The organism is Arthrobacter sp. D5-1, assembly GCF_017357425.1.
Lineage (GTDB): Bacteria > Actinomycetota > Actinomycetes > Actinomycetales > Micrococcaceae > Arthrobacter.
Window position 1 is genome coordinate 1,249,928 of the sequence record NZ_CP014571.1, and the last position, 57,671, is coordinate 1,307,598.

A 57,671-nucleotide genomic window follows, 5' to 3' on the forward strand; every position below is an offset into this window, starting at 1 on the left:
CTGCTGACGGGCCGGCGTCGGGAGGATGGGGCAACACCGGAGGGTCGGGACTTCCGTCTGCCGATGCACTCCTGCAGGGGCTGAACCCGCAGCAGGAAGAAGCCGTCAAGCACGCTGGCAGCCCCTTGCTGATTGTGGCCGGTGCGGGATCCGGCAAAACACGTGTCCTCAGTAACAGGATCGCCTACCTGATCGCCACCAAACGCGCCCACCACGGGGAAATCCTGGCCATCACCTTCACCAACAAAGCGGCAGCGGAAATGCGGGAACGCATCGAAGCCTTGGTTGGCGGCAGGGCCAAGGCCATGTGGATCTCCACGTTCCACTCCTCCTGTGTCCGCATCCTGCGCAGGGAAGCCACCACGGTGGGTCTGAACTCGAACTTCTCCATCTACGACTCCGCGGACTCCCTGCGCCTGATCACCCTGGTAGCCAAGAACCTGGACCTTGATCCCAAGAAGTTCGCGCCCAAGGCCATCCAGCACAAGATCTCAGCACTCAAAAATGAGCTGATCGACGCTGATTCCTACGCGTCGTCGGCGAACTACAACGACCCTTTCGACACCGCCGTGGCGGAAGTCTTCAAGGGGTACACGCAGCGCCTCCGCCAAGCCAACGCCATGGACTTCGACGACCTCATTGCCGAGACCGTCTACATGTTCCGCGCTTTCCCTGCGCTCGCTGAGTCCTACCGGCGCCGATTCCGGCATGTCCTGGTGGATGAGTACCAGGACACCAACCATGCCCAGTACGCCCTTGTCAGGGAAATCGTGGGCGTAGGCACAGATACCAACGTCGAGCCCAGCGAGTTGACCGTGGTGGGCGACTCCGACCAGTCCATCTATGCTTTCCGCGGTGCGGATATCCGCAATATCGTGGAGTTCGAGGCCGATTACCCCAATGCCCGGACCATCAAGCTTGAGCAAAACTACCGCTCCACCCAGAACATCCTCAGCGCCGCCAACTCGGTGATCTCGCGGAACCCCAACCGCCAGGAAAAGCGCTTGTGGACCGCCGAGGGCGATGGCGAGAAGATCGTTGGCTATGTGGGCGAGAACGAACACGATGAAGCCCAGTTCATCGCGAAGGAAATCGACCGCCTGCAGGACGAGGAAAACCTGCGGCCCGGCGACGTCGCCATCTTCTACCGGACCAATGCCCAGTCACGCTCCATAGAAGACGTGTTGGTCCGGGTGGGCTTGCCGTACAAAGTGGTGGGCGGCACCCGCTTCTATGAGCGCAAGGAAATCAAGGACGCCCTTGCCTACTTGCGCGTCCTGGTGAACCCGGACGACGACGTCAACCTGCGCCGTATCCTCAACGAACCCAAGCGCGGGATCGGTGACCGGGCCGAAGGCGCCGTTGCTGCCCTGGCGGAACGCGAGCGGTCCTCCTTCATGGCGGCAGCCCGCCGCGCAGACCAAGCGCCCGGAATGGCCAGCCGTTCGGTCAACCTGGTCCTCGGTTTCGTGAAGCTGATGGATGACCTCGCCGAGGTCGCGTCAGGTTCCGGTGCCGCTGCCGCGCTGGAAGCCGTCCTGGAGCAGACCGGCTATCTTGCGGGGCTGCGGGCCAGCACTGATCCGCAGGACGAATCCCGGGTGGAGAACCTCGCCGAACTCGTGGCCGTGGTCCGCGAGTACGAACGCGACAACCCCGAAGGTTCCCTGGGGGAGTTCCTGGAGCAGGTGTCCCTGGTAGCGGACGCCGACCAGATTCCCGATGCTCCCGGCGCTGACATCGATGCCGCCGTGGCCGAGGCCAAGCGCATGGGCGTGGTCACTTTGATGACCCTGCACACCGCCAAGGGCTTGGAGTTCCCGGTGGTCTTCCTGACCGGCATGGAGCACGGGATCTTCCCGCACCAGCGCTCAGCCACGGACCCCAAGGAACTCGCGGAAGAACGCAGGCTCGCCTACGTGGGCCTCACCCGCGCCCGCAAGCGGCTCTACGTCACGCGATCCGAAGTCCGCAGCATGTGGGGCCAAAGCCAGTACAACCCTGCCAGCCAGTTCCTCGAAGAAATACCCTCCGAACTGGTGGAGTGGAAGCGCGAAGGCATGAGCCGCCAGGCGGGCGGTTGGGGCAGCGCCCCCATCGGCTCCAATCGTTATGGCGGATCGTTCTGGGGAGCGGGCACCTCACGCGGTGCTGCCGCCAGCCCCACTGCAGGGTTCGACGCCGACGTTCCTGCCGCCGTCGCACGCAACAGGGTCCAGCCGCAAAAGGAAGTCATTTCCGTGGTGGTGGGGGACAAGGTCAACCACACGAGCTTCGGTAACGGCGTGGTGCTGGGCGTCGAAGGCGCCGGCGATAAGACAGTGGCCAAGGTGAAGTTCGACGTCGGCGAGAAGCGCCTGCTGTTGCGCTACGCGCCGCTGACCAAACTGGATGCTTAAGCTTCGCCGGCATCCGGCCTCCGCTGCTATTGTCCTGATCTCCTTCCCGGCCTAGACTGACCGGGCGTTGCACTGGGGCCACCGTCTGTTTGCTGCCCCACCTTGCAACGCCAAAAAGTTGTATTCCTGTGGGGGAGGACGCGCGTGGGCGCTTTTGCTGGGGAACGTCGATTATTGGCTAAGGCCGCGAGGCTGCTGCTGGCTGGGGCCGTGGTGAGCGCCATGGCGCTCCAGTTCGCTCCTCCTGGGACAGCCGATGCGGAGCCGTCAGCGTCGTCCAGCGAGCCGGCAGCAACCGCCAGTCCGACGTCTACCGGCAGTGCCACTCCCAGCCCCACAGCGAGCCCGACGGCCAGTCCGACGCTGACAGCAACCGCGAGCCCCTCAACCCCCGACGCTTCACCGGCGACCCCGTCACCAACCGCCAGCCCTGCAGAAGCCCAGGCACCCGCCGTCGAAAAAGCCGTCATCGAGGCGACAGCCCCGTTGTCGGTCAAGATCAGCGAGGACCTCGCTTTCGTGGGCAAACCATTTGAGGCTCAGCTCCAGGTTGTTGGCGGGACCGCCCCGTACACCGTTGTGGCGACCGATGTCCCGGCAGGTTTGGTTTTCGACTCCGCGACCCTGAGCTTCACAGGAACACCTACAGAGCTGTACAGCCCATCGCCGTCGGTCACTGTTTCAGACTCATCGGATCCGTGTGGGTCCGCGACTCCGATCAGCTGAAGCAGCGCATTTTCTGGACGACCGTGACGGTCCTGGCCACCCGGCCACCCGCGGAGAACCCGCCGGCGCCGGCAGTTCCAGCACCTCCGGCGGCGGTGACACCGGCAGGAGCGGTGGTCCCGGCGTCGGGCGCTGAACTTACCAGCGCTGACCTTACCGGCGTTGAACTCGCGGCGACCGGCTTGGAGTCCGGACGCCTGAACGCCACGCTGTGGGCTGCCGTGGGTCTGCTGGCTGCGGGCGCTGCCCTGACGGCGATCAACAGCCTCAGGCGCCGGCGAAGCAGCCCGGTGTGAGGCAACCGGCATAATTGGTGGCATGCGACGGACTGTTTTGGGGATTCTTGCTGCCGCGCTCTTGGTCTTGACCACAGGGTGTTCCTTCGCCACGGAGGATCCGGACTACGTCCCTCCGGCCCCATTGGCGCCCCTGGAGCAACTGAAACAGGTTCCCGTCACCGAGCAGACCACCCTGTCCGCAGGCGAGGATGTCACCGCCTTCGTCACCAAGGACCGCACCATCGTGTGCGCCCTGACATCCGCAAGGGGTGGCCACCTGAACTTGCCCTACGAGGCCAATTCCTACTCGGACGCCGCCAACAACAAGTTCGCCGTAGTCCCTGTGGCTCATTGCGAACTGGCCAAGTATGCCAAGCCGGACCTGGCCGACATCGCCGACGACTGCGCCGGAACGGGCCTGGGCTACCTCGGCGGCACGGCCCTCCTCTCGCCGGACAAAGCCGTCTACGGCTCATGTCGTTCCGGCGTAACACAAATGGAGTCGGAGTTTGGGCCCAAAGGCAGCCGCAACGGGCCCATCTCCAAGCTGCGGGAGTTGGCCGATGGGCAGAACATCGAGCGCAACGGGCTGCGCTGCTCTGCCTACAACAGCGGTGTTGCCTGCGGAAACGTCTCCGGTGGCGTGGCTTTCTTCGTGACTCCCGAGGGGTACCAACTGATTTCCGACGGCGGCAAAACAGTCACGGGGAACCTGAAACAGGCCGGCTGAGGCCGGACGGACGGGCGGCGAAAGGCCCAAAAACCGCGCCATTCTGCGGTTTTTCTACAGGAGATAGAAGTGTAAGGTTACTCACTTAACAGGTAGTGTGTAGCTGGCGGGACTCCTCATAGGGCTAAAGTTCCGAGAGGACCTTACGCAATGTGACCGGCTTCAATCCTGGTTGTTACCGCGTACTTTCCGCAGCTGGCTATCGCGGTCATCGCGGTTCCCGGCTGAACAGAAAACTACTTCGACGTAGAAGGACACTAAACCGTGGACCTGTTTGAATATCAGGCGCGCGATATGTTCGAAGCGCACGGTGTACCCGTGCTCGCCGGCATCGTGGCGCACACTCCTGAAGAAGCAAAGGCAGCTGCCGAGAAGATCGGCGGCGTAACTGTCGTCAAGGCACAGGTTAAGGTTGGTGGCCGCGGCAAGGCTGGCGGCGTCAAGGTTGCCAAGACTGCCGAAGAGGCACTTGAGCACTCCACCAACATCCTGGGCATGGACATCAAGGGCCACACCGTCAACAAGGTGATGATCGCCCAGGGTGCTGACATCGCCGAGGAATTCTACTTCTCGGTCCTCCTGGACCGCGCCAACCGCAACTACCTGGCCATGTGCTCGGTAGAGGGCGGCATGGAGATCGAGCAGCTTGCTGTCGAGCGTCCCGAGGCCCTGGCCAAGATCGCCATCGACCCCGCTGTGGGCATCGACCAGGCAAAGGCTGACGAGATCGTCGCAGCTGCAGGTTTCGCTGAAGAACTGCGCGGCAAAGTCGCCGACGTCATTCTGAAGCTGTGGGACGTCTTCAAGAAGGAAGACGCAACCCTGGTTGAGGTCAACCCGCTGGTCCGCACCGGCGCAGGCGAGATCGTCGCCCTCGACGGCAAGGTCTCCCTGGACGAGAACGCTGACTTCCGCCACGTGCACCACGCCACGCTGGAAGACAAGGACGCCGCTGACCCGCTAGAGGCCAAGGCCAAGGCCCAGGACCTCAACTACGTCAAGCTGGACGGCGAAGTAGGCATCATCGGCAACGGCGCCGGTCTCGTGATGTCCACCCTCGACGTCGTCGCTTACGCAGGTGAGAACCACGGCAACGTCAAGCCCGCCAACTTCCTGGACATCGGCGGTGGAGCTTCCGCCGAGGTCATGGCCAACGGTCTGGACGTCATCCTTGGCGATTCCCAGGTCAAGAGCGTGTTCGTGAACGTCTTCGGTGGCATCACTGCGTGTGACGCCGTGGCAAAGGGCATCGTGGGTGCACTTGCTGAGCTTGGTTCCTCCGCGAACAAGCCGCTGGTAGTCCGCCTCGACGGCAACAACGTTGAGGAAGGCCGCCGCATCCTGACCGAGGCCAACCACCCGCTGGTAACCCTGGCCGCCACCATGGACGAGGGCGCCGACAAGGCTGCCGAGCTCGCCAACGCAGCTAAGTAAAGGGACGCGACAATGTCTATCTACCTCAACAAAGACTCCAAGGTCATCGTTCAGGGCATCACCGGCGGCGAAGGCACCAAGCACACCGCCCTGATGCTCAAGGCGGGCACCAACATTGTTGGTGGCGTCAACGCCCGCAAGGCCGGCACCACGGTCCTGCACGGCGACAAGGAAATCAACGTCTTCGGCACCGTCAAGGAAGCCATCGCTGAAACCGGCGCAGACGTCTCCATCGTCTTCGTCCCGCCGGCATTCACCAAGGACGCCGTTGTTGAAGCCATCGAAGCCGGCATCGGCCTCGTTGTGGTCATCACAGAAGGCGTTCCGGTTCAGGATTCCGCCGAATTCTGGGCACTGGCCCAGTCCAAGGTTGACGCTGACGGCAAGCAGATCACCCGCATCATCGGGCCGAACTGCCCCGGCATCATCACCCCGGGCGAAGCCCTGGTGGGCATCACCCCGGCGAACATCACGGGCAAGGGCCCCATCGGCCTCGTGTCCAAGTCCGGTACCCTGACCTACCAGATGATGTATGAACTCCGCGACCTCGGCTTCTCCACCGCGATTGGTATCGGTGGCGACCCCATCATCGGCACCACGCACATCGACGCCCTGGCTGCGTTCGAAGCTGACCCCGAGACCAAGGCAATCGTCATGATCGGCGAAATCGGTGGTGACGCTGAAGAGCGGGCAGCCGACTTCATCAAGGCCAACGTCACCAAGCCGGTTGTGGGCTACGTTGCCGGCTTCACGGCTCCCGAGGGCAAGACCATGGGCCACGCAGGCGCCATCGTGTCCGGCTCCGCTGGCACCGCACAGGCCAAGAAGGAAGCTCTCGAAGCTGCCGGTGTGAAGGTCGGCAAGACGCCGTCCGAGACCGCCAAGCTGCTGCGCGAAGTTTTCGCAACGCTCTAGGTTTATCGCCGAAAGGCACCTGAAGTACGACGACGGCCCGGCGCCTTCCCCACGGAAGGTACCGGGCCGTCGTCGCGCTTTAAGCGATGGTCTTTCCACGTGCTGGACATGGCTGACGCGGGCCGAAGAGTCTGGGGGAAAACTCCGACCCGCGCCAGGTTCATGGGGCCGGCTAGGCGATGACTTTCATGGCCTGCCAGCCGGTGCCGAGGCTGATCGGCGGTACGCTGCTGAACGTTCCGCCTCCCGATCCGGGATACAGCCACAAGGTGTCTCCGATGCGGCCTACGACGTCGTTCTTGCCGTCGCCGTCAAGGTCCCGCGGCCCGGCCATCGCAGTGCGGGTTCCCCAGCCCGTGCCGATCTGCGTCCACTGCAGCCAGCCCCCGGAACCATTTCCCGGATACAGCCATAATGCGCCTGTGTCGGTCCGCCGCGCCAGTACATCTCCCTTGCCGTCGCCGTTGAAATCACCGGTGCTGAAGATGGCATTCATGACGTCCCAGCCCCAGCCGACCGTGTAGGGCGTCCGCTGTCCTCCGGTGCCGTTTCCTTCGTACAAGCGGAGCTCGCCGTTGCTTCGACGGCCGATGAAATCAGGGATGCCATCGCCGCTGAAGTCGCCGGGGGAGAAGAGCTGCGTCATGGTGCTCCAGCCCGTGCTGACCTGGGTACGTGCCCCGAAGCTGCCTGCACCGTCGCCGGGGTAGAACCAGAGGATGTCACCCGCCCGTGCCAGGAGGTCGGGCTTGCCGTCCTTGTTGAAGTCGCCGGGGGTGACGGTGTCCGTGATGGTGGACCAGGCTGGTGCGGCCAGCGCGATCTTCCTGGGGTCCAGTCCGCCGGATCCGTTGCCGGGGTAGAGATACAGGTTCCCGGCGGTATCGGCGGCCAGTACGTCAGCGCGGCCGTCACCGTCGTAGTCATGGGCCGACGGCGGTCCCGCTGCAGGCACGGTGTAGGTCTGCGTCCCCACAGCCGAGGTGTTGCCGGCGGTATCTACGCCGATGTACTTGAGCACCAGTGTGGAGCTGCCCATGACGATCGGATTGGCGGCGTTGTACTTGATGTTGGTGGCTGACTCCGTGGCCGTGGGCGTACTGCCATTAGTGGTGTAGTAGATGGCGGCAGGCTCATTGGCGGACAGTGCGATGGTGGCTCCACTGGCCAAGGCCCGGCCGGTGGGGTTGGCCGTCACAGTGGGGGCCGCAGTGTCCGGTGGCACGGTGTAAGTCTGGGTGGCCACCTCGGAAACGTTGCCCGCGGTATCCCTGGCGAAGTACTTCAACGTCATCGGGCCGGGACCGTTGAAGGGGATCGCCGTGGTGTAGGAAAGCCCGGCCGTCAGAGGATCGGTACCGTCTGTGGTGTATCGGATATCGGCGGGCTCGTTCGCGGACAGTGTGATGGTGGTGCCCGGAGCATACTGGCCACCCACCGGGTTGGCGGTCACCACGGGCTTGATGACATCCGGGCCCGTGGAGTAGGTCTGCGTGACCACAGCGGAGGCGTTGTTCGCGCTGTCCACGGCGAAGTACTTCAGGGTCAGCGGGCCGCTCAACGTCAGTGGAGCGGTGTACTTGCTGCTGGCCGTCGTGGGAGTGCTTCCATTGGTGGTGTAGTAAATGGTGGATGTTTCATTGGCGGTCAGGGTGATGGACTGGCCCACCGCGTAGGTTCCACCCGGGGGTGCCGCGGTGACGACGGGGGCCACGGTGTCCGCGCCAAGGTAGGCCTCAAATTCGGCCAACCCGGCGTTGGTGGTGCCGGTACTGACTGAGGTGATGTTGAGCCGTACCGAGCTCACTGTCTTGGCAGGAAACTTGATGGTGAGCCCCGATCCGTTATTGGGCAGGGACGGGACCGCCACAGTGCTTCCATCCGAGAATTGCAGGTTCCCGCCTGTGATCTGATCCGTCAGGAGGGGGCGGTCGGACAGGGTGACCGCATTGATGGTCCGGGTGGGGGTGAAATTGTATTGGATCCAGCTGCCGGCCTTCTCCCCGGCGGAGACCCATTCACGCGTGGCATCCATTGGAGTGCCCCAATGGTAACCGTCACGGACCTTTTCGGGGCTCTGCGCTGCAGCCTTCTGCGACGACGCCGTGACGGTGGTACCTGCCGATTTAGCGGCGTTGTCCACCCACTCGATGGCCGTAATGTACTGCCGTTTCAGCCACTCGTCGTAAGGGGAATCCGGACAGCCCTCGCCGGGACTGCTGCAGACGTACATGTCGAAATCAGCGAACCGCACAAAGGTGTCCACCTTGGCGGTGAGCTCAGCCCCGGTCACGTTCTGGGCGTATTCATCAATGACATAGGCGTCGTAGGCCATGGACGTGTGCGGTCCGGTGTAGCTGCGGGTGGCAAGCTGGGCAAATTTTGCGGTGGCCCAGTGGTCGCTGTGGTCGTACGGGCTGGTGAAGTTCCCGGTCCAGTCCTGGGTGCGGAAGGTGGTGGGCTGGAAGTTCGCCACGAGGCGGTTCAACGCTGACTGGAACTGGGACTTGGTGAAGGTTGCGGCGTTGTCCACCGGGCGTATGGAGGACAGCCGGCCGTCCCAGAGTTTGAGGATGCTCTGGCTGTTGTATGCTGCGCTGCCCAAGCCATTGGGGAAGCCGTCCGGAAGCCGCATGTACACCACGGAGATGTTCGGGGCGCCGTTGAGGGTCCGCAGGGTCAGCGGGCGTCCCGGGACGCCGGCATCGGAGGTAGTCCAACTGTTGGAGACCCCGGCCATCTTGGCGTAGCTGGCCTGGATCCCTGATTCGAGGCTGCGCCAGTAGGTGGCTCCCTCTCCGGCCTCGCCGGCGGTGGCGAACACCGTTTGGACGCAGCGCTTCGCCTGAATGTCGCGCATAAAGTCCGGGCTGAGGAAGAGCAGGTCATCGTCGGTGTGCGCCACGATCTGCATGGCGCCGCCGGTGCCCGCGCACGGCGGTTCAGCAGCAGCGGCGGGAGCTGCGGTGGTGAGGGCGAATCCGCCTACGACCAACGCGGGCCCCAGGAGAAGGCCCAGAAGGCGTTTGGTGAGAGAAGGGCGGCTAATCTGAAGGAGAGGACGACTGGCGTATTTTGGACGGTCCACAACCATGCTCCTTTGAGCAGATGTTGGGCCCCCCAGCCGGCAAACTTACGACGCCCCCCCGGACGTCTATGAATGAAGTTGGTACTGGCTGTACTTCCGACGGAACTGAAAGCGATGCAGTGAGAGTTACTGTAGCCCAACTGCGGGAGCGTGAATAGAGTGCCGGCAAACGTCCACGAACTTCTTGAAGGGCAGCAACCGCTCCGCATCGGGAATGACGGACGCCTCGGGATGCCACTGCACGGAGGCTACCCACCGGGTGGGATCCTCCAAGGCCTCCACCGTCCCGTCTTCGGCGATGGCCGTGACCACCAGGCCCTCGCCCACCCTGTCCACCGCCTGGTGGTGCCCGGAAGCAATCTTGATGGTGGTCCCCCCGGGAGCTCCATAGAGTGCCGCCGCTTTGGATCCAGCCGTGAGGCGAACGTCATGCCAAGCCCACTCGCCGGCCGCGGGATCGTGTGGATCCAGGCCACTGTGGGTTACCGAGGTAGGGGCCATGTCCTGAATCAGCGTTCCGCCGTACAACACGTTCAACAACTGGTGGCCGCGGCAGACACCCAGCAGCGGCAGGCCGGCGTCGATGGTTGCCCGGGCAACATCCACGTCCAAATGGTCCTGCTCCTGGTTCACGTCGTACAGCGAATCCTCGGGATCCTGGCCGTACAAGCGGGGATCAATGTCGCCGCCTCCCGGCAGCAGCACGCCGTCGAGCATCTGCATTTCGGCAGCCAGGCGGCCGGCGCTGTCTGCCGACACCGGCGTCAGCAGCACCGGCTGCGCACCGGCCTCGCGCAACAAATCCACGATGAAGGTGAAAAGTCGATTGGCTTCGCCCACCCGGGCATCGGGGGTGTCCGAACTGCTAAGACGGATCGGAACACCGATACGCGGACGGGCAACTTCTGAACTCTTCATGTTTCATGATGCACTGGACAGCCGCCCGGGGCGCAAACGCCCGCGTCACGGTCCGTCGATACTACGCTGAAACCATGAATCGCACCGGAGCCCTGAACCCGAGCCCGCGGACACTCGACATAGAAAGCGTGGTCCAGTTCCGCCATCTGGTAACCGCAGGAGCCGGGACCATGAATGGCTGGCACGCGCAGTCGCTGGACCTGCGTGGCCACGCACGGGAGCTCAAGTCCATGGATGCCCAAGGCGCGATCTTTCTGGGGTGCACCTTCGACGACGGCGTGGAAGAGAGCCTGCGTCGCCGTGGCGCGCTGATCTTTCCCAAGCTTCACGGCGTACCGTTCGATCCCTACCGGAACAGCCTCTACACGGCAGGGGAGCTCTACCAGGACATCTCCGCCACTGAGTACGAGTCAACCCTCGACGCCCTGGTCTACCAGTGGAGTATCCTCCCCGGGCAGCGGGGAAGCCTGGACGCCACCCTGGCCGCGGCCCTGCACGACCACGCAATCGGCGATGCCCTGGACGAACTCCTGGACCACGGGGCACTTTCCGGGACCCAAGTGGTGGGTGTCATGGGTGGACACGCCGCCCAGCGCGGCAGCAGCGACTTCGCCGACGCCGCCCGGTTGGGCCGGCTGCTCGCCCAATCAGGATTTGCCGTCGCCACCGGCGGGGGACCCGGGGCCATGGAGGCGGCCAACCTGGGTGCCTACTTGAGTGGAACGTCCGACGCCGATGCTGAGGCCGCGCTGGAAAGCCTCGCCGGAGTGCCGGGGTTCAGACCCTCGGTGACGGCTTGGGCACGGCAAGCAGCCGCCGTCGTCGAACGTCATCCGGAAGGCACACCGACCCTGGGGATTCCCACCTGGTTCTACGGCCACGAGCCTCCCAACCTGTTCGCTACACATGTTGCCAAGTACTTCGCCAATGCCGTAAGGGAAGCCATCCTGCTGGAGCTGTGCACCGGCGGGATCGTCTTCCTTCCGGGCGCCGCTGGAACGGTGCAGGAGATCTTCCAGGACGCCTGCGAGAACTACTACGGAGCGCCCGAAACCATCAGCCCCATGGTGCTGGTGGGACGTGAACACTGGGAACGGACACTCCCGGCCTGGCCCATGCTGCAGAGCCTGGCCGCGGGAAAACCCATGGAGGAGAAGATCTTCCTGGTGGACACCGTGGAAGAAGCGCTCGCAGTGGTGGCCGGCCAGGCGTGAGGCGCGGCTAGAAGTCCTTGCTGCAGGGACCCGAGCCGAGTTGGGCCAGGCCGGTCCTGTCGCCGGCAGCGTACTGGCGGACCCAGGAAGCCTGGTCGAACATCAGTTGCCGGGGATCGTCCACGTGGTCAAGGCCCAGCAGGTGTCCCAGCTCATGCATGATCACCGCTACGCCGATCTCCTTGCCCTCGGAGGTGTCCACGATGCCGGCGAACTGCGGGGCGTCCAGGGACACCGTACCGGTGACATAGGCCTTGTAGCCGTCGCTCAGGCCAATCGAGGAGCTCCCTCCCAGGCCCACGGTTTGGCCGGTCAGGCGCGGCACCTGCTCCGGAGTGCTCCACGCAATCAGGACGGGCGCCCATCGGTCACCGTATCTGGCGGGTTGGTATCCCTGCCTGTTGGTGGAGGGGACCTCGGAACTGGGGCCGTCGTAGACGAACTTCAATCCGGTGGCCACGCTGGCTTGGCGAATGGCCTCTTCCACCAGTGGTTGCCAGGACGGATCCCCGAGATCGGCGTTCACCACGTAGTGGATGGGCCTGCACGGGGAGTAGGCCAGGGGAGTGCCGTCCTCCTTGATGGCAAGGAACTTGTACGAGGTACTGGTCCGGTTCACCGGTGCCGGAGTTCCCAGTGGCGCATCGGCTTCTTCCAGGCCGGGCACAGGCTCTTGGCGCTGCCCGAACGGGACCAACCCGGGCCGGGGTGCCTGGCTTTGCGAGGCGGAGGAGCCGTACAGGAACCGCTGCAGGTCGCCGCTGAAATACGCCCCCGCGCACACCAGGCCGAGGATGCCCAGGAAGAACAGGATTGCGGCGATGCTGCTGTGCTTGACCGGCGGTGCCGGTGGCAGCGCGGCCCCGGGTCGGTAGGGGCCATTTGGAGGATCATGCGGGCGAAGGGGATCGGGGTCCTGCCACTGGGGCGACCCGTTAGGTTCCATGGAACCCCCTGACGTGGAGGCCGCGACGGGAGGTGGGGCGCCGCCGTCGACCGTAGCCGCCAGCATAAGTCCGGACACGCCGGGAGTCCATGGCCCCCCGAACCGGCTGTCAGATGTCCTTGCGGCAGGGGGCCGAGGCAAGGAGGTGCAGTCCGGTCAGGTCGCCGGCCGCAAGGCCGTCAGGGGCGCCGATTTCCGGGTACATGAGTTGGACCGGGTCATCAACATGGTCCAGGCCCATGACGTGCCCCAACTCGTGCTGCATGACGGCGAGGACGTAGTCGGCGCCTTCGGGATCAGCAAGGAGTTCGGCGACCTGCGGGGTGTCCAGCTCCAAGCTGCCCGTGATGTAGCTCTTGGGTCCATTGTTCAGCGAGTACATGGTGCTGCCGCCCGTACCAATGACTTTGTCCGCCAACGCCGGTGCTGCGTCCGGATTGGTCCACGAAATCAGCAGGGGCGCCCATCGGTCGCCGTACTTGGCCGGCTGGTATGGCTCCCGTCGGTCTACCGGCAACTCGTCGGTGGTCCCGTCGTTGACGAACTGGATTCCTGAAGCGGCGGAGACGTTCGCGATCGCTGCCTCCAGCAGTGCATCGGAACCTTCCGGCGCGGACCCTTCGTTCACCACGTAGTGCAGCGGGCGGCATGGCGAGTACCCCACCGGAGTGCCGTCGTCGTTGGTAGCCAGGAACTTATACGACTCGTTGGTAGTCTCCGGGACCTTCGGCGAGGCCAGCGGGGCGTCCGCCTCCTCAAATCCGGGCGGCGGGGCGTCTGCTGCACGTGCTGGCGCCGTCTGCTTCTGCCCGGGTGTCCCGTCGTGCGCGGCACCAGGGACGCTCACACCCGGGAAAAGGGCGGTGATCCGCGGGTCTCCATGCAGGAATTCGCTGACCAACACTGCCACCACAGCGGCAATTCCGGCCATGAGCACGCCACGGAGAATGCGCCAGGCCGTGCCGGTACGCCGGTGCTTTGGCGCACGCGTTTCCCGCTCCGAGTCCACGGTTCTCCATTCCTCACGCCCTGGTCACGCGGGGCAGCGCGGAGGACGAACCAACATTACGGGCTGCGGGGGGAACCGTCCAAACTAGACGATGGTTGCCCCGAACACCAGGCCCAGCCCATACGTGGCGGCAGCCGCTGCCAGGCCGATCGCGAGTTGGCGCAGCCCGCGGCTCAGCGGCGAGGTCCCGGACAGCAAGCCCACGACGGCGCCGGTCGCCAAGAGCGCGATGCCCACCAGCACACCGGCCACCATCAAGGCGGCAAAGCCCGTCATGCCGAAGATGAAGGGCAGGATGGGAACGATGGCACCGGACGCGAAGAAGCAGAAGCTGGACATCGCTGCGCCCCATGCCGAACCGACGGATTCGTGCTCGTCGGTGGCAGGTTTCTCGGGCTGCAAGGAGAGGCTGGGATCGCAGTCGCAGCTGAACAGGCCCATGCGCTCTGCGGCGCGATGCTCAGCGGCCTCGCGCGTCATGCCGCGGGCAAGGTAGACCAGCACCAATTCGTTGTGTTCGATGTCCAACGACGGTGCTGCCGTGAGAGTGGCTTGGGTGGGCAGCGTCGCGTTGAGCAGTTCCCGCTGGGAGCGGACCGAGACGTACTCGCCGGCGCCCATGGACAGTGCGCCCGCCAAAAGACCTGCCACACCGCTCATCAGCACCACCGGACTGGGCACGCCGGTGGCGGCCATGCCCATGACCAGCGAAAGGTTGCTCACCAGGCCGTCGTTGGCGCCGAAGACCGCGGCACGGAAGGTCCCGGAGAGCCGGTTCCGACCACGGGTAGCCAGGCCCCTGACCACCTCTTCGTGGATCTGTTCGTCAGCCACCATGGCGGGTGTTGCCGCGGGTTCGGAGCCGTAGGGGGAGCGGCCTTCTGCACGTTGGGCCAGGGCCAGTACAAAGACCGACCCGAAGTTGCGGGCCAGGAATCCCAGGAACTGGCTGCGGGCTGACGCGGCCTTGGGCATTCCGGCGTGCTCACCCAGGAGCTTGAGCCAGTGGGCCTCGTGCCGGCCTTCGGCCTCGGCCAGGGCCAGCAGGATTTGGCGTTCTTCGCCGTCGCGCCTCTGGGCGAGTTCGCGGTAGACAGCGGCCTCGGCGCGCTCGTCGGCGAGGTACTGACGCCACCGGCGGATGTCGGCGTGCGAGGGCGCCGCGGGTTCCGTTCCGACGTTCTCGAGGGCTGCCGATTCCGGGGTGGGGTCCGGAGCTGGGCTCGACGAACCGGGGGATTCCTGGTGCTGTTGCACTTTCTCTCCTGTGCTGGGTGGGGTAGTTGCGGCCCCATTGCACGCCCCACTGTACCGCTTATCTGCGCGGTTTTTTGGCTGGTATTCCTCACTTGGAATGTTCGGCGCACCGTAATTTCCGGCCGTCCTTGACCCCCGACTTAGCCGGTGCTCAGATGGAAGGACAGGGGCGGGGGCCCACCCCGCACACGTTCAACAGGGCTTGAGCGGCCCACGAGACGGAGGTTGCACCATGAACACCACCGAATCACACGCCAACTACCCGGAACGGACCACCATTGAGTCAGATCCGGCCTATGACTACGCCGAGGACCAGGAAGTGGACGAGGCCTGGGTGGAAGAAGTGGACGCCCCCGAGGACGACGAACGTGTGGTCCCCATCGACGAGACCGAGGAATTCCGCGAAGCAGACGAGGAAATCTAGGCGGGCTCCTCGTGGCTGAGTGTGTAGTGAAGCTGCACGCCGGCGCGTTTGCCGGCCGCCGCAACAGTCACGGTTAGGGTTCTCGACGCATCACACCAAAGGGTCGGCCGGACCGCTCGGGCCAACGCCTGCGCGATCAGGTGCGGTTGGGGATGTCCGAACCGCATGGTTCCGGCCTTGGCAGTGATGGTCACCGTGCCCAGGAAGAGGTCGACGGCGGGAATCACCGCGACTGTGTGGGTGGCTGTTGTTGCCGGGGTACTGGTAGCCGGGGTGGTATCGCCTTGGTACGGCAAGGGACTGCTCCTTGGGGGAGTGCTCTTGCCCGCTCGGTTGTCTCTGGTCCGGGACGGGCCGCTTCCTCATCCGAACCACCCGTGAACATGGGGTTGGTGTGTGGCCAGTCGGAGCTTGGCACCACATCTCTTGAAGCTGGGACCACCTTACCGCACGGCTGTCCAGCAAGTTGGGGCGCCCTCTTCCCGGGGACAAAACAACGGCGGCGCCACCCCGGAAAGGGGAGGCGCCGCCGTCGAATTTTGCTCTGTTGCTTGCAGCGCTACTTGTGGCTGCTGACCGGGTGGGCCTCAGGCGGGAGTTCCTCAGAGACGGCACCGGCAACGCGCTTGTCCCAGGCCTCGCGGACTGCGGGATCAGTGGGCGGGGTGAGCAGTGAAATCACTACGTAGGCGATGAACGAAGCGGCGAGACCGTAGTAGATCGGTTCGTTGGCGTAGACGCCGTCCGCGCTCGGAATGACACCCAGGGCGAAGAGGATCAGCAGGGTCAGTGTCAGCACCGATCCAACTGCCATGGACCATGCAGCGGCGATGCCCGTGCCGCGCTTCCACACCAAACCGCCCAGGATTGCGACCAGGAGGCCACCCACCAGGATGTCGTAGGCGATGGTGAGGGCAATCACCACGTCCTGAGCCGCCATGGAAATCAGTACTGCCACGATGCCGAGTCCAAGAACCCAGTAGCGGTTGGCTTTGACGTCGTGCTCGGGGTTTTCGCTGTCATCGGTGTTGATGTTCTTGCCGAACCAGCTGGCCACGAACGGGACAACGTCCGCACGTGCCACCGTGGCTGCGGCGATCAGGGCGCCGGATGCGGTGGACATCATGGCCGCAACAGCCGCGGCCATGACCAGGCCGCCGATGCCGACGGGCAGGATGTGGGTTGCCACCTCGGCGTAAACAACGTCCTTGCCGAGGTTGGTGACATCGATGTCCGGCAGTGCCACCCGGGCGGCCAAGCCGATCAGGGCGCCGGCGATGCCGTAGAGGATGCAGTAGACGCCGGCCGTGGCGCCGCCCCAACGGGCAACGGCGGGGGTCTTGGCAGTGAAGACGCGCTGCCAGATGTCCTGACCGATCAGGAGGCCCAGTGTGTAGACCACGAAGTACGTGATGATGGTCTGGGCGCCGATGCCATCGATCTGGAAGAAGGTCTCATCGAGGCGCTCACGGATGCCGTCCATGCCGCCGGCAGCGTTCAGGACGAACGGGAGCATCAGGAAGAAGATACCGACGGTCTTGATGATGAACTGAACCTGGTCGGCCAGCGTGATGGACCACATGCCGCCAATGGTGGAGTAAACCAGGACGATCGCGCCGCCAACGGCGATGGCAAGCCAGCGTTCCCAGTCGAAGAGCACCACGAAGATGGTGGCGTAGGCGCCGGTGGAAGTAGCGCAGAGCATGAGCGTGTACGCCAGCATGACGATGCCGGAGGTCTGCGTGGCCCTGCTGCCGTAGCGAAGGCTCAGCATCTGGGAGACCGTGTAGATCTTCAGGCGCTGGATGGTGCCGGCGAACAGGAGGCTGAGCAGCAGCACGCCTGCGCCGATGGCCACTACCAGCCACATGCCGGAGATGCCGAACTTGTAGCCGAGGCCGACGCCGCCCACGGTGGAAGCGCCACCGAGGACCACAGCGGCCATGGTGCCGGTGTAAAGGAACGGTCCCAGGCGGCGGCCAGCCACCAGGAAGTCGCTGTTGTTCTTGGTGCGGGACTTGCCCCACCAGCCGAATGCCAGCATGGCGAGCAGGTACACCACCACGATTGCGATGTTTATAGCCGAAGATTCCATGAGCGGTCCTTGGAGCTGATGCACGGAGGTTGGGGTTTTCGACGATACTCCTGCGAAGCGTCGAAGTCTCTGTGCTGATGGTTGGAGATTGGGGAAGGGTGTTGTGTGCCTCACAGACAACACTTGTTGCCTATGAGGATATGTTGTGATCGGAGTAACAGTCAAGATGCTTTAGTCACGGTTCCGCCGGTTCTGGTCCTGTTGGCTCGTCTCCCGGCTACTATTGCTCCAATGACAGGGCCAGATGACAGGCCTGAAAGGTTCGTGAATGAAGGCTCTCCCCGTTGAACCGAGCAATGTTCCCGTTGCCATCGGTTCCAGAATCCGCGCAGCCCGGCAGGCGCAGCGCCTCACCATTGAGCAGGTGGCTGATGCCACCGGGCTGACCAAGGGCTTCCTCAGCCGCGTGGAGCGTGACCTGACGTCGCCGTCGGTCGCTTCACTGGTCACCCTGTGCCAGGTGTTGTCGGTCTCTGTGGGTGACTTGTTCGCCGCCCCGGAGACGCACCTGACCAAGCGCGACGACGGCCCCCGTATCTCCCTGGGTGGCCAAGGCATCGTGGAGCGGTTGCTGACGGCCCGCTCCGAGCGCAGGCTCCAGATTTTGCAGGCCACCATTGAGCCGCGGGGCCGCGGGGAGAACGAGCTCTACGCCGTGGACTGCGACGTCGATGTCCTGCACGTGATCAAGGGCAGGATCAAGCTCATTCTGACCAACGAGGCATACGACCTCGAAGAAGGGGACACGCTCTCCTTCCCCGGCCGCGAACCGCACACGTGGATCAACCCCACGGACGAGACCGTCGAGGTGCTCTGGGTGTTGGTGCCGGCGGCGAGCCGCTAGGTTTTCCTGCCCTGCCCTGCCCTGCCCTTTCAGCTGCTGCTGCGCTCCTTCCCAGTTACCTCCCGTTCTGGGGGCCGGGTGGTGCGCTGAGCCTCGGGAATCCGGGGGCCGGCGGAAGGGAGTGGGCTGCTAACCGGGAGGGAGCGTACCGGGCCTTCGTGCAAGGACTGCCCTGACTTCTGCAACAACGCGGTCCGGCTCGAACCAGATCACCTCCGGTGGGTACCTCAGCACTGCATATCCGTTGACGGTGGAGGCGTTGTTCCGTGACAGGTCATTCCGCAGGGCCTGTCTACTGGAGTGGTACGCGAAGCCATCCACTTCGACAATGAGGAATTCCTGGAGAAGAAAGTCCACGCGCCCCACTCCAGGTATTGCCACCTGCGCGTCGAAGGCAATTCCGTGGGCGCGGAACAAGTGCTGCGCATCCACCTCAATAATGGATTCCGCACGTAGGTCGAGCTCGTGCAGAGCCTTCAGGGCCGGCCTCGACCTGTCCCCGCGAAGCTGCTCCTTAAGCAGTGCCAGGGGCACGCCGTGCAGCCGAATTGCCGATGTTGCCATGGCTGTTGACGCCGGAGCTTCCAGGCATGTCATCGCGTGAAGCACCACGTCCTCAATCGCTGCAACAGGGAGTGCGGCGTGGGGGTCGAAGCGCGCCGTTCTGTGCCTGATGAACCCGCTGCCGTGCCCGTGGTCGCAGGTCAGATGATGTTGGCTGGGGGCGGTCCTGAGCCAGAGGCCATAGTGCGATGCGGCGCTGGCGCAGGAGACAAGAGCGTTATTGCGGATGGCCGCAGCGAACTCGGGCCGGTGGTCACTGAGCATCAACACGCCCCGGCGGGGACGAATCGCTCCCCGGGACGTCAGTGACTCCACGTCCGAGCGGGAGAACCCTGCCCTGAGAAGTTGACCCGTGCGGGCTACTCCGCCGGCTTCCTGCAGATACTTCAAAGCGTCCATGCCTCCAGTCCAGCGGGATGGGGCAACTCCCGGAAGGCTCGATCTCCGGTATGTGGGTAAGTTGGCAGCGCGCTCCTCCCCGGTTGCTGGCCCTTCCTTGAGCACCCAAGGTCCGCCAGCCCCGGAAATCCGTTGGCCGGCGGCACCCCGGCGGCAACCAACCGGGAAGGAGCGCGCGTGGTAGCAGGCGGTCAGCCCACGTGCACCCACGGTCGGCGGGTGATGTCCGGCTCGGCTTCCCTCAGCACTTCCCGGGTCACCGGCGCGATCTCGCCTTCGCCGAAGAAGAGGAACTTGCTGAGGTTTGAAATCGGGTTGCCCTCGGTCCAACGGAAGTAGATGTGGGGCATGAATCCAGTGACGTCCCGGATGTGGAGCAGCACGGCCGCCACAGTGTTGGGGACGTTGTTGCTGTGTACTTCAAGGATCTTGAAACCGTGCCGGATCTTGCCCACAACCTGGAGTTCCTGTTCGAAGTCCGAGCTGTCATCCACAATGACCTCGATGAAGACGGCGTCGCAGTCGACGGGCAGGTGGCTGGCCTGCTGGGCGTGCTGTAGCTTCTCGCGGTACCTGCTGGCGCTGAGGTGTTTGGGTTCATGCGCGATGATCCGGACGGGTCCCTCGGAAGCATTGGCGGTGAATTCCAGGGCTTTCTCGTCCATTTTGATGTGGGTGGCCCGGAGCTCGAAGGCGCGCCGCATGCGGGAGATGAAGCTGACCACCATGATGCCCAGGATGAAGAGTGCCGCGATCTTCAGGCCGTCAGGACGCTCGATCGAGTTGACCACTGTGGTGTAGATGAAGACGAGGGAGATGATTCCGAAGCCGATGAACTGGCCACGTTGCTTCCTTCGGCGTGCGGACAGGGTGACTGCGATGGAAGCAGAGGTGATCAGGACCAGTACGCCGGTGGCATACGCGCCACCCTGGGCGTTGACGTCGGCCTGGAAGATGATGGTGACGATGAAGGCGATCACGGTGAACACCAGGACCAACGGGCGCAGTGCCCGGGCCCAGGCGGGGGCCATGCCGTAGCGGGGCAGGTATCGCGGAACGAGGTTCAGCAGCCCGGCCATGGCGGACGCTCCGGCGAACCAGAGGATGGCGATGGTGCTGACGTCGTAGACGGTACCGAAGCCGTCGCCGAGGAATTTGTGGGCAAGGTAGGCGAGCGCGCGGCCCTCTGCTTTACCACCGTCCTGGAACTCGGCGGCTGGAATCAGCATGACGGTGGTGAAGCTGGAGGTGATGAGGAACGAGCTCATGATGATGGCGGCCGTGGTGAGGAGCTTGTGGGCGCCCTTGATCCGGCCTGCGGGGTTGGCTTCGGTGTCTGTGGCGTGCCCCTTGATCTGGGGCATGACGGCCACGCCGGTTTCAAATCCGGAGAGCCCCAGTGCCAGGCGTGGGAAGACCAGAAGGGCCAGGGCGATCATCATGATGGGGTCGCCGTGGGAGGTGGTGAGTGCGGTCCACCAGTCGGTAATGACTCCGGCTTCGGTGAAGAGGTGGGTCATGGATACGACGATGACCACAAGGTTCAGTGCCAGGAACGCTGCCACCAGTACCACTGCCACATTGATGGCTTCCTTGAATCCGCGAAGGAAGACCACACCCAGCCCGGCGATCAAAGCCAGTGTAATGACAACGTGCTGGCCTTCCAGGAAGTGCGGCGCGAAGGGGTTCTCGATCAAGTGTGCTGTGGCGTCGGCAGCTGAGAGCGTGATGGTGATCATGAAGTCCGTGGCGGCGAATCCCAGGAGGGCCAGGACAAAGAGCTTGCCGCCCCAGCGGGGGAGGAGTCGTTCCAGCATGGCAATGGAGCCTTCGCCGCGAGGACTCTCGCGGGCCACACGCCGGTAGACGGGCAGTGCGCCGGCCAGGGTTGCCAGCACCAGGAGCAGGGTGGCCAAGGGGGACAGCAGGCCCGCTGCCAGTGCGGCGATGGCGGGCTGGTAGCCGAGCGTGGAGAAGTAGTCCAGGCCGGTGAGGCACATGACCTTCCACCAGGCTTGCGGCTTGTGGGCGTCCGACGGGCGGCCGTGGGGGCCTTGCCTCTTGCCCGAGGTGTCCGGCATTCCTTCCAGCAGCCAGGGCTTGAGCTTGAAGGAGTTCTTTGGCCGGTTGGCCGGATCGGCCGGAGGCCTCGACAAGGTGGTCACTGTGTCCTTTCGTGCAGCACGGTGCTGCTTCCGCAAGGAGCGTATGGCCGCTTTCGACGCCGGGACCCCGGTTTTTATGGAATCTTTACGCCCACTGTGACCGGCATCTCATGAAGCGCGCCATCAAAATCAATTTGTAAACAGGTGATGCATATTAGGCAACTTTGAGTGTATGATGGGTGTCACAGTTATCCCAGCTATCCACTAAGGAGTGGCGCATTTTGGAAGAGCTCCGTATTGAGGCCAACGGCAACCTTGGTCCCATCGATTCGTCCCGCATCCCGCGCTATGCCGGTGCCGCCACCTATGCCCGCCTGCCCCGCCTGGATCAGGTCTCCAAAGCCGACGTCACGGTAGTTGGCGTTCCCTTTGACTCCGGCGTCTCTTACCGCCCCGGCGCGCGCTTCGGCGCCAACCACGTACGCGAGGCCAGCCGCCTGCTCCGCCCGTACAACCCCGCCTGGGACGTGAGCCCGTTCGAGAACATCCAGGTTGCTGACGCCGGCGACATGGCCGTGAACCCGTTCAACATCAACGAGGCCATCGAAACCGTCCAGCAGAACGCCCTGGACCTCACGGCCAACGGCAGCAAGCTGGTCACCCTGGGTGGCGACCACACCATTGCCCTGCCCCTCCTCCGCGCAGCCGCGGAGCGCGCCGGTGAGCCGATCGCCATGCTTCACTTCGACGCACACCTGGACACCTGGGACACCTACTTCGGCGCCGAGTACACGCACGGCACGCCCTTCCGGCGAGCCGTCGAGGAAGGCATCCTGGACACCGAAGCCATCAGCCACGTGGGTACCCGCGGCCCGCTGTACGGCAAGAAGGACCTCGACGACGACCACCGCTTCGGCTTTGGAATCGTCACCTCCGCAGACGTCTACTACCAGGGCGTGCTGGAAACTGTGGCCAAGATCCGTGACCGCATCGGCAACCGTCCGCTCTACATCTCCGTCGATATCGACGTCCTGGACCCGGCCCACGCCCCGGGTACCGGCACCCCCGAGGCCGGTGGCATCACCAGCCGCGAACTCCTCGAAATCATCCGTGGCTTCCGCGGCATGAACCTCGTCGGTGCGGACATCGTAGAAGTCGCCCCGGCGTATGACCACGCAGAAATTACCGGTGTGGCAGGCAGCCACGTAGCCTACGAGCTCGTGACCCTCATGGCCGACAACGCCGTCGAAGGTGACCGACAAGGTGCCCCGAACGGTTATGCACAGCAGGCACTGGGCGCCCGCATCGCGGAGCTCGCCAAGGCAACGGGAGACCAGCGATGATTGATTTTGATCCCGGCACGGCAGCGCCCACCAAGGGGACCAACCAGCGCAACGGCGGGGACCTCGTCGTCGAGACCCTTGAAGCGCTGGGTGCGAAAACCGTTTTCGGTATTCCAGGCCAGCACGCACTGGGTCTTTTTGACGCCATGGGCCGCGGCAACCTCCACTTCGTCTCCTCCCGCGTGGAGAACAACTCGGCGTTCGCTGCCGACGGCTACTCCCGCGCCACCGGCGAGGTAGGTGTGCTGTTCCTGTCCACCGGCCCGGGCGCGTTGACGTCCCTGGCAGGTTTGCAGGAGGCCTACGCCACGGGCGTTCCCATGGTGGTTGTCGCCAGCCAGATCCCGCTCGATGGCCTGGGTGCACGTCGCAAGGGCATGCTGCACCAGCTTGATGACCAGAAGGCTTCGGCCGCGAACGTCACCAAGAGCCAACGACTGATCCAGCACGCCTCCGGTATCCCGTCGGCCATCCAGGACGCCTGGACTGAAGCGATTTCCTCGCCGCAGGGTCCGGTCTGGATCGAAATTCCGCAGAATGTCCTGCTGGACCCGATCATGGTGCCCCCGGTTGAGGACGCCCTCGCCGAGGCATTCGACAACCCGCCCCGCGTCGAGCTGATCCGCGAGGCCGTGAAGTGGCTTTCGACGGCGGAACGTCCGGCGATCATCGCAGGCGGCGGTACACGCCGTGGCCGTGCTGAGAAGTCGCTGCTCTCCATCGCCGAACAGCTCCGTGCTCCGGTCATCTGCACTCCGGGCGGCAATGGTGCGTTCCCGTGGACCCATGAGCTGTCCCTGCAGTCATGGATCGAGGACCGGTACATGACCGACGTCCTGGAAGACGCCGACGTCCTCATTGTGATCGGCTCGTCGCTGGGCGAAGTGACATCCAACTACTTCACGTTCGAACCCCGCGGCCGCATCATCCAGATCGACGCCGAACCCCGTGTCCTCGAATCCAACAGGCCGGGCCTGGGCATCCGTGCCGACGCCGGCCAGGCCCTCGCAGCACTGGACGAAGCCCTCGCGGCGGCAGGGGCCGCGGACAAGGTGACGCGATCCTGGCACGGCACCAGCCCGGAAGACGTAGTCAAGGATTCTCTGGCCAAGGTCAAGGCCCGCCTGGAATCCCAGGACCTTGCCAAGGAACTGAAGTTCATGTCGGACATCCGCGAGGCCGTCCCGGCCGACATGCAGACGTTCTGGGACATGACCATTTCCGCTTATTGGGGCTGGAGCTGCTGGGACGCCCGGCAGGGCCAGTTCCACTCCGCCCAAGGCGCCGGTGGCCTCGGCTACGGTTTCCCGGCTGCCATCGGTGGTGCCGTCGGGTTGGAGACCACGGGCAAACCGAGTCGTGTGCTCGCTGTATCCGGTGACGGCTCGTCCATGTATTCCATCTCCGAGCTCGCCACGGCCAAGCAGCACAACGTCCCGGTCACCTGGTTGATCGTGGACGACGGCGGTTACGGCATCCTCCGTGAGTACATGGTGGGCGCTTTCGGTCAGGCCACGGCCACCGAGCTCGCGCGCCCGGACTTCGTGAAGCTTGCCGAGTCCTTCGGTGTCCCGGCACGCCGGGTAGCACCGGAAGAAGTGGGGGACGCGCTCAAGGCCTCCTTCGAAGCGGACGGACCCAACGTCGTCGTGGTTGAAACACTGCTGAAGATGTTCGGCCCCACGCATTTGGACGACTAAACATCCCAAAGCAGCCAGCCCCCGCACGGAATACCGTGCGGGGGCTGCTTGCGTTGTGGGGCCTGCTCTGCGCCCCAATCCGGGGAGACAGAGCGCCGAGCAGGCCCCGCAACACCAGTCCAAGCCATCTTTAGTTTCCCAAAGCAATCAATCTGAGTTATAGTTGCTTTAGGCAAACAAAAAGAGGGGTGTTTTCCATGTCCGTCGGTTCGGCCACGGCAACAGATCTTGTTCATCAAATTTTCGACCTCCAGCGCACCCTACGTTGCGTGGTGACCGCCCACATGGCCCGCGTTCCCGACGTCGGAATGGCGCTCCAAGGGGTCATGCGGTTCATTGGCGAGGGGGAGGCCCGGGCTACCCAACTGGCCACACGCCTGGGCGTCAGCGCTCCGGTCCTGAGCAGGCATGTCACCGAGCTTGAGGACCTTGGCTTTGTGGTGCGGCGACCGGATCCTGCGGATGGCAGGGCCCAACTCCTCGCCCTGACAGAAAGTGGCGCGGCCAAGCTGCGCGAATTCGAAGAACAACGCAGCGTGAGACTGCGGGATTACCTGGCGGATTGGAGCGAGGCAGACGCCCTCGAGGCCTCCCAGGTCATCAACAAACTCACTGTGTCCCTCAAGGACTCAATCCGGGCAACGGCGGCCGGCTCCATCACAACACACCAGACAGCTTAGGAGCCACCATGGCCACACCAGCAGTTCAGAACACCAAGGCGGTGGACGCCTCAGTGAGCCCCGCGGCCAGCAAGGCCGCCGCGCCCATGACCCACCGGCAGATCATGGAAGCCCTCACCGGGCTCCTTGCAGCCTTCTTCACGGCGATCCTCAGCAGCACCATTGTTGCCAACGCCCTGCCCACCATCATGTCCGAGCTCAAGGGCACGCAGACCGACTTCGCCTGGGTCATTACCGCCGCGCTGCTTGCGAACGCGGCCACCACGCCCATCTGGGGCAAACTCGCTGACCTCTTCGACAAGAAGCTGTTGGTCCAGCTGAGCATCATCATCTTCGTGGCCGGTTCGGTGATGGCGGGCCTGTCCGAAACCATCCCGCTGCTGCTGACCGCCCGCGTCATCCAAGGTGTGGCGATGGGTGGCCTCACGGCCTTGGCGCAAGCCATTATCGGTTCGATGATCCCGCCGCGCGATCGTGGCAAGTACTCCGGTTACATGGGCGCCGTCATGGCTGTAGGCACCGCGGGTGGCCCGCTGCTGGGTGGATTCATCGTTGACAGCCCGCTCGGCTGGCGCTGGACGTTCTTCGTCTGCGTACCGCTGGCCGTCGTCGCACTCATCCTGCTCCAGGTGACCCTGAAGATCCAGCACATCAAACGCCCCGCCAAGATCGACTGGCTCGGTTCCATCCTGCTGACCTCCGGCGTGAGCCTGCTCCTGATCTGGGTTTCCTTCGCAGGCAACCCGGACTACTACGACTGGTTCTCCTGGCAGTCGGCCCTCATGGTGGGTGGCGGCGTTGCCCTGTTGGCCGTCCTGGTGTTCGTGGAAACCAAGGTTGCACAGCCGATCATTCCGCTGAAGATCATCTCCGAGCGCACCACGGCATTGGCCATTGTTGCCTCGGTTGCCGTCGGCATCGCCATGTTCGGTTCCTCTACCTTCCTGGGCCAGTACTTCCAGGTTGCCCGCGGTGCTACGCCCACAGAGGCGGGCCTGCTGACGCTTCCGATGATCGCCGGCAACCTGATTGGTTCGGTCGCATCCGGCATCCTGATCAGCCGCTTCGGTAAGTGGAAGAGGTTCCTGATCGCCGGCTCCGTCCTGCTGATCGGCGGGCTGGCGTTTGCTGGAACCATGGACCACACCACGGAACTGTGGATCGTGGCGATCTACACGGGCGTCTTTGGCCTGGGCCTTGGCATGCTGATGCAGAACCTGGTGCTGGCCGTGCAGAACACGGTCCAGGCCAAGGACATCGGAACGGCCAGTGCTTCGGTGGCGTTCTTCCGCTCGGTCGGTGGCGCGATCGGTGTCTCCGTCCTGGGTGCCATCATGTCCACCCATGTGAAAGACCTGGCCGTTGAAGGCATGGCGGCTGCGGGTATTCCTGTCCAGGGCGGTGCCTCCGGTGCCAGCATGGACCTGGCCGATATGCCCGCCCCCGTCGCCGACATCATGAGGGCTGCCTATGGCGACGCTACTGCCCAGATCTTCCTGATCTCCGCGATCATCAGCGTCGTGGCACTCCTGGCAGTGCTCTTCATCAAGGAACGGCCGCTGCGCCGAACCGTGGATGCAGCTCCGGAGAAGGAACTTGTTGCGACGGCCTCCTCGGACGCCGGGATGCCCCTGGACACGGCGTCGATGGACGCGCTGAAGGCGGAGGATCTGACAGCTGACGGTCTGACTGCTGACGGTCTGAACGCGGACGACGACGGCGCCGGCACCCTGGGTGCCGGGCGTCAGGTTCCGGTGGGCGAACGCCAGGTTCCGCACACCGAACGCACTACCTCCAGTCCGGACTCCGGCTCCGACCTGGATCTTGAGTTCGCCAGGATCCTTACGCAGGAACGCCCGCATGCGGGAAATGACGTGAGGGAAGTGCAGGAGCAACTGTCACGCACCCAGTACGTCCTGGCCGAACAGCAGTTGCAGCTGAGCCGTGCCAACGTAGAACTGCAGGCGAGGTTGCGGGAGCAGCAGGCCATCGCTGAACAGCAGGCCAGCACCGCCGAGGAACTCGCAGCAATCCGAAAGGAACTGAAACGGGAACGCCGGCAGCAGGAACGGATGGCGTTACTGCTTCTCCAAGGCGTGGAAGCGCGTCCGGACCACGGCAAGCACGCAGGCTGACACCGCCGGGCTGAAGAGAGGCGGACGGAAGCGCCGGCTGGGATTCCAGCCGGCGCTTTTTTGCTGTCTCCGGGCCTCTGGTGCCGGCTGCCGTCCGGTCACCTGCGACACGGCAAATACTCCGCTGGGATGATCTTTTCCGTAGGTTGTTTCGCCCGGGCAACGGATTTCGTAGAGTAGGGAGGCTAATACTGTCAGCCCTTGCTGCAACACTTCTCTTATCTCATTCGCGCACTTTTTCTAAGGACCCGTGGGCATGCTTGTCACCCTTATACGGCGCTATTCCAAGCCGTATTTGCCGCAGATTGTGGCCGTGCTGATCTTTCAGCTGGCGTCCACCATCGCCACGCTCTATCTCCCCAGCCTCAACGCCAGAATAATTGATGAGGGAGTGTCCCGAGGCGACACCGATTTCATCTGGCAGACGGGTGCGCTCATGCTCGCCGTCGCCCTTGGGCAGGTGCTCACTGCCATCGTCGCCGTGTACTTCGGCTCCCGCGTTGCCATGGCGATCGGTCGGGATTTGCGCCGCAGCGTCTTCCGTCAGGTGAGTAGTTTCTCCGCCCAGGATGTCAACAAGTTTGGTGCTCCCACACTGATTACGCGTGGAACCAATGATGTCCAGCAGGTTCAGATGTTGGTGCTCATGGGCCTGAACTTCATGGTGTCCACGCCTATTATGTGCGTTGGCGGCATCATTATGGCGCTCCGCGAGGACCTCAACCTCTCCTGGCTCGTGTGGGTTTCCGTTCCCGTCCTGGTAGCGGTTGTGGGCTACCTTGTGGTCCGGCTCATGCCGCTTTTCCGCTCCATGCAGACCAAGATCGATGCCATCAACGGCGTGCTGCGGGAGCAGATCATCGGTATCCGGGTGGTTCGCGCTTTTGTGCGTGAACCCCACGAGGCCAAGCGCTTCGGCGATGCCAATGACGACCTCACAGCTGTATCCGTGAAAATCGGCAACCTGTTTGTGCTGATGTTCCCGGCCATCGGCATGATCCTCCACCTCTCCACTGCTGCCGTTCTCTGGTTCGGCGGCCAGCGCGTGGACTCCGGCGAGATGCAGGTGGGTGCGCTCACGGCATTCCTCCAGTACCTGCTGCAGATCCTGATGGCCGTCATGATGGGCACGTTCATGGCCATGATGATCCCCCGCGCGTCGGTTTGTGCAGACCGCATCGGCGAGGTTCTCGATGTCGAGCCGTCCATCCACAACCCCAGCTCGCCCGTGGTTCCCGCAGAGAAGAAGGGACGCGTCGAATTCCGGGACGTCACCTTCAAGTACCCCGGTGCCGAGGCTCCGGTGCTGAGCAACATTTCCTTCACTGCTGAGCCGGGCAAGACCCTGGCCATCATTGGTTCCACGGGTGCCGGCAAGACCACCCTGGTTTCGCTGCTGCCGCGACTTTACGATGTCGCCTCCGGCGAAGTACTGCTCGACGGCGTCCCCGTCACCAACATGGATGCCTCGGAGATCACCAGCCGGGTATCGGCCGTTCCGCAGAAGCCGTATCTGTTCTCCGGAACCATCGAGCACAACCTGCGCTTTGGCAAACCGGACGCCACTGACGAGGAACTCTGGGATGCCTTGGAAACCGCCCAAGCCAAGGGCTTCGTGGAGGAAAAGTCTTCGGGCCTGAACAGGCGCATCGCCCAGGGCGGAACCAACGTCTCCGGTGGACAACGCCAGAGACTCTCCATTGCCCGTGCCTTGGTGACGAAACCCAACGTCTACCTGTTCGATGACTCATTCTCTGCCTTGGACGTCGCTACGGACGCCCGGCTCCGAAAGGCCCTGAAGGCCAAAACCCGGGATGCGACGGTCATTATTGTGGCCCAACGTGTCTCCACCATCGCGGACGCGGACGAGATCCTTGTGCTGGATAACGGCAGGATCGTTGACCGCGGAACGCACGACGAACTGCTTGAGACGTCACCCACGTACCAGGAAATCGTTGAATCCCAGCTGAGCGTGGAGGAAGTGGCATGAGCGAGCAGGACCAGCAGAAGAAGCGCGGCTGGGCTGCCAAAGCACAAGCCGCAAAGGATGCCAAGGCTACAGCCGAGGCTGAAGCAGCAACCGAAGCACTTGACGACGACGACTTCGTCGAAGAGGAATACGTCCCTTCAGAAGCCGATGGCGGCATGTTCGGCGATGTCCCGGCAAAGAAGGCCAAGGAGTTCTGGCCGTCCGCCAAGCGACTCATGGGCTTGCTCAAGCCCGAGGCCGTTGGCGTGTACATCGTGATCGGGCTCGTCATCGTCTCGGTGGTCCTTAACGTGATCGCCCCCAAGGTCCTGGGCAATGCCATGGACGTCATTTTCGGGGGCGTCATGGGCAAGCAGATCCCTGAGGGCGTCTCCAAAGAGCAGTTCGTGGAACTTATGCGCCAGCAGGGCGAGGGCAACTTTGCGGACATGGTCTCCAAGATGGAGCTCACCAACGGGATCGACTTCCCCAAGCTGACGTTCCTGATTTCGATCGTGCTCCTCATGTACTTTGTAGCCAACATCTTCCTGTGGGCCCAGGGGTGGTTGCTCAACAGGATCGTCATGCGGGTCATCAAGAAGCTCCGCAACGACGTCCAGGCCAAGCTCAACCGGCTTCCGTTGAACTACTTCGACACCCGCCAGCGCGGTGACATCCTGTCCCGCGTCACCAACGACGTCGACAACGTCCAGCAAGGCCTCCAGCAGGCGTTCTCCCAGTTGGTCAGCTCGGTGCTCACGGTCCTTGGCATCACGGTCATGATGTTCATCGTGTCCTGGGAGTTGGCGCTGATTGCTTTGATCGCCCTGCCGTTGTCCGGCATCGTGGCAGGTGTTATTGGTGCCCGCAGCCAGAAACTCTTCGCGGCACAGTGGAAGAACACCGGCGCATTGAACGGCCAGATCGAAGAATCGTTCTCCGGCCACGACCTCGTGAAGGTCTTCGGGCGCGATGCCGACATGCTGGAGCGTTTCGACGACAAGAACGAGGAACTCTACAAGGCCTCCTTCGGTGCGCAGTTCGTGTCCGGCGTCATCTTCCCCGCCATGAACTTCGTGTCCTACCTGTCCTACGTCGGCATCGCCGTGGTGGGTGGCCTCCGGGTTGCGTCGGGCTCCATGAGCCTGGGCGACGCCACGGCATTCATCCAGTACTCGCGTGAGTTCACCCAGCCCCTGGGCCAGATCGCCGGTATGGCGAACATGCTCCAGTCCGGCGTGGCCTCTGCCGAGCGCGTCTTCGAGTTCCTTGATGCTGATGAAGAAGTCGAAGAAAACGGCACACGTCACCTGCCTTCCAAGACCGATGGTCACGTTGAGTTCGAGCACGTCTCGTTCAGCTATGTGGAGGACAAGCCGCTCATTGAGGACCTGTCCTTCTCGGCTGAACCTGGCCACACGGTGGCCATCGTAGGACCCACGGGTGCCGGTAAGACCACCTTGGTGAACCTCGTGATGCGTTTCTACGAGCTCAACGCCGGCCGGATCACCTTGGATGGCGTGGACATCAAGGACCTCACCCGTTCCGAGCTTCGGTCCAAGGTGGGCATGGTGTTGCAGGATGCCTGGCTCTTCGGCGGGACCATCTACGACAACATCAAGTACGGCAACCTGGACGCTACAGAGGAGCAGATCATGGAGGCGGCCAAGGCCACCTACGTGGACCGCTTCGTCCGTGCACTGCCTGACGGCTACCAGACGATCATTGACGAAGAAGGAAACAACGTCAGTGCTGGTGAGAAGCAGCTGATCACGATCGCCCGGGCCTTCGTCTCCGATCCCTCGTTGCTGATCCTGGACGAAGCCACCAGCTCCGTGGATACCCGCACCGAACTGCTGCTGCAGAAGGCCATGGCTGCCCTCCGCACGGACCGGACGAGCTTCGTGATCGCCCACCGCCTCTCCACCATCCGGGACGCAGACACCATTTTGGTCATGGAGAACGGCAAGATCGTGGAGCAGGGCAACCACACCCAACTGCTCGCCCTCCAAGGCGCGTACTACCGGTTGTACATGTCGCAGTTCGCCGGCGAGGAAGAGACCGCTGTGAATGATTCGACGGCGGTGCACAGCTGAGTACCGATTCATTGAAGACCGGGCAACCTGCACGGGATTTCCTTGCACCCCAGCGCATTGAGGTCCTTGTACCCATGCGCTGGGGTGACATGGACGCTTATGGACACATCAACAATGTGCAGATCGTTCGCATGTTGGAGGAGGCCCGCATCGCAGCCTTCGGGCCTCCCCGCGGCGCGGGACTTCCCGGCGTAGAGCCTCCAGCTGCCCTGTTCAACGACGTTGAAGAAGGCATCATGACACTCGTGGTGGAGCACAAGGTCCGGTATGTCCGGACCTTGGAGTACCGCAACATTCCGGCTGTCGTGGAGATCTGGGTTGGTGCCGTCAAAGGCGCAAGCTTCGATCTTCACTACGTCATCAAGGACCCTGTTACGCGGGAGGATTGCGTCAAGGCCACCACACACTTGGCGTTCGTTGCCGAGGACACCGGCCGGGTCCTCAGGCTCACTCCCGGGCAGAAGGAAAAGTTGGAGCGTTACCGCGCGTAGAGTTTCAGCATGAAACTTGAAATTGCCGTGGTCAGTGCCGCTGGTGCGGGTACCGCTGCCGCTGAGGGAGCCCACCGGGTGGAGCTCTGCAGCAGCCTGGAACTGGGTGGCATCACGCCCAGCCAGGGGCTCATGGAAGCCAGCATGGAGCACGTTGACGGCCGTCTGGAGATCCATCCGTTGATTCGCTCCAGGCCCGGCGACTTCCGGTACTCAGCCTCGGACGTGGACACGATGGTCCATGAGATCCGCCACCTTCTGGCGCAGGGCGCCCATGGGGTGGTGGTGGGGGCGCTGACTCCGTCCGGAGATTTGGACGTTCACACGATCCAGCGCCTGGTGGAAGCCGCCAGGGCGGCCAACCCCGGAGCCCAGCTGACCTTTCACCGGGCCATCGATCAATCCAAGGAACCGTTGGCCGTGCTGGAGCAGCTTGTTGAGCTGGGCTTCACCAGAGTCCTGACGTCCGGACACGAAGCCACCGCTGGTGCGGGTCTGAAGACCTTGGCTGCAATGGCAGAACGGTCCGGGGGTGCCGTGGAAATCATGGCTGGTGGAGGATTGACCCTTGAAGACATCCCTGCCATGCACGCCGCGGGCCTGTCCGCCGTTCACTTGTCCGCCAAGAAGACGGTATCCACCCTCGGGGATGGTGCCATCTCCCTTGGCGCCCAGGATGGGGCAGACCCCACTGCCTACACCGTCACCGACCGCGAAGTGGTTCGTGCAGCAAAGGCGATGGTGAACGCGCTGGACCTGGCCGCCGCAAGATAACCCGGCGTCCACCGTCTTGGGGCAGAAATCCCAGTAAGTACGCATCGCAATAACCCTTTACGAGCCCTCTGAAGGCCGGGATGATGTAAGGATTCACCAACGTGGTGAAAAGCCCCGGACGCTACCCTTCAGGAGTCCCAGCGATGCCGCTGCCCACGCCGGTTTCACCGGCCGTCACGTCCCCACCCATCATCACCCCAAGCAACAGGACAACAGGCCACCCGGAGGTGGAATGTGGCCTGGGGGCATGGGACAAGCTGCTCTATGGAAACCACCGATTCGTCGTGGAAGTTGTGGAAGCCCCCCACGGCGCGGGTCAGGCCCACAGGGTGGTCCTCCCATGGCGTCGACAGGACAAGGACCCGGCGTCGGTGGACGTCATCGTCGTCTCGGAAAGGACCGGTTCCAGGGTCCGGAACGTGATCGTGGAAGTGGCCACCCGTGAGTCCGGAAGCATCGTTTTCGAAGCGATCGACGGCCACGGGATTTATTTCTTCTATTACTTGCCTTACGCCATGCTGGGGAAGCCCCACTACCCCCAAGCTGAGTACCTCCCGCATCGTCCATCGGCAGAGCCTGGGTGGGCCGCCGGCGTCGTGCCTTCACCGTGGTGGCAGGCGGCTGACGCCGAACATCCGGACAACGAACTACCCCAGGCAACCGTCCTCCGCTATGAAGCCGCCAGCGGACGCGACTCCTTCGCTCCGATGAACTTCACGGCCCGGGCGGACGAGGTGGAAGTACTCAACACCAGACATGCGGGCGAGGCTTTCCTGCTTTTCCCCGAGGACCGGCTGAATCCGGTCTCCATGCAAGGGGATCTGCCGGCGCATTGGGTCATCAATGGACCGCAGCGGAGCTTCCACGCGAGTGCAGAACCGGGGGAGGACTACGTGGTCCAGGTGGGCCTCTACTCGCTGGAGGATCTGCACGGCGTGAGGGTCGACGTCAACTCGTCGGCCGGCGGTCATTGCCTCAACACCGATGGCGTAGACCGTCTTGGGAAGCCGTGGCACACCAGCCTGGCTGTTCCGGCCGGACAGGTGCAGGCGCTGTATGTGATTCTGCCGGTCCCCCAGGAAAGAGCCGGAACCACTCTGGAAGCGTTGCTGAGGGTCACTGCCGCCGGCCAAGCGGCCCAAGAGGTTGAGGTCAGGCTGGACGTGGCCGCCGACAGCGGTGCGGACCCGGCGGTTGCCGCCGGCGGCTTCGGCGATCCCCGTTTGCTGCGCCGCTTGGCGTGGCTGGATTCGCGGGTGGCCCAGGATGCGGAGCTCGTCAGCCCTTTCACGGCCATCACGCTGGACCAATCCAGCAGGACGCTGGGGATTCTGGGCAGGTCCCTGCGGTTGGCGGAGTCGGGACTCCCTGCGCAGGTGACGTCGACCTTCACCGCCGCCGTGACCGCAACGGACGGTCCCGACGTCGAGCTCTTCAGTGGCCCGATACGCCTGGACGTCGACGGCATCGAATGGAGCCATGCACCCATAACCTTCACAGTGGAAGGGCCGGCGCGGATCTCGTGGCGATCCACGTGGACGGGGCTGAAGGAGGCCAAGGCCGTGTTGGCTCTGGAGCTGAACGGCGTGCTCGACGCCGAAGGAGCGGTTTCGTACTCGCTGCGGCTCAGTCCCGGGGGAACCACGGACGTGAACGACGTCGGCCTGCAGCTTGAGTTTCAAGAGGCTGCGGTTCCGCTCGCGATGGGCCTGGGACTTCCCGGCGGGCGGCGTCCGGAGTCCTTGGACTGGACGTGGGACGTGGCGACGAAGAACCAGGATGCGCTATGGCTCGGGAACGTGAACGTGGGGATACAGGTGGCCCTTCGGGATGGGAGCTACGAGCGGCCTCTGAACACCAATTTCTACCGGGAAAAGCCGTTGGTGGAACCGGTGTCCTGGGCCAATCGGCAGGAGGCAGGCGGCGAAAGCACAGTCCGCGGCGGGGTCACCCTCCGGACCGGCGGGGGCTGCGTGACACTGAACGCCTTCAGCGGCGCCCGGACGCTCGCGGCGACCGAGCCACTGGACTTCAACTTTCGCCTGCTCCTGACACCGTTCAAACCACTCCAACCCGGCCGCCACTTGGCCAAGCGCTACTTCCATCAGCCTGCGGCCCCCGCGGACATCTCAGCTGCCGGAGCCACGGTAGTCAACGTCCACCACGCCACGGCACCGGCGCCCTATATCAACGACCCCCTGCTGACTGCGGACCCGCTGCGGAAGTACATCGACGAATGCCACCGGCACGGACTGAAAGCCAAGGTGTACAACACGGTCCGTGAGCTCACGTTCCACAGCCCGGAGTTATTGCCGCTGCTGCAACTGGACCACGAGATCTTCAGCGACGGCCGGGGCAAGGGACACATCTGGCTCCAGGAGCATGCCGGGAACGGCTACGTGTCCGCCTGGTTCGCTCCTGATGTGAAGGACATCGCAGTGGTGACCACGGGTGAGTCCCGGTGGGAGAACTTCTATGTTCGCAGCTTGCAGGAGCTGGCCAGCGGGGAAGATGGGATCGACGGCATCTATCTTGACGACATTGCCTACGACCGCCACGCGATGCTTCGGGTCCGCAAGGTCCTGGAGAGGGCCTGCCACGCCCGGGGCGTTGACGGTCCCGAGATAGACCTTCACTCGGCAAACCAGTTCACGGCGCACGACGGGTACGCGTCCTCGGCCAATCTGTACATGGAGCAGCTTCCCTATGTGGACAGGCTCTGGCTGGGGGAGTATTTCGACTATGACTCCACCGATCCCGAGTATTGGCTGGTGGAACTGTCCGGCATTCCGTTCGGGCTTATGGGCGAGATGTTGGAAGGCGGCGGCAATCCGTGGCGGGGAATGGTGTTCGGCATGACCGGCCGGGCGCCCGCCGTCGACAACCGGCCGCTCTGGGAGTTCTGGGCCGAAACCGGGCTGGAGCACGCCCACATGCAGGGGTTCTGGGACCCGCAATCACCCGTGCGGTCCAGCCATCCGGACATCCGGGCCACCACCTGGCTCACGGAACGCGGAATGGTGGTGGCGCTGGCTTCCTGGGCCAGGCACACTGAACACGTGAGGTTGCTGTGCGACGACGTCGCTGCCGCCACCAGCCGCATCATCGCCCCGGCGATCCCCGGTTTCCAACCCGCCGCGAGCTATGCGCCCGGCGATTCCATCACACTTGATCCGCAGCGCGGCCTCCTCCTCACGATCGGATACTGACGTGGACACCACCACCAGCTCGAACCTCACCGTCACCACCATTTCCCTGACCATGGCCGAGCTCGGTCCGCTCAACCCGTTGCCCGTGGTAGCCGCCGAGCTTGACCAGCCCTACACCGTGGGCGAAGGAGTATCGGAGGAACTCCAAGCGTCGGCCCGCTACGGTGTGGTGCCCAACATTTACCCGTATCTCATGCAGGACGGGTACAGTCGCGAGGCGGCACCCCGGGAGGTTCCCGCCGTCGTGCTGGAAAACAGCAAGCTGAAGGTGACGGTCCTCCCGTCCTTGGGCGGCCGCATCTGGGAACTCTTCGACAAAGCGACCGGCAAGCAACTCCTCCACACCCACGATGCGCCGCAGCTGGCCAACATCGCGCTGCGCAAGGCATGGTTCGCGGGCGGGCTGGAATGGAACATCGGCACCCGCGGCCATTCGCCCACCAGTTGCGATCCGCTGCACACGGCGATCGTGCACACCCCGGACGGAAAACATATCCTGCGCATGTGGGAGTTCGAACGGCTGCGGGAAGTGGTGTTCCACGTGGACGTGTGGTTGCCGGAGGACTCAGCCGTTCTGTTCGCCGCTGTCAGGCTGCGGAACCCCAATGACTTTGACGTCCCCATGTATTGGTGGAGCAACGCCGCCATCCCGGAAACGGACCGCACCCGCGTGATCGCGCCGGCGGACGAGGCCTACGGCAGCGACTACACCACGGACATCACCCGCGTCCGACCCACCGCTCACGAAGGCTATGACGGCACGTGGCTGGTCAACAGTCCGCACGCGGCTGACTTTTTCTTCGACATCGACCCCTCCGAGCGGCGTTGGGTTGTGGCCGCAGACGACGACGGCGATGGGCTGGCGATGCTGTCAACGGACCTCCTGAGGGGAAAGAAGCTCTTCGTGTGGGGCCAGGGCCAAGGCGGGAAACGGTGGCAGGAGTGGTTAAGCCCCGGTGCCGGGCCCTATGCCGAGATCCAGGCTGGGTTGGCCCAGACGCAGTTTGAACACCTGGTGATGCCAGCCGGCGCGGAGTGGGCGTGGGTAGAGGCGTACGGGAACGGGCATCTGGATCCGGACGCGTCGCATGGCACCGACTGGGACGCCGCGGTGGCACACGCCGGCGAACGTTTGGAGCAGCTTCTGCCGCACGACGTACTCGAAGCGATGCTGCCCGCAGCCATTGCCGACGCCAACGTCCCACCGTCGACAATGCTGCTGCGCGGCAGCGGGTGGGGCGTGGTGGAGCGTGCGCGCCGCCTGAAAACAGGCAGGGCGTGGATCGATGAGACCGGAACCCCATTCATGGATGAGAGCGTCACAGGGGAGCAGGAGCCCTGGCTTGGGCTACTGCAAGGAAAAGCGTTCGACGGCGCGCCCAGCTTCGTCACCGGGGCGGACTGGGAGGAGTTGCTGGCACGGCAGGACAGCCCTGGCGCGAAACTGCATCTGGCCACCATGAGGCACGCCCGGCAGGACCTGGAGGGTGCGAAGGCTGCCTACAGCGAGGTGCTGGCCACGGACGCCACGCCGGGGACAAAGGCGCTCGCACATCGTGGGCTGGGATTGGCGCTGCTAGCCGGCGGCCAGGACACGGAAGGGCTCGCCGAGCTCAGGAACGGAGTGGACAGCGACCCTTCAAACGCAGCCTTGCTGACCGAAGCCGTCACCCTCAGCATCCGGCACGGTGACCCGGCCATGGCGCTGGAACTGAGTGCATCGGCGCCCAAGGAGGGGACCGGCGTCGGACGTTTGCGGTTCCTGAGGGCCTTGGCGCTTGCACGAACCAGAAATTCGGGGGAGGCGGCCGCGATCCTGCGTGAGGGCGTGGAGATTCCGGACCTACGTGAAGGTGAAGACGCCATCGCGGCCCTGTGGGAAGAAGTCTGCCCGGACCAGCCTGTTCCGGCTCCTTACCAATTCGGGATGCACTGACCCCTGCCCCGGTGTGGCCTCCCGCACATCCGGGTCAATGTCTGAAAGCGTGTTCTGGACGAATCAGCGACGACGAACGGAGCACGGATTGATCCCCGAAATACCAGGACTGCCGCAGATGGAGTGGACGTCTTCGCCTGGACACGTGAGCTACGACGAGGCGGAGGGGACGCTGACGCTCACGGCAGCTCCCGGCGTCGATTGGACCAACGATTCCCTGGGCGGGGAGCCGCAGCATGCGGCCACGGCGCTGGGCTTCAGGGCGCCGGCGGCTTTCTCGCTCTCGGCCCGGGTTCTGGTGGCCTCGCCCAGGACAACGTTCGACGCCGGCGTGTTGACGTTGTGGGCGGACAGCGATCACTGGGCCAAGCTCTGCTTCGAGTACTCGCCGCAAGGGGAAGCCATGGTGGTCAGCGTGGTCACCAACGGATATTCCGACGATTCCAACGGCCCGCTGGTTACGGCGCCTTGGATCTATTTGCGGGTCAGCAGGGTTGGTCCAGCGTGGGCGTTCCACTCATCAGCCGATGGCAGGGAATGGTCCTTTGTCCGCCTGTTCAGGTTGGATTCGGACAAACCCGTGCACGTCGGGTTCATGTCGCAGGCGCCCATGGGAGAGAGCTGCGAGGCGCGTTTTGACGCCATCGAATGGACGGAAGAACCTCCGGCAGATTTGCGCGACGGAAGTTAGCCCGGGTCAAACGGGTGGAGCGGCTGCCTGTGGATATCCAGATGCTTGGGTAAACCAAACAAGGTAAGTTGGCATGGTGATTCCCTCCGTGAAACCTGCCATTGACCGCGCCCCCGGAGTCTCCAAGGAGATCGAGGACGCGGCCTGGTATGTGCTCGGTCCGGCGCTGCAGGGGAGACCTTCGGCGCTGGACGGCCGGACACTGACGTGGACAGCGGATGCCGCCGGTGAGCTGCTGGAACGGCTTGAGCGTGGGGTGGAAGATTCCAAAGCTCCCATGATGACCAATCTTCGGCAGAACCTGGAAGGCGCGTCGCGTGAGGCCAAGTTGCTGGCTGTGGAATTGCTGTTCCTGCAGTCGCTGCCGCTCGCGCACGAGGTCAAGTCCCTCAGGGTGAAGCGTGCCCGTGTTGCCGAGGCCGCGTCCTGGGTTGAGCCGGCCATTGAGCTGCCTGAAGAACTCTACGAGGGCATGACGGACCATGGAGTCATCCGTGACCGTACGGCGGAGTTCAACTGGACCATCTGGGATCACTTGAAGTGGCTGTGCCGCTTTGTGGCCCACGTGGACCGCCAGAGCACAGCCACCATTAATCAGGCTCTTGAGGACCCGCTGAAGTTCCACGAACTCGCAGCCGCAACACCCGAAGACCAACCTGCCCTGCGCCGCAGCATCGAGTACCTGGTGTGGCCCAGTTATTTTGAGCCCGTGGTGGCCGATGTAGAGCGCCAGGAGATCCGGGACGCCTTTGCTTCGCTCGTGGGCGGAGCCAAGGGTGACTCGGACGAGGACATCACCGCGGATATCCACCGCATCCGCCTGCACCTGGACGAACAAGCCGGGCAGCGCATCGACTGGTACGCCCGCCAACTGGTGAGCCAATGGCGCAAAGTGGGAGATCCAGGTCGTCGCTCCTGGCTCCTGCGCACCCATCACGATAATGCGGACCTCTTGGCTGCCTGGGTAGCCGAAGAGAAGGCCACCTTGGATGTGGAACACCTGCGGACCCTGACGGCAGGCGTTACTGCAGGCGTGGTCCAGCACGCCGTGGACGAGGACTACAAACACCTTGGCTATGTGGAACGCGAGGATACCAAGACCGCCGTCTTTGCCTTCCTGACGGTGATGAAACCGGGCGATCTCACGCTCTACCAGCATGCGGGCAGGGTCCGGGTTGGCGTTGTCCTGGGCGAGCCCGAACACCACGAGGACAACCGCCGCATCCGCCGCAAGGTCCGCTGGTTCGATGACAGTTACGCCATCCCCGAACTTCCGCGGCATGCCCAGCGTCAACTGTCCACACCCGGGATCCTGGTGGATGTCACCAGGGTCATCCAGGCCCTGCAGGAACTGCTCCCGGTAGAAGCCGAAACCGACGGCGAGGACGAGGCCCCGCCCACCGCCGTCGTCGAGGTTGTCCAACAAGGTTTCCGGCCCCTGACCGAAGAGTTTGCAGCGTCCCTGCACATGGACCTCGAACCCCTCGAGGAGATCGCGGAGCTGCTGGAGGAGAACCGGCAGTTGGTTCTCTATGGTCCTCCGGGAACCGGTAAGACGTACCTCGCCAAACACCTTGCCGCCGAGCTCGCGGGCGATCACACCGATGAACGGGTGAAGCTGGTCCAGTTCCACCCGTCGTATGCCTACGAGGACTTCTTCGAGGGCTACCGCCCGGACAAGACCGACGACGGCCAGGTCTCCTTCAAGCTCGTGGCGGGACCCTTGCGCCGGCTCGCGGAGGAAGCCGCCAAACCGGAAAACGCGCATAAGCCGTACTTCCTCATCATCGACGAAATGAACCGCGCCAACCTGGCCAAGGTTTTCGGTGAGCTGTACTTCCTGCTTGAGTACCGGGACGACCGGATTTACCTGCAATACAGCCCCAATGAGCCGTTCAGCTTGCCTGACAACCTCTACATCATCGGCACCATGAACACCGCTGACCGTTCCATCGCCATGATGGATGCGGCCATCCGCCGCCGTTTCGCGTTCATCGAGCTGCACCCCAAGGAGGAACCGATCCGCGGCACGTTGCGCCGGTTCCTAGAAGCGCGGGGGCTGGACACGCTCAACGCGGACCTGCTGGATGCGCTCAACGACGCGATTGACGACTGGGACCGGGACCTGATGATCGGGCCGTCGTATTTCATGAAGAACGCCGCCCAGAACCCCACGGGCCTGCGCCGGATCTGGAAATACGAGCTCATGCCGCTGTTGGAAGAGCACTACCACGGGCAACTGAACCGGGCACAGCTGGAGGAGCGCTTCGGCCTGGACCAGCTGCTGGGACGTCTTGCAGCCCGCTAAGGCCATCCCGCCGCGGCCGGGCCGGGCGCCCGCCAGCGCCGCCCGGCTCACCAGCGCGGGCCGGATCACCGCGGGCCCCCGGCACATCGTCCTGGACGAGCTCTCCGGAGGCGTGGTGGATAAGCTCGACCCCCAGTCGGCGGCATTCATCAATACCAGCGGCCTGGCGAAGACCTCGCCCATGGGCATGGGCCTGTACCGGATTGAGCCGGTGGGCAAAGTGGGTTCGGTGCGGACTGCCGCGGTGCAGTTGGAAGTCCGGCCCAAGGATCGCCTTGGCCTGAGCCGGTTGCTGTTCCTGCTCAGCTACGCCGGTGAACAGGGCTTCCGGGACCATTCAGTGGAGGCCGTGGAACACCCGGATTTGTGGAGTGCCCTGTCGGAATCGCTGGCTCAGTTGGCGGACAGGGCCCTCAGCCGCGGCGTCCTGCAGGGCTACCTGACAGTGGAAGAGTCACTGCGGACCGTGAAAGGCCGGATCCGGATCTCTGACCAGATCTCCCGCCGGCCCGGAATGATGGTGCCGCTGGAAGTCTCCTACGACGAATTTACCGAGGACATCGCTGAGAACCGCATCCTCCGGGCTGCCTTGGAAAGGATGGGTAAGGTTCCCGGTGTCCGGCCCGACGTCCTGAGCCGCTTGCGGCAGCTCAAAGGAAAGCTCGACGCCGTCACCCGGCTTCAGTCCGGTGCGCCGCTGCCGGCGTGGCGGGCCAGCCGGATGAATCTCAGATACCACGCTGTGCTGCGCCTGTCCGAGGTAATCCTCCGCAATGCCTCTGCCGAGGCCGGTGAAGGCAAGCAGCAGACCGCGTCCTTCGTGGTGGATATGGGCCAGGTGTTTGAGGAATTCGTAGGTGCTGCCTTGCGCGCTGCCATGAGCGCCCACCCGGGTGAGATGCGGCTCCAGTATGGTGCGCTGCTCAACGAGGCCGTGAATGACTCGGACCGACTGACAGTCCGCCCCGACGCCGTCCATTTCCTGGGCGGCCGTCCGGTGGTGGTTTACGACTCCAAATACAAGGCAGCTTCCGACGCCGGTGCCTCGCTCAGTGCCGATCATTACCAGTTGCTGGCGTACTGCACGGCGCTCCGGGTTCCCACAGCGTGGTTGGTCTACGCCGGTGCAGGGGAAGTGAAGCTGCGGCGCATCCTGAACACGGATATCGACATCGTGGAGTACCCGTTGGACCTGTCGCTGCCGCCCTCGGAAATTCTGGCTGCGGTGGCTGACCTCGCTGAACAGTCCTGGGGTGAAGTAGTACGCCAGGCTGTGGCGGGTCGGTCGGCGTCGGACTAGCCTGAGAGGTAAACCGTTCGGCGATTAGGAGGCACCATGGCCGGCAAGAAATCCTGGCGTGACATGAGCAAGGGCCAACGCATCTCGGTTCTGGCCAGCGGAGCCCTGAACCTGGCTTTGTTGGTGGCCGCGCAGCGCAGCATCGCCAAGACCCCGGATTCAGACATCAGGGGCAAGAAGGCTGTCTGGCGCGCGGTGTCGTTCATCAACTTCTTCGGCCCGGTCAGCTACTTCCTGTTCGGCCGCCGACGTGATGCAGCGGGTTTGAAGAACTAAGAAGGGCTCAGGCGGGCACTTTCACCGTAAACGTGGTGCCGCGGCCCGGCTCGCTCTCCAGCGTGATGGTGCCGCCGTGGGCTTCGACGATTGCCTTGCTGATGGGCAGCCCCAGCCCGACACCGGGTATGGCGCTCTTGCGAACCCCGCCGGCCCGGAAGAACTTGGTGAAAGCTTCCGCCTGTTCCTCTGCGTTCATGCCCATGCCCGTGTCAGTGACGCGGCAGAACACAAAGTCCTCGTCCTCCCACGCTGCCACTTCCACGTCGCCGCCGTCGGGTGAGTACTTGATCGCATTGGACACAAGGTTGTCCAGTACCTGCGCAATGCGTGAGGAATCGACGTGGGCTTCCAAGGCATCGGGAAGGTCCACCGAAAGGCGGATACCTGCTTTGGCTGCCCGGGGTTCCGCGGAGCTCACACTGCCTCGCACCAGCTCAGCCACATCAACGGCGTGTGGCTGGATGACGATCTGGCCTGAGCGCACGGCCAGGAGGTCGGAAACAAGAGTGAGGAGCCGCTCGGCGTTGCGCCTGACGATGTCGAGTTGTTGACGGGACCGGACGTCGAGGGCGTCGGGATCGTCCAAGATCAACTCCACGTAGCCCAGGATGGAGGTCAACGGGGTCCTGAACTCGTGGGAGACGTTGGAAACAAAGTCGTCCTTGGCCGCCAAGGCGTTCATCAGGTCCGTGACGTCGCTGAACACCACCACCGATCCCGTGAACTTTCCAGCGTCGTCCACCATGGGCCGGGCACTGGCGGTGAAGGCGCGTTGACCCTCTCCGGCACCGAGCCAGACCAACTGATCGGTGAACCGCTCGCCCAGAACGGCGCGTCTGACGGGCCGGCGGTCCGCGTCCAGCGGCGTGGTCCTGTCGATGTCGAAGACCAGCAACTGGGACTCGTTGGGATCGTCGATATCGGTAGGAGTGGCCAACACGTGGGTTTGGCGTTGGCGGCGGTTCATGAGGATGTCGTGTCCCTCGCCGTCGACCGCTACTACTCCCAGCGGCAGTGCTTCCATCACGGTATTCAGGAGCCGTTCCTGCTTGGTGCTGACCTCCAAGGCTTCTTTGAGGGCCTCGTCCTTTTCCTCCAAGGCGCGCTGCTGTCGCACCATGCTCAAGGTCAGGACGCTGACGGACACCCCGATTCCCAGGATCAGGATGGGGAAGAGCAACGGCTTGGTGAGCGCCTGTTCGGTGATGTCACCCTTGACAAACAAGGGAACCCAAACGATAGCCAAGGGCCCGAGGAATGACAGGACTATGGCCAGCTTTGGATAGAGGCCCGACGCGCAGAGCCAAATGACAGGCAGAACCACCAAAACGCTGAGGCCAGTGAGTGCTTCTTGTCCACCTTCACGTCCGAAGGCTATGGAAACCATGTCAAGGACAGGGATGACGAGGAAGCTGGGGAAGGGTAACCGGTGCCACGGGACAATGACGCATGCGGCAAGAAGGAATGCCTGGCTCAGCAGGAATATCAGGAAGTATGGATTCTCCAGCGTTGCCGGGAAAAACAGCCAGACCAGAATGGCCGAAAGACAAACACAGACAGACAACGGCAGTTGGCTGAGGACAACCCGCATCCGCAGGGTATGTTCGTGGAACGAGCGCTGAAAAACCAACAGTTTCTTCTTTTCACCGATGTCCCACGTCGAAGGGTGGGTCATGGCACATCCACCACGGATGCAGAAGAAAGTCGGTTCATAAGATCAGCCTAACCATAATGGATATACTTCTGAGGTTATCGAAGGGGCTGAGGGGCAGCGATGAGTGAAGTACGTGTGGGGCTGGTCATTGAAGATGACCAGGATATTCGCGAGCTGGTAAGGGTTGTCCTATCCCAGGCAGGGTTCGATGTTCACACTGCGTCCACCGGTTCTGCTGGTGTGACGTCGGCACGTGAACTGAATCCGGATGTCATTACGCTGGATCTCGGCCTCCCGGATATTGACGGCTTTGAGGTTGCCCGCCAGATCCGCAAGTCCTCCGATGCCTACATCATCATGCTGACCGCCCGCGCCGAGGAACTCGATACCCTCATGGGGCTGGAGGCCGGCGGCGACGATTACCTCACCAAGCCGTTCCGTCCCCGCGAACTGCGCGCCCGTGTTGAGGCCATGATGCGAAGGCCCCGCGCGTCGTCGGACACCAAGAACGTTGTTGAAGAAGTTGACCCCGAGGTGAGCCACAACGGCCTGGCCGTCTCTGCAGGTTCCCGCACCGCCGTTCTGAACGGTGTGGAGCTGAAACTCACCCGGACCGAATTCGACCTCCTGCTCGCGCTGCTGGAAACCGGCCGGATCGTCCGGACCAAGGCAGACCTGGCCCGTCGCCTCCGCAACGAACCGTACGACGTCGGAAGTTACGTCAGCGACGCCGACGAACGCGCCGTCGAGGTGCACATGGGCAACCTGCGCAAGAAACTTGGCGACAGCATCCAGGCCCCCCGCTGGCTGGAGACAGTCCGCGGCGTCGGATACCGACTCGCGCCCTCCTCAAGCAACAACTAGCAACGCGCTGGGGCTCCGCCGCGATCACCGGGTGGTTGCGGGCGGGGTCCTCGGGCATGCTCAGAGGATCGGCGTTTCCAGCTCCGTAATGGTGCCGAAGACAAACTGTTCGATTGCCACAACCTGGGGCCCGAGCTCGTTAAGATGGTCCGCATTGGGCAGGAGCCTGAGGCTGATCTCCAACTCCGTAGCCAAGCGGTTCATGCAGATGGCACCCACCATGTGGCTGGAGGTCTTCAGGCTGAGGACCGCGTCCATGGCGTCTTCCATGTCCAGGTTCTCCAAGGCCCTATGGAGCCGGGACACCCGCCAAGGCAGCAAGGCTACGTAGTTGCGGACGAAGGCGCTGATGATGGCATGGTCTCCGCCAAGCTCCGCCTGGAGCTCGGTGAGGACGGTCCGATCTACCAGGGAGTCAGTGCACTCGTCGTACTCAGACACCTGACTCCTCCCGCCTCCAAACAATAGATTCACGATTCAACAGTAGGACCCGTGGAACGGCGGAAGCGCCAGAAAACGAAAGCTTGATCCAATCTTGAGCGGACTCAGAGGGAGTCTTGATTGCCGCCCCCCAGAGTAGGACAGCAGAGGCAAGATCACGGATCTGGGGGATTCCAGGCTTGAATCAAGGATCGGGAAAAAGCATGAACAGCAGTCCTCGTCCATCACCTGGCTTGATGGTCACCATCGTTTTGTGCATGACCGTCCTTCTGGGCATTGGCGGGACCGCCGCCTACGCATTATGGGAACAGGGCACCCGCACCACCGTCACCGACCAGACCGCAAGCTCTGCACCGCCCACTTCCGCCCCGTAGCCGGAGGGGCCTGCAGACCGCCCTCCAAAAACTGTGTGAGCCTGTCTTCGAGAACCGATTGGTCCTTCAGTTCGCACTCCCACACCGTCAACACGTCCCAGCCGCTGTCGGCTAATTGCTCCCGTTGCAGGGCGTCGCGCTCGCGGGTCCGGGTCCGCTTGGTTTCCCAGAACTCCGCATTGGCCGCAGGCGCATGCTGCCCTACGCGGCACGTATGAAAATGCCAGAAACAGCCGTTGACGAAGATGACTTTTCGCCGGCCCGCGAACACCAAGTCTGGTCGCCCGGGAAGCTTTGCCGTTCCGGCCTGTCCGTGCAGCCGATACCGGTAACCTTTCGCATGCAGCAATCTGCGGACCAGCAGCTCCGGCTTGGTGTTCTTGCCGCGGATTCTGGACATGTTGCGGCTGCGCTGCTCCGGCGTCAGGAGGTCCCGGCTCTCGCCCATGATCCCAGCCTACCCAGGCTCCGCCACCGCTGTCCGCAGGATGTCGGCACCATGGCACCGGTCGCGCTTCAGCCGCGAGTTCATGACGCGAGCCTCCCGTGCCTGGAGCACTCTGCGGTCCAGCCCAACGGGGTGACCTGGACTTTCATGCGGCGGCGGCATTGCGGGCAAAAGCGCGGTGGCTCCATCGTCAGGCGCTGTTGGCAGCCATCGTGGGCGTCCGACGTCGGGCTGTCACCGTTGCCGTCGCCCCCACCGCCGCAGTGGCCGCAGTACTGCTGGCTAAACGCCGTGGTCACAGCGACTTCTGGAATTCCTTGATGGGCATGTTGAGCTCCACCAACAGGTTCAGGTCGGCGTTGGCGGGGCGGCCCAGTGTGGTGAGGTAGTTGCCTACGATGACCGCGTTGATTCCGCCGAGCAGGCCCTCCCGTGTGCCGAGGTCGCCGAGGGTCAGTTCGCGGCCGCCCGCATAACGAAGAACGGTGCGGGGCATGGCCAGCCGGAACGCGGCGATGGCCCGGAGGGCATCTTTGCCGTCCATGATTCCCTGGTTTTCCAGGGGTGTACCGGGGCGTGGGTTGAGAAAGTTCAGCGGGACTTCATGGGGTTCAAGGGCTGCGAGTTGGGCGGCAAGTTCAGCGCGCTGCGCCAACGACTCACCCATGCCGATCAAGGCACCGCAGCACAGTTCCATGCCGGCCGCCTTGACCATGGCGCAGGTTTCCAGGCGTTCCTCATAGCTGTGGGTGGTAACTACCTCGGGGAAGTAGCTGCGCGCGGTTTCCAGGTTGTGGTTGTAGCGGTGAACGCCCCACTCGGCCAACTGGTCTACTTGCCGCTGCGTGAGCATGCCCAGCGAGCAGGCGATGTTGATGTCCACGGCTTCATTGATGCGGTCGATCGCGAATTTGATCTGGTTCATGAGCTTGATGTCAGGCCCGCGGACGGCTGCGACGATGCAGAACTCCGTGGCCCCCGTGGCTGCGGTTTCCTTGGCGGCCTTGACCAGCTCCGGGATATCCAACCAGACTCCGCGGACGGGGGAGTCGAACAGTCCGGACTGGCTGCAAAAATGGCAGTCTTCCGGGCAGCCGCCGGTCTTGATGGAGATGATCCCTTCCACCTCCACGTCCTCGCCGCAGTGCTTGAGCCGAACCTCGTGGGCAAGTTGCAGGGCTGCGGGGATGGCGTCATCCGGTAGCTCCAGGATCTCGATGAGCTGGGCCTCGTTCAGGCCCTCGCCGCGTTCGAGGACCTGCTCCCGGGCGGTGTCCAGGATGCCGTAGCCAGTGGATTCAGGGGCTTCTTGGGGTGCTTGTGTGGTCATGTCCTTGACGGTATCCGCGCTGGTGAAGGGCGATTTTGTGGGGTGCGTACAAACTGACGTGGTGGATTTTGGAGGTGACTGTCCGGGGCGGCTGGTGCAGAAGTTACAGCTGTGAAACATGCACGTGACTGAATTGACGCGCTGCGTGACTAGCGTCGGGGACGAGGCACCCTCCCCGGACGAAAGCGACCACGCATGAGCGACGACAAGACGAGTACCGCAACACTGGAGCCGACGACGGCGGCAAGCACCGCCGTCGGAATCGCCGGCTCCGTTTCAACGGCCCCAGGCAACGCCGATGCCATGAGTGCGGCCAAGGAGAGCCTGGAGGACTACACGCTCCGGTTCGCCCCGCGTTCCTACCGGAAGTGGAGTGCCGGTGTGGTGGCCACAAGTGCGCTGGGTGGCATTGCCTACCTGGCCGACTTCTCCATTGGCGCGAACATCGGCATCGCCTACGGAACGGTGAACGCCATCTTCGGCATCATCGTGGCCGCGGTGATCATCTTCGCCACGGGGTTCCCGTTGGCGTACTACGCAGCCCGGTACAACATCGATTTGGACTTGATCACCCGCGGCTCGGGTTTTGGCTACTACGGTTCGGTGGTCACGAACATTATCTTCGCCACCTTCACGTTCATCTTCTTCGCCCTCGAAGGCTCCATCATGGCCCAGGGCCTGCAATTGGGCCTGGGCATTCCGCAGTGGATCGGCTACGCCGTGTCCACCATCATCATCATCCCGCTGGTGATCTATGGGATGAAGACGCTCGCTACGTTGCAGGTGTGGACAACGCCGCTTTGGCTGCTGCTCATGGTGGTCCCAGTGGGCTACCTGCTGCTGTCCCACCCCGAAAGCATCGACGCGTTCTTCGCTTTCACCGGAGCATCCGGCGAAGGTGGTCCCAACCTGGCTTCGGTAATGCTGGCTGCGGGCGTCTGCCTGTCCCTGATGGCGCAGATCGCTGAGCAGATCGACTACCTTCGCTTCATGCCGCCCAAGACCGCCGAAAACAAGGGCGCCTGGTGGCGCGCAGTGATCCTCGCCGGACCGGGCTGGGTCATCTTCGGCGCCATCAAGCAGATCATCGGCCTGTTCATTGCCATCTACCTGATCGCCAAGCTCGACCCCGCAGCGGCATCTACCGCGAATGAACCGGTCCACCAGTTCCTGGGCGTCTACGAAGAAATGATGCCGGCGTGGCTCGCGATGACCCTGGCCGTGGTGCTCGTCGTCATTTCCCAGATCAAAATCAACGTCACCAACGCCTACTCCGGCTCGCTGGCTTGGACAAACTCCTTCACGCGCGTCACCAAGACCTACCCGGGGCGCATGGTGTTTGTGGTGGTGAACCTGGTCATCGCATTGATCCTGATGGAGTCGAACATGTTCGAGTTCCTCAACACCATCCTGGGCTTCTACGCCAACTGCGCCATGGCCTGGGTGGTCACTGTTGCCTCTGACATCGCCATCAACAAGTACCTGCTGAAGATTTCACCCAAGGTTCCGGAGTTCCGTCGCGGGATGCTCTACGCCGTGAACCCCGTGGGCTTCGTGTCCATGCTGGTCTCTGCCGGGGTTTCCATCGCAGTGTTCTTCGGGGCCTTTGGTTCCGGTGTCCAGCCGTTCTCGCCGATCTTCGCGGTGGGCCTGGCGCTGATCCTGCCGCCCGTGCTGGCTCTGGCCACCAAGGGACGCTACTACCTGCGGCGCACCGACGACGGCATTAACCTCCCGATGTTCGACGCCGACGGCAACCCCAGCGACCAGAAACTCCTCTGCCACGTCACCGGTCTTGAATTCGAACGCCCGGACATGCTCCGGTCGGGTCAGGATGGGCCCGACGGCGAACCCCAGTACATCTCGTCCCTCGCCTTGTCCACGGATAAGTCGGGCGAGTTGGTGCTCCCGGCCCAGAAATAGCCCTCCCAACCCAACTAAGTAACAGCACCTGCTCTATTGAGTGCTCATTGGAGCGTGTGCTGTTACCTACTTGGGTCCACGCGAAACGCCCCGGCTTCCATCAAGGGAGCCGGGGCGTTGCGCTGTGTGTTTTCGTGCTGTGTATTGCTGTGAGGCTTACTTGTCGAAGGCGTCCTTCGCGGCGTCCTTGACGTTCTCGCCAGCCTGCTTGGTCTTGGCGGCCGCTTGGTCCGCGACACCCTCGGCCTGCAGTTTCTCGTTGTTGGTGGCGTCTCCCAAGGCTTCCTTCGCCTTGCCCGAAACTTCCTGTGCCTTGTTGCTGATCTTGTCTCCGAGTCCCATGGGCCCTCCTTCGATGTAATCCAACGTTGACGATTGCTAGGCTAGCGAGCAATTCTGGGTACTTCCTGAACGACTTCCAAGATAGTCAGGATGCTTACACTGAGATCATGGCTGAGGAGATCCTGAACGAACAGACGGAGCAAACGGACCTGGACGAGGACATCGCCATGGCCCTGGTTAACAATGTGGTCTCCGAATACTACGATCCGGAGGACGAAGCATCGGATCCCCGTACCAAATACCCGTCCGAAGGGTTCGAGCCACAAACCCAGGATTATCCGGGCTGGACCGAGGCCATGACTCCCCGCCCCGATCACGGCGAACAAAGCTACGTGGGGCACAGCCGGATGCTGGGCCGCCGGACCCTGATTACGGGCGGCGACAGCGGGATCGGTAAAGCCGTAGCGATTGCTTTTGCCCGTGAAGGTGCGGACGTCGCTTTCACCTACCTGCCTGAAGAAGAGCAGGACGCCGAGCATACTGTCCAGCTGATCGAGGACGCCGGCAGCAGGGCGCTCGCGCTACCTGGTGACTTGCGGGACGAAGAGTTCTGCCAGGAAGTCGTTGCCCAAACCGTTGCCGAATTCGGTGGGCTCAATGTGCTTGTGAACAACGCCGGGTTCCAGATGACCACGAGCCGGGGGATCGAAGACCTCAGCACCGAACAGTTCGATCAAACCTTCAAAACCAACGTTTATGCGCTGTTCTGGCTCACCAAGGCAGCACTGCCGCATTTGAAGCCCGGCGCCGCGATCATCAACACCTCGTCCGTCCAGGGCTACCATCCAAGCCCATCACTCATCGACTACGCAGCGACGAAAGCAGCCATCAACAGCATGACCTTTTCGTTGGCAGAGTCACTGGGTCCTCAGGGGATCCGCGTCAATGCAGTAGCGCCGGGTCCCGTGTGGACGCCACTGCAGCCGCCCACCCAGCCCGCGGAAAAGATCCAAGAGTTTGGCCAGGACACCCCCTTGGGGCGCGCAGGGCAGCCTGCCGAACTTGCCGGGACCTATGTCCTGCTGGCCAGCGAAGATTCCAGTTATATCTCCGGATCGGTCATCGGGGTCACCGGTGGCAAACACCTCGCCTAGTGGTTTGTCTGAGCGTCATTATGGCTTGAGGACCACCTTGATGCATCCGTCCTGCTTCTTCTGGAACTTCTCGTAGAGCGCCGGTGCTTCATCCAGTCCTCCCGTGTGGGTGACCAGATGCATGACGCCCAGCGGATCGGCGTCGTCCTCCACCAAGGGAAGCAGATCGTCAGTCCAGCGGCGCACATTGCATTGCCCCATGCGGAGTTGGATCTGCTTGTCGAACATAGTCATCAGGGGCATCGGGTCCGCCTGCCCGCCGTAGACCCCGCTCAGCGAGATCGTCCCGCCACGACGCACCAGATCCACGGCTGTATGCAGTGCAGCGAGCCGATCGACGCTCATGGTTTCCATGGCAATCTGCGCGGGTTTGTCCGGCAGCAGGGAAACCGCCTTGTGAAGGAAGGACGCCACAGGGGATCCATGGGCCTCCATGCCCACAGCATCCACCACGGAATCCGGGCCGCGACCCAGTGTTTGTTCGCGGATCCGGCCGGCCACGTCTGAGCTGTAATCCATGGTTTCAATGCCGTGGGCCTCCGCCATCGCGCGGCGTTCAGCAACCGGATCAACGCCGATCACCCGGAAGCCCTTGAAGGCCCCGATCCTCGCAGCAAACTGGCCCACGGGACCCAGTCCGAGCACCGCGAGGGTGCCCCCTTCCGGAACGTTCGCGTAGTCCACTGCCTGCCAGGCCGTGGGAAGGATGTCCGAGAGGAAGAGGTAGCGCTCATCCGGGGCGCCCGACTCCACTTTGATGGGGCCGTAGTCGGCATAGGGAACGCGGAGGAACTGGGCCTGGCCACCGGGAACGGAACCGTAGAGCTCTGAGTAGCCAAAGAGGGCCGCCCCGGATCCCTTCTCCTTGACCTGGGTGGTCTCGCACTGCGACTGCAAGCCTTGGTTGCACATGTAACAGCGTCCGCAGGAGATGTTGAAGGGCACCACAACGCGGTCGCCCTTCTTGAGCCGGTGGACACCCGGGCCCACTTCTTCGACAATTCCCATCGGCTCGTGGCCGATGACATCGCCCTTGTGCATGTACGGGCCGAGCACTTCGTAAAGGTGGAGGTCCGAGCCGCATATCGCGGTGGAGGTGATCCGGACAATCGCATCCGTAGGCTCTTGGATGCTGGGATCGGGGACGTCTTCAACGCTGAGTGAGCGCCGGCCTTGCCATGTCACTGCTTTCACAATTACTCTCCCTGCTTTCGGCTGGAGGTGTCCCGCGCTGCAGGAGACCACCCCAGCGAATCAGAGATGGCATCGGCGCACAAGGCCGGCCGCCCTCGACACTGTTCGCGGCCGAGCCTAGATTGAGGCTATGAGCGAAGAACCGAACGAAGCTGAAGTTGCGCCCTCTGGAGCCTCCAAACCCACGGTGCCTGCCGGCGTCGAGCATGACAAACGTGACGCCGGAAACGGTGACTTTACCACGGAAGTGGACCCCACCTTTATCCCTGACGAAAGCGGCGAATCCCCGGTGGAGAAGCGGGCCAGGGAGCATCCCGAAGCGACGGGAAGCTAAAACTAGTAAGTAATCTGACCAGTAGTGTTAACATGGTGGGCAAGGGAGAGTTTCGGGCAGAGTTGACCGAGGAGTGTCTGCGTTGTCATCGATGAAAAACCCTCTGGTTCCAGGCGACGCAACCCGTCCCCACGCCGAACCCCTCCAGTGCCGTCAATGCCGGTCCGACGATCACTTGGATCTGGAAACCATCGAATCCCTTGAGCCGCATGCCGGCGACTTGATGGTCCGGGTCTCTTATAGTTGCCTGGCCTGTGAAGTCCCGTACACCCACAACGCTGCCTTCCACGACGTGGCCGCGGTCCTCAACCGCAACGGGTCGGCGTCGGGACTGCTGCAATTTGGCGGACGGTACTTCCACTGCGGTGAACCAATGCAGTTCACCAAATCCTCAGCTCGAAGCGTCTATGCACCCATGACCACGGAAGTCGTTGAGGACGGCCTCCTCGAGGTGTACTTGAAAACGCGCGTCATCGAGTGCCGGTGCGGCTTCCGGATGGAGCTGCCGGCATGAAGGCGGGCATCGTTTGGGGGCGCCCTGAACTGGGTACGTCCCAAGCAGCAACCACAGCGTGGGCTACGAGCGGCGCCCATAGAAGCCGCTCACCAGGGAGGTAATCCGCATGGATACAGGACAGCTGGTTCTCATCATCGTGGTGGCCGTCGTCGTCATCGCCGCTGTGATCGTCGCGGTCGTCATCGGACGTCGGAAGAAGGCGGAGGTCAACCGCCACCGAGCAGCGGAACTTCGCGAGAAGGCCGCGGAAGAAGCCATCGGAGCCCACCAAGCCAAGGCCGAATCGGCCCAGGCAGAGGCCAATGCGCTGCAGGCAGAGGTCGAAGCCAATCGGCTCCGGCAGGAAGCGGAACGCCACGCGGAGAAGGCCAACGAGGCTCATGGGCGGGTAGAGGAACACCTGCGGCACGCAGACAAGTTGGACCCCAATACCGGGCAGGATCGCTCGACTGACGCAGATCGCTCGCAGGACTCGGATCGCTCTCAGGACCCGGATCGCCGGGCCGACGAGGGCCGCCCGGCCGCAGTTGAAGGCGAACGCCTGACTCGGGACCGGAGTGGCCGCGACGGCGCCACGCGCGAACGAACCCCACACGAAGGTGACAGGAACTTGTAGTTTCACAGGAGAAACGGAGGGCGGGAAGTGAGCATCGTGGTGAGGCGAACAGGTGAGGCTGTGCGGTCGACTGAGTCGAAGGCGACGCGGCATGCGGTAGATGTGGTTCTGGGACACTTGGGCGAGATCGGACCGGCCGTTGCGGCCCTGCGCCGCGAATCGTCCAGGCTGGCCGAATGGGGCGAACAACTGGCGCTTGTCAGGCTGCGCGGTGGAACTGTGTTCGCCGCAGGCAGCGACGGATCCTCGCACGAGGCGCAGAGGTTCACCTCGGAACTGGCGGCTCACGACCACGGAGACGGGTCCGGCTTCAAAGCGATCTACATTCCCAAGGGCGCCAGCGGCTCCAACGGGACTACCCCAAGCATCAGTGCCCAACTCTCTGAGCAGGTGCAGCGTGGAGACATCGTGGTGCTGCTGGCTGCCAAGGGAATCACCGACGAGCTCCGCGACGCTGCTGCCGCCGCAAAATCGGGTGGTGCGATCGTGTGGGCCCTGACGGGTAAGGAGTCCAAGGAGCTCGCGCAGTCGGTCAATGAAGCAATATGCATCAACACCGATCCGCCACACGCCGAGGAAGCGCATCTGGTGGCGGTGTTGGCTCTCTGCGAATGCTTTGATGACGCACTGAAGCACGTCAAGCCGGCGTGACCCCGGACTGACTGGGCCGGGTGGCGGAGAAGGCCAGCCCGGGTGTGTGATCTGCACCTCGTTTGGAATAGTTGCAGACGCCATGCAGTTGCGCAGAGTGAACCTGTTTCATTCTGAAAGGAACTGCGCATGCTGTTTTCCCCTCTGGCCCTCGGCGAGCTTGAACTTTCCAACCGACTGGTGATGGCACCCTTGACGCGTCTTCGCGCGGGTCAGAACGGCGTGCCGGGTCCGTTGATCGCCGAGCACTACCGCCAGCGGGCTTCGCTGGGGCTGATCGTCAGCGAGGGAACCTACCCGGTTCCGGCCGGTCAGTCCTACCCTGGACAGCCAGGGCTCGTCACCGAGGCTCAGATCGCCGGCTGGAAGACAGTCACCGACGCCGTGCACGCTGAGGGTGGCCGCATCTTCGCGCAGGTCATGCACGGAGGCCGCGTTTCCCATGCCGACATCACCGGTGGGCACGAGATCGTAGGCCCCAGCGCTGTTGCCATCGAAGGTGATGTCCGCACCCCCAATGGCAAGCAGCCGTACCCCGTACCGCGTGAACTCCGCACCGACGAACTTCCGGGCGTCATTCAGGAAATCGTCACAGCGTCCAAGAACGCCATCGAGGCAGGGTTCGACGGCGTCGAGCTCCACTCCGCCAACGGTTACCTGCTGCACGAATTCCTTGCACCGAACTCGAACGTCCGCACAGACAGCTACGGCGGCTCCCCGGAGAACCGCGCCCGCTTCGTGATCGAGACGGTCAATGCCGTGGTGGAAGCCCTCGGTGCCAACCGCGTCGGCATCCGGATTTCTCCGGAGCACAACGTCCAGGGCATCGCCGAGGTTGATGCTGCAGACGTACGGGCAACCTACGAGGTGCTGGTGGACACCATCGCCCCGCTCAACCTTGCTTACCTGAGCATCCTGCACCACGACCCCAAGAGTGCTTTGGTCCAGGATCTTCGCGAACGGTTCAACGGAACGTTCCTGGTGAACACCGGCTTCAGCGAAATCACGACCCGCGATGAAGCCTTCGCCATCATCGAAGACGGCCTCGCGGACGCTGTGGTGGTGGGCCGCCCCGCCATCGCCAACCCGGACCTTGCCCGCCGCTGGCGCGAGAGCCTGCCGCTCAACGAGCCGGACGCCTCCACCTTCTACGCCGACGGCGCCGAGGGCTACACGGACTACCCGTTCTACGCGAACTAAAGCCCAGCACCCCCAGTAAAACCACGACGTCGGCACTCACGTGAGTGCCGACGTCGTGGTTTAACCTGTGGCCACCCCACTGACTGGCAGCTGGTGAGGGATGGTGACAGGACCACGTGCCCGGTCCCGAGCGCGGCTTCCTATAGGATTTGTGGCATGTCTGATCCTTCCCCGGCCGGTGCCCGCGCTGGCTTTCCCGTCAGCCGCCAAGTGCTGGCCGACCACGTCTACGAAGCCCTCCTCGAGTGGCTCATGGACGGCCGTTTGGAACCGGGGGCGGCAGTGAGCATCGACGGGATGGCTCGTGAACTGGACGTCTCGCCGACTCCCGTGAGAGAAGCCTTGGCCCGGTTGGAGCACACAGGCATGGTCCGGCGGGTGGCGCTCAAGGGCTACAGGGTTGCCCCCGTGTTTACCCGCGAAGACTTCGCGGAACTGATGGAAGCCAGGCTCTCCATTGAACCCGTCAATGCAAAATTGGCGTGTTCGCGCATGACGCCGGAGGGATTGGATGCCCTGAAGCAGGCCGTCGAAGACCTGAAGACTGCACCCCGGGGCGGAACTTTTGCCGAGTACCGCAGCTATCTCGAGGCCGACGAACGTTTTCACCAACTCATCGCCGCGCAGGCAAACAACCAGTTCCTGCTCGCGGCCTACAACACCCTGGGTGGGCAGATCCAGCGGTTCCGACTGTTCGGGGGAGTGGGCATCACCGACGCCGAGCAGGCCATCGCCGAACACCAGGCCGTACTCGACGCCATGGCCAGCGGCGATCCGGACAAGGCCGCGAAGATGATGATCGACCACGTCGAAAAGGTTCGTGGCAGGGCCATGGCTGACGCTCCGGAGGACTAGCTCCCGGACCCACGAGGGTCCGCTGGCCATTGCCGGCGGGCCCTTCCTGCTGGTTTTCGTGACCCCCTTCACAGTTAAATGTATGACATATAGGATCTAGGAAGTTTCGCAAAAGGGTTGACAGTCTTGCTTGGTTCGTAAATCCTATAGGAAACAGGATTCCACGAAGGAGTGATCACTATGGCGTACACCGCCAAGGACTGGCCCATTACGGCGGCCCTCCTGCAGTTCCCCGGCACCGACGCTTCGGGAAACCACGTCAACAACGCCGATGCTTCCGTTTGGGCGGCAGTCCTCCAGGAAGTGAAGGACGCCGGTTTCGCCAACGCGGACCTCACCGACAGCTGGGTTCGTCCTGGCGACCTCAGCAAGGACCGGCTGGCCGAGTTCAAGCGAACCGCCGACGAGGTTGGCATCGGGGTTCCCGTCATCTCCGCTATCCGCCGCAGCATCATCCACGCAAAGGACTGGGCAGACAACCTCGCCTACAGCCACCGCACCATCGACGCCGCTGCCGAGCTTGGCTGTGAAGTGGTGTCCTTCGGGCTTCACCAAGCCATCACCCCAGAGCAGCAGAAACAGCTCTGGTTCTGGACCGTTGAGGGTTATAAGGATCCGGTGGGGGACAAGGAAGCATGGGGCAACGCCGTCTCCCGCCTTCGCGAGCTCGGTCAGCACGCAGCAGAGGCGGGGGTGCTGATCTCGCTGGAAATGTACGAGGACACCTACCTCGGAACTGCTGACTCCTCGGTTCAGCTGGTCCAGGACATTGGCTTGGACAACGTCGGCCTGAACCCGGACCTCGGGAACCTGATCCGCCTCCACCGGCCCATCGAGGACTGGCACGAGATGGTGGCAAAGACCCTGCCGTACTCCAACTACTGGCACATGAAGAATTACCTCCGGGACGAAGATGTGGCGCGCGACAGCTACATCACCATGCCGGCGCCGATGGAGAGCGGTCTCATCAACTACCGCGAGGCCTTCAAGTTCGCGCTGTCCGTCGGATTCCAGGGCATCCTCTGCACTGAGCACTACGGTGGCGACGGTCTCAGCGTCACGGCCAGCAACCAGGATTACCTCCGCCGCCACGTCCTGCCGAAGACCGCAGGCTATGAACTCGGCAAGAGCCAGGTGGCCCAAGGACGCCAGGTACCGGCTACGCAGCTCGCAGGAGTGTAGGAAGATGACCCGGATTTTTGACAACCCGGCAGATTTTGCCGATGAAGCGCTGGACGGCTTCGTAGCCGCCAATCGCGGCTACGTCGCCCGCGTTGACGGTGGCGTCGTCCGCTCCACCGAAGTCCCCCACGGCCAGGTCGCACTGGTGGTCGGCGGCGGTTCCGGGCACTACCCGGCCTTCGCTGGACTCGTCGGACCCGGACTTGCCACGGGTTCGGCGTGCGGCAACATGTTCGCGTCGCCGGCGGCAGGCCAGGTGTATCGGGTGGCCAAGGCTGCCAACGCCGGCGGTGGCGTCCTGCTCAGCTACGGCAACTACGCAGGGGACGTCCTGCACTTCGGCCAGGCGCAGCTCCGCCTCAACGCCGAGGGCATCGAAACGCGGACAGTCACCGT

Annotated in this window: 49 protein-coding genes and 1 riboswitch (2 of these 50 running past the window's edge); of the genes, 34 read left to right on the top strand and 15 right to left on the bottom strand. The window is 63.4% G+C overall.

Annotated features, from left to right (window positions below):
- From pcrA to sucD, 6 genes are all read left to right on the top strand, one after another.
- Positions 1–2,399, top strand: partial view of a DNA helicase PcrA gene (gene pcrA, locus AYX22_RS05845; protein WP_207596601.1) — the 3' portion only. The gene continues 145 nt to the left of window position 1, outside the view; the window shows 2,399 of its 2,544 coding nt (coding positions 146–2,544); its start codon lies off the left edge, out of view; the stop codon is at positions 2,397–2,399.
- A gap of 144 nt (positions 2,400–2,543) precedes the next feature.
- Entirely contained in the window at positions 2,544–3,125 is a 582-nt protein-coding gene (locus AYX22_RS05850) for a putative Ig domain-containing protein (RefSeq protein ID WP_207596602.1), read from the top strand.
- Positions 3,098–3,421, top strand: coding sequence for a hypothetical protein (locus AYX22_RS05855; protein WP_207596603.1), 324 nt, complete (start codon positions 3,098–3,100; stop codon positions 3,419–3,421). The genes AYX22_RS05850 and AYX22_RS05855 overlap by 28 nt, the downstream gene beginning before the upstream one ends.
- Before the next feature lie 22 nt (positions 3,422–3,443).
- A complete protein-coding gene (locus tag AYX22_RS05860) occupies positions 3,444–4,133 on the top strand; it encodes a hypothetical protein (RefSeq protein WP_207596604.1) in 690 nt (229 codons plus the stop codon).
- Positions 4,134–4,397: 264 nt separating this feature from the next.
- Positions 4,398–5,567 carry an ADP-forming succinate--CoA ligase subunit beta gene (sucC, locus tag AYX22_RS05865; protein ID WP_089593935.1) on the top strand — a complete coding sequence of 390 codons (1,170 nt, stop codon included), beginning with the start codon at positions 4,398–4,400 and terminating at the stop codon, positions 5,565–5,567.
- 12 nt (positions 5,568–5,579) lie between these two features.
- On the top strand, positions 5,580–6,482 hold the full coding sequence (gene sucD / locus AYX22_RS05870) for a succinate--CoA ligase subunit alpha (protein WP_090820359.1): 903 nt from the start codon (positions 5,580–5,582) through the stop codon (positions 6,480–6,482).
- A gap of 172 nt (positions 6,483–6,654) precedes the next feature.
- Here the strand turns inward: sucD and AYX22_RS05875 are convergent, their stop codons facing one another.
- Both AYX22_RS05875 and AYX22_RS05880 read right to left on the bottom strand, forming a co-directional pair.
- A complete protein-coding gene (locus AYX22_RS05875; RefSeq protein WP_207596605.1) occupies positions 6,655–9,576 on the bottom strand; it encodes a chitobiase/beta-hexosaminidase C-terminal domain-containing protein in 2,922 nt (973 codons plus the stop codon).
- 120 nt (positions 9,577–9,696) lie between these two features.
- Positions 9,697–10,488: a gamma-glutamyl-gamma-aminobutyrate hydrolase family protein gene (locus tag AYX22_RS05880; RefSeq protein WP_207596606.1), complete on the bottom strand. Its 792-nt coding sequence runs from the start codon at positions 10,486–10,488 to the stop codon at positions 9,697–9,699.
- Positions 10,489–10,562: 74 nt separating this feature from the next.
- On the opposite strand from AYX22_RS05880, the gene AYX22_RS05885 reads away from it, so the two are divergent.
- Positions 10,563–11,702 carry an LOG family protein gene (locus tag AYX22_RS05885; protein WP_207596607.1) on the top strand — a complete coding sequence of 380 codons (1,140 nt, stop codon included), beginning with the start codon at positions 10,563–10,565 and terminating at the stop codon, positions 11,700–11,702.
- A gap of 7 nt (positions 11,703–11,709) precedes the next feature.
- Here the strand turns inward: AYX22_RS05885 and AYX22_RS05890 are convergent, their stop codons facing one another.
- The 3 genes from AYX22_RS05890 to AYX22_RS05900 form a co-directional block, all read right to left on the bottom strand.
- Complete coding sequence (locus AYX22_RS05890; RefSeq protein WP_242703540.1) at positions 11,710–12,726, bottom strand: matrixin family metalloprotease; 1,017 nt, start codon at positions 12,724–12,726, stop codon at positions 11,710–11,712.
- A gap of 31 nt (positions 12,727–12,757) precedes the next feature.
- Positions 12,758–13,657: a matrixin family metalloprotease gene (locus tag AYX22_RS05895; RefSeq protein WP_207596608.1), complete on the bottom strand. Its 900-nt coding sequence runs from the start codon at positions 13,655–13,657 to the stop codon at positions 12,758–12,760.
- Between the two features lie 84 nt (positions 13,658–13,741).
- Positions 13,742–14,914 (bottom strand): VIT1/CCC1 transporter family protein, encoded by a 1,173-nt coding sequence (locus tag AYX22_RS05900; RefSeq protein ID WP_207596609.1) that lies wholly within the window; start codon positions 14,912–14,914, stop codon positions 13,742–13,744.
- Positions 14,915–15,146: 232 nt separating this feature from the next.
- Here AYX22_RS05900 and AYX22_RS05905 point away from each other — a divergent pair, with 232 nt between their 5' ends.
- Positions 15,147–15,338, top strand: coding sequence for a hypothetical protein (locus AYX22_RS05905; RefSeq protein ID WP_207596610.1), 192 nt, complete (start codon positions 15,147–15,149; stop codon positions 15,336–15,338).
- Here AYX22_RS05905 and AYX22_RS05910 read toward each other — a convergent pair.
- The gene (locus AYX22_RS05910; RefSeq protein WP_207596611.1) at positions 15,335–15,634 is read right to left on the bottom strand and encodes a hypothetical protein; all 300 of its coding nucleotides are present in this window, start codon (positions 15,632–15,634) and stop codon (positions 15,335–15,337) included. The genes AYX22_RS05905 and AYX22_RS05910 overlap by 4 nt on opposite strands.
- A 16-nt stretch (positions 15,635–15,650) precedes the next feature.
- Positions 15,651–15,770: riboswitch (SAM riboswitch) on the bottom strand.
- A 127-nt stretch (positions 15,771–15,897) separates the two neighbouring features.
- Complete coding sequence (locus tag AYX22_RS05915; protein WP_207596612.1) at positions 15,898–17,433, bottom strand: sodium:solute symporter; 1,536 nt, start codon at positions 17,431–17,433, stop codon at positions 15,898–15,900.
- A gap of 268 nt (positions 17,434–17,701) precedes the next feature.
- Between AYX22_RS05915 and AYX22_RS05920 the strand changes: the two genes are divergently transcribed.
- Positions 17,702–18,277: a cupin domain-containing protein gene (locus AYX22_RS05920; protein WP_207596613.1), complete on the top strand. Its 576-nt coding sequence runs from the start codon at positions 17,702–17,704 to the stop codon at positions 18,275–18,277.
- A gap of 129 nt (positions 18,278–18,406) precedes the next feature.
- Here the strand turns inward: AYX22_RS05920 and AYX22_RS05925 are convergent, their stop codons facing one another.
- A complete protein-coding gene (locus tag AYX22_RS05925) occupies positions 18,407–19,240 on the bottom strand; it encodes a DUF559 domain-containing protein (protein WP_242703541.1) in 834 nt (277 codons plus the stop codon).
- Between the two features lie 191 nt (positions 19,241–19,431).
- The gene (locus AYX22_RS05930; protein ID WP_207596614.1) at positions 19,432–21,405 is read right to left on the bottom strand and encodes an APC family permease; all 1,974 of its coding nucleotides are present in this window, start codon (positions 21,403–21,405) and stop codon (positions 19,432–19,434) included.
- A 221-nt stretch (positions 21,406–21,626) separates the two neighbouring features.
- Here AYX22_RS05930 and speB point away from each other — a divergent pair, with 221 nt between their 5' ends.
- The 14 genes from speB to AYX22_RS06000 all read left to right on the top strand — a co-directional run bounded on the left by speB (position 21,627) and on the right by AYX22_RS06000 (position 42,253).
- Complete coding sequence (gene speB / locus AYX22_RS05935) at positions 21,627–22,688, top strand: agmatinase (protein WP_207596615.1); 1,062 nt, start codon at positions 21,627–21,629, stop codon at positions 22,686–22,688.
- On the top strand, positions 22,685–24,388 hold the full coding sequence (locus AYX22_RS05940; RefSeq protein ID WP_207596616.1) for a thiamine pyrophosphate-binding protein: 1,704 nt from the start codon (positions 22,685–22,687) through the stop codon (positions 24,386–24,388). The genes speB and AYX22_RS05940 overlap by 4 nt, the downstream gene beginning before the upstream one ends.
- A 197-nt stretch (positions 24,389–24,585) precedes the next feature.
- The gene (locus AYX22_RS05945; protein WP_207596617.1) at positions 24,586–25,068 is read left to right on the top strand and encodes a MarR family transcriptional regulator; all 483 of its coding nucleotides are present in this window, start codon (positions 24,586–24,588) and stop codon (positions 25,066–25,068) included.
- 8 nt (positions 25,069–25,076) lie between these two features.
- The gene (locus AYX22_RS05950) at positions 25,077–27,203 is read left to right on the top strand and encodes an MFS transporter (RefSeq protein ID WP_207596618.1); all 2,127 of its coding nucleotides are present in this window, start codon (positions 25,077–25,079) and stop codon (positions 27,201–27,203) included.
- 256 nt (positions 27,204–27,459) lie between these two features.
- The gene (locus tag AYX22_RS05955; protein ID WP_207596619.1) at positions 27,460–29,193 is read left to right on the top strand and encodes an ABC transporter ATP-binding protein; all 1,734 of its coding nucleotides are present in this window, start codon (positions 27,460–27,462) and stop codon (positions 29,191–29,193) included.
- The gene (locus AYX22_RS05960; protein WP_278251949.1) at positions 29,190–31,268 is read left to right on the top strand and encodes an ABC transporter ATP-binding protein; all 2,079 of its coding nucleotides are present in this window, start codon (positions 29,190–29,192) and stop codon (positions 31,266–31,268) included. The genes AYX22_RS05955 and AYX22_RS05960 overlap by 4 nt, the downstream gene beginning before the upstream one ends.
- A 74-nt stretch (positions 31,269–31,342) precedes the next feature.
- Positions 31,343–31,759 (top strand): thioesterase family protein, encoded by a 417-nt coding sequence (locus AYX22_RS05965; RefSeq protein ID WP_207597491.1) that lies wholly within the window; start codon positions 31,343–31,345, stop codon positions 31,757–31,759.
- Positions 31,760–31,768: 9 nt separating this feature from the next.
- Complete coding sequence (locus tag AYX22_RS05970) at positions 31,769–32,533, top strand: copper homeostasis protein CutC (protein WP_207596620.1); 765 nt, start codon at positions 31,769–31,771, stop codon at positions 32,531–32,533.
- Between the two features lie 143 nt (positions 32,534–32,676).
- Positions 32,677–35,742 (top strand): glycoside hydrolase domain-containing protein, encoded by a 3,066-nt coding sequence (locus tag AYX22_RS05975; protein ID WP_207596621.1) that lies wholly within the window; start codon positions 32,677–32,679, stop codon positions 35,740–35,742.
- Position 35,743: 1 nt separating this feature from the next.
- Positions 35,744–37,678: a DUF5107 domain-containing protein gene (locus AYX22_RS05980; protein WP_242703542.1), complete on the top strand. Its 1,935-nt coding sequence runs from the start codon at positions 35,744–35,746 to the stop codon at positions 37,676–37,678.
- An 88-nt stretch (positions 37,679–37,766) separates the two neighbouring features.
- On the top strand, positions 37,767–38,369 hold the full coding sequence (locus tag AYX22_RS05985; protein WP_207596622.1) for a DUF1349 domain-containing protein: 603 nt from the start codon (positions 37,767–37,769) through the stop codon (positions 38,367–38,369).
- A 73-nt stretch (positions 38,370–38,442) separates the two neighbouring features.
- Complete coding sequence (locus AYX22_RS05990; protein WP_207596623.1) at positions 38,443–40,677, top strand: AAA family ATPase; 2,235 nt, start codon at positions 38,443–38,445, stop codon at positions 40,675–40,677.
- Positions 40,678–40,768: 91 nt separating this feature from the next.
- Entirely contained in the window at positions 40,769–41,977 is a 1,209-nt protein-coding gene (locus tag AYX22_RS05995) for a restriction endonuclease (RefSeq protein WP_207597493.1), read from the top strand.
- A 36-nt stretch (positions 41,978–42,013) separates the two neighbouring features.
- Positions 42,014–42,253, top strand: a complete 240-nt coding sequence (locus tag AYX22_RS06000) for a PLD nuclease N-terminal domain-containing protein (protein WP_089593976.1) — start codon at positions 42,014–42,016, stop codon at positions 42,251–42,253.
- A gap of 7 nt (positions 42,254–42,260) precedes the next feature.
- On the opposite strand, the gene AYX22_RS06005 is transcribed toward AYX22_RS06000, so the two are convergent.
- On the bottom strand, positions 42,261–43,931 hold the full coding sequence (locus AYX22_RS06005) for a PAS domain-containing sensor histidine kinase (RefSeq protein WP_207596624.1): 1,671 nt from the start codon (positions 43,929–43,931) through the stop codon (positions 42,261–42,263).
- A gap of 99 nt (positions 43,932–44,030) precedes the next feature.
- On the opposite strand from AYX22_RS06005, the gene AYX22_RS06010 reads away from it, so the two are divergent.
- Positions 44,031–44,774, top strand: coding sequence for a response regulator transcription factor (locus AYX22_RS06010; protein ID WP_207596625.1), 744 nt, complete (start codon positions 44,031–44,033; stop codon positions 44,772–44,774).
- A gap of 60 nt (positions 44,775–44,834) precedes the next feature.
- On the opposite strand, the gene AYX22_RS06015 is transcribed toward AYX22_RS06010, so the two are convergent.
- From AYX22_RS06015 to bioB, 3 genes are all read right to left on the bottom strand, one after another.
- A complete protein-coding gene (locus tag AYX22_RS06015) occupies positions 44,835–45,215 on the bottom strand; it encodes an Hpt domain-containing protein (protein WP_207596626.1) in 381 nt (126 codons plus the stop codon).
- 327 nt (positions 45,216–45,542) lie between these two features.
- Positions 45,543–46,037 (bottom strand): very short patch repair endonuclease, encoded by a 495-nt coding sequence (locus AYX22_RS06020; RefSeq protein ID WP_207596627.1) that lies wholly within the window; start codon positions 46,035–46,037, stop codon positions 45,543–45,545.
- A 295-nt stretch (positions 46,038–46,332) separates the two neighbouring features.
- Positions 46,333–47,367 carry a biotin synthase BioB gene (gene bioB, locus AYX22_RS06025; RefSeq protein ID WP_207596628.1) on the bottom strand — a complete coding sequence of 345 codons (1,035 nt, stop codon included), beginning with the start codon at positions 47,365–47,367 and terminating at the stop codon, positions 46,333–46,335.
- Between the two features lie 195 nt (positions 47,368–47,562).
- Here bioB and AYX22_RS06030 point away from each other — a divergent pair, with 195 nt between their 5' ends.
- On the top strand, positions 47,563–49,290 hold the full coding sequence (locus AYX22_RS06030; protein ID WP_207596629.1) for a hypothetical protein: 1,728 nt from the start codon (positions 47,563–47,565) through the stop codon (positions 49,288–49,290).
- 156 nt (positions 49,291–49,446) lie between these two features.
- Here AYX22_RS06030 and AYX22_RS06035 read toward each other — a convergent pair whose 3' ends face one another.
- A complete protein-coding gene (locus AYX22_RS06035; RefSeq protein WP_089593984.1) occupies positions 49,447–49,632 on the bottom strand; it encodes a CsbD family protein in 186 nt (61 codons plus the stop codon).
- Between the two features lie 107 nt (positions 49,633–49,739).
- On the opposite strand from AYX22_RS06035, the gene AYX22_RS06040 reads away from it, so the two are divergent.
- Positions 49,740–50,726: an SDR family oxidoreductase gene (locus AYX22_RS06040; RefSeq protein WP_207596630.1), complete on the top strand. Its 987-nt coding sequence runs from the start codon at positions 49,740–49,742 to the stop codon at positions 50,724–50,726.
- Positions 50,727–50,744: 18 nt separating this feature from the next.
- Here the strand turns inward: AYX22_RS06040 and AYX22_RS06045 are convergent, their stop codons facing one another.
- Positions 50,745–51,920 (bottom strand): zinc-dependent alcohol dehydrogenase, encoded by a 1,176-nt coding sequence (locus AYX22_RS06045; protein ID WP_207596631.1) that lies wholly within the window; start codon positions 51,918–51,920, stop codon positions 50,745–50,747.
- A 130-nt stretch (positions 51,921–52,050) separates the two neighbouring features.
- On the opposite strand from AYX22_RS06045, the gene AYX22_RS06050 reads away from it, so the two are divergent.
- From AYX22_RS06050 to dhaL, 8 genes are all read left to right on the top strand, one after another.
- Complete coding sequence (locus AYX22_RS06050) at positions 52,051–52,254, top strand: hypothetical protein (protein ID WP_207596632.1); 204 nt, start codon at positions 52,051–52,053, stop codon at positions 52,252–52,254.
- A gap of 91 nt (positions 52,255–52,345) precedes the next feature.
- A complete protein-coding gene (locus AYX22_RS06055; protein ID WP_242703616.1) occupies positions 52,346–52,768 on the top strand; it encodes a hypothetical protein in 423 nt (140 codons plus the stop codon).
- A gap of 109 nt (positions 52,769–52,877) precedes the next feature.
- Complete coding sequence (locus AYX22_RS06060) at positions 52,878–53,387, top strand: hypothetical protein (protein WP_207596634.1); 510 nt, start codon at positions 52,878–52,880, stop codon at positions 53,385–53,387.
- A 60-nt stretch (positions 53,388–53,447) separates the two neighbouring features.
- Positions 53,448–54,038 (top strand): SIS domain-containing protein, encoded by a 591-nt coding sequence (locus AYX22_RS06065; RefSeq protein ID WP_207596635.1) that lies wholly within the window; start codon positions 53,448–53,450, stop codon positions 54,036–54,038.
- A 129-nt stretch (positions 54,039–54,167) separates the two neighbouring features.
- Positions 54,168–55,238 (top strand): alkene reductase, encoded by a 1,071-nt coding sequence (locus AYX22_RS06070; RefSeq protein WP_207596636.1) that lies wholly within the window; start codon positions 54,168–54,170, stop codon positions 55,236–55,238.
- Positions 55,239–55,394: 156 nt separating this feature from the next.
- Entirely contained in the window at positions 55,395–56,093 is a 699-nt protein-coding gene (locus AYX22_RS06075) for a GntR family transcriptional regulator (protein WP_207596637.1), read from the top strand.
- A 180-nt stretch (positions 56,094–56,273) separates the two neighbouring features.
- Entirely contained in the window at positions 56,274–57,275 is a 1,002-nt protein-coding gene (locus AYX22_RS06080) for a sugar phosphate isomerase/epimerase family protein (protein ID WP_207596638.1), read from the top strand.
- A gap of 4 nt (positions 57,276–57,279) precedes the next feature.
- Positions 57,280–57,671, top strand: partial view of a dihydroxyacetone kinase subunit DhaL gene (gene dhaL, locus AYX22_RS06085; RefSeq protein WP_207596639.1) — the beginning only. The gene runs 1,369 nt beyond the window's last position; only the first 392 of its 1,761 coding nucleotides appear in the window; its start codon is at positions 57,280–57,282; its stop codon lies off the right edge, out of view.

Bases quoted from the DNA above. Each gene is read 5' to 3' on its own strand.
- AYX22_RS05860 (WP_207596604.1), top strand. From the start codon at position 3,444: ATGCGACGGACTGTTTTGGGGATTCTTGCTGCCGCGCTCTTGGTCTTG.
- sucD (WP_090820359.1), top strand. From the start codon at position 5,580: ATGTCTATCTACCTCAACAAAGACTCCAAGGTCATCGTTCAGGGCATC.
- AYX22_RS05875 (WP_207596605.1), bottom strand. From the start codon at position 9,576: ATGGTTGTGGACCGTCCAAAATACGCCAGTCGTCCTCTCCTTCAGATT.
- AYX22_RS05880 (WP_207596606.1), bottom strand. From the start codon at position 10,488: ATGAAGAGTTCAGAAGTTGCCCGTCCGCGTATCGGTGTTCCGATCCGT.
- AYX22_RS05885 (WP_207596607.1), top strand. From the start codon at position 10,563: ATGAATCGCACCGGAGCCCTGAACCCGAGCCCGCGGACACTCGACATA.
- AYX22_RS05905 (WP_207596610.1), top strand. From the start codon at position 15,147: ATGAACACCACCGAATCACACGCCAACTACCCGGAACGGACCACCATT.
- AYX22_RS05915 (WP_207596612.1), bottom strand. From the start codon at position 17,433: ATGGAATCTTCGGCTATAAACATCGCAATCGTGGTGGTGTACCTGCTC.
- AYX22_RS05920 (WP_207596613.1), top strand. From the start codon at position 17,702: ATGAAGGCTCTCCCCGTTGAACCGAGCAATGTTCCCGTTGCCATCGGT.
- AYX22_RS05925 (WP_242703541.1), bottom strand. From the start codon at position 19,240: ATGGACGCTTTGAAGTATCTGCAGGAAGCCGGCGGAGTAGCCCGCACG.
- AYX22_RS05940 (WP_207596616.1), top strand. From the start codon at position 22,685: ATGATTGATTTTGATCCCGGCACGGCAGCGCCCACCAAGGGGACCAAC.
- AYX22_RS05945 (WP_207596617.1), top strand. From the start codon at position 24,586: ATGTCCGTCGGTTCGGCCACGGCAACAGATCTTGTTCATCAAATTTTC.
- AYX22_RS05950 (WP_207596618.1), top strand. From the start codon at position 25,077: ATGGCCACACCAGCAGTTCAGAACACCAAGGCGGTGGACGCCTCAGTG.
- AYX22_RS05955 (WP_207596619.1), top strand. From the start codon at position 27,460: ATGCTTGTCACCCTTATACGGCGCTATTCCAAGCCGTATTTGCCGCAG.
- AYX22_RS05960 (WP_278251949.1), top strand. From the start codon at position 29,190: ATGAGCGAGCAGGACCAGCAGAAGAAGCGCGGCTGGGCTGCCAAAGCA.
- AYX22_RS05965 (WP_207597491.1), top strand. From the start codon at position 31,343: ATGCGCTGGGGTGACATGGACGCTTATGGACACATCAACAATGTGCAG.
- AYX22_RS05970 (WP_207596620.1), top strand. From the start codon at position 31,769: ATGAAACTTGAAATTGCCGTGGTCAGTGCCGCTGGTGCGGGTACCGCT.
- AYX22_RS05975 (WP_207596621.1), top strand. From the start codon at position 32,677: ATGCCGCTGCCCACGCCGGTTTCACCGGCCGTCACGTCCCCACCCATC.
- AYX22_RS05990 (WP_207596623.1), top strand. From the start codon at position 38,443: ATGGTGATTCCCTCCGTGAAACCTGCCATTGACCGCGCCCCCGGAGTC.
- AYX22_RS06000 (WP_089593976.1), top strand. From the start codon at position 42,014: ATGGCCGGCAAGAAATCCTGGCGTGACATGAGCAAGGGCCAACGCATC.
- AYX22_RS06005 (WP_207596624.1), bottom strand. From the start codon at position 43,931: ATGACCCACCCTTCGACGTGGGACATCGGTGAAAAGAAGAAACTGTTG.
- AYX22_RS06010 (WP_207596625.1), top strand. From the start codon at position 44,031: ATGAGTGAAGTACGTGTGGGGCTGGTCATTGAAGATGACCAGGATATT.
- AYX22_RS06020 (WP_207596627.1), bottom strand. From the start codon at position 46,037: ATGGGCGAGAGCCGGGACCTCCTGACGCCGGAGCAGCGCAGCCGCAAC.
- bioB (WP_207596628.1), bottom strand. From the start codon at position 47,367: ATGACCACACAAGCACCCCAAGAAGCCCCTGAATCCACTGGCTACGGC.
- AYX22_RS06030 (WP_207596629.1), top strand. From the start codon at position 47,563: ATGAGCGACGACAAGACGAGTACCGCAACACTGGAGCCGACGACGGCG.
- AYX22_RS06035 (WP_089593984.1), bottom strand. From the start codon at position 49,632: ATGGGACTCGGAGACAAGATCAGCAACAAGGCACAGGAAGTTTCGGGC.
- AYX22_RS06040 (WP_207596630.1), top strand. From the start codon at position 49,740: ATGGCTGAGGAGATCCTGAACGAACAGACGGAGCAAACGGACCTGGAC.
- AYX22_RS06050 (WP_207596632.1), top strand. From the start codon at position 52,051: ATGAGCGAAGAACCGAACGAAGCTGAAGTTGCGCCCTCTGGAGCCTCC.
- AYX22_RS06055 (WP_242703616.1), top strand. From the start codon at position 52,346: ATGAAAAACCCTCTGGTTCCAGGCGACGCAACCCGTCCCCACGCCGAA.
- AYX22_RS06060 (WP_207596634.1), top strand. From the start codon at position 52,878: ATGGATACAGGACAGCTGGTTCTCATCATCGTGGTGGCCGTCGTCGTC.
- AYX22_RS06070 (WP_207596636.1), top strand. From the start codon at position 54,168: ATGCTGTTTTCCCCTCTGGCCCTCGGCGAGCTTGAACTTTCCAACCGA.
- AYX22_RS06075 (WP_207596637.1), top strand. From the start codon at position 55,395: ATGTCTGATCCTTCCCCGGCCGGTGCCCGCGCTGGCTTTCCCGTCAGC.
- AYX22_RS06080 (WP_207596638.1), top strand. From the start codon at position 56,274: ATGGCGTACACCGCCAAGGACTGGCCCATTACGGCGGCCCTCCTGCAG.